We start from the raw sequence: 47,354 nt of genomic DNA on the forward strand, positions 1-47,354 counted from the left end.
GGTTTTATATGTTGGAGTATTTATTCTCCTAAAGGCATGACATTAATGAGTCTAGGAAAATCAAATATAAATTTTTATGTTAGTTTGTGCTCGTTCACATTAAATGTTATTTTAAATTACATTTTAATTAAAAATTTTGAAATGATTGGTGGAGCGATTGCAAATTCATTGGTTTATTTTATCACAATCTTTATTAATGCATTCCTATTTAAAAAAGTAATGAAAAGAAAATAAATTTGAAGAAGCTAAAGGAGTGTTTTAAATGTAGATTCAACCAAAATAAAGAAGAGTATTCCCAGAATGGAGTAGATTATGAAATTTTTAATATTACTACTTTTGTTATCAACTTTATATACATCGATTATTTTTTTATATTCAAGTAAAAAGTATACCTTATTAAATGGGGGCATTCTTTTTACAGTTTTTTTTACCTTTAGTTCAAATCTTGGAATTAATGTCGTGATTTTTAACAAACCTATCTACGTGTCCTTACTAACTTTTATTAATGTTACAATAATATGGGCGTTTTTTACTATTTCGGTTATTAAAAAGCAGAAAAATATTAAAATGAAATATGATTTTTCTTACAAAGGAAAAATCATAAAGTTTATAATATTATTGTTTTTTCTGATGATAATTTCTTTATTATTACAATTATTATACTCGGAAATTTATAATTACATTTTGTTTTTCAATAATTTAAACCTATTAATAGATTTATTATTGGTAGGTATAGTTATTTATATATTAAGTAAAAACGGTCTAAAGCTAAAACAAATAATAATAGCGATTGTTATATTATCAATAATTAACTCAGTAATAGGTTTCTTGCAGTATATTTTTAATGCTTCTTTTTTATTATTTTCTAACAAGTCGGATATTATTTACACAGAAGGGAGAAATTTAACAAAAAGGGCTATAGGTATAGTAGGTGCCAGTAATGGAGCTGGAAACCTTGCAGCTATTTTTATGCCTATACTTATATTATATTTTTATAAGTACAATAAAATAATAGGGTTTATTGCTATTATTTTTAATTTAATTTTCTGTATTTTAACTATAACAAGGATAGGATATTTAGCGATTCTAATTGAAGTGATTCTTTGTTTTATTATTATCAGGTCAAAGGATAAATTACATGTCGCTCTAAAAATCTTTTTTGCTACTTTTCTTCTAGGAATATTCAGTTTAATAATTTATTTCTTTTTTGATAATATTTATAAAGTTTTATTTATTGATAGAGGAGCTACGCACTTATCACGCTTTTATCAGTTTGAAAATGTTAAATTAATTCTTTCTGATCTACCTTTGCTCGGAATAGGGGCAGGGCAGTATACCTTTTCTTTGTTTGCGAATTTTCATATCCAGGATATAGTAATTCACTCTCAGTTATTAAATGTACTGGTTGAACAAGGAATATTTAATTTCATCTGTTTTATAACCTTATTAGTTTATATAGCATTCAGGGGTTTTAAAAAAATAAACCAGAAATGGTTTATACCAATATTATTGATTGGATTTTTAATTGTATCTAATTTTAATCCAAATCAATATTATTCTATCCCGAATTTCATCTTTTTTATTATGTTATATAGTGCGGTATTTTTAGAAGATTAAATAGGTTTTCAGGGTATAAGGATAAAAAAATCCTTGTTATAAAAAAGCCCCTTGTGTTTTTAATTCTAACTAGATAGAGAAATTAAAGTTTAAAAGATACCAATCGTCGTTTTTTTAGCAGTTTGATAAATTGAGTTTCGTAATAATAATGTCTCTTAGCTAAAAGTATTTGATCAACTTATCAAATTGTAGGTGATATTTTTAAAACCTATCCCTTTCTGCTTACGATATTTTAACAATATTACGTTAATCCATCTAAAATTAAAAATAACAAAATGATAGAAGGAATATAGATGAAAAAAAATTTATTAATAATATCTGATTATATTGAAGGGGAACCAGTTGTTGCTTCTGTTAGATATGCAGAATTAATGAAAGAAATAAAGGGGAATTTTAATCTGTATGTAGTAAATAATATTAACTTTGGAGCAATGGATAGTATTTATTCCATAAAAAATTATAAGTTTACTACATTTGAAACCAATTATTCATCTTCTTTAGAGGACCATTCAAACAAAAAAAGGAAATTAAGTTCTTTTTTACGGAAACCGTTTATATTAAAAATTTGGAGAAATTTAAAATTAAGCAAAACTCTTTTTTATAAAAAAAATAAGCTCTTTTTAAAAAGTTTGGAAAATGATATCTCTGTAAACAATATTAATTGTGTTTTCGTTACAGTGCCAGATGTATACGGATTATATATATTAAAGTATATAAAGAAAAAATACCCTACTATTCCAGTTGTGGTTGAAATTAGAGATATCTTAAATCATTCGATTGGGATTGGTAATCCTAGGCGAGTATATGCTAAGGCAGAAACAATTTTATTAGAAAACGCTGATAAATTAATTGCATTGTCTGAGGGGATAAAGAAATATTATAGTAATTTAATAAACAATAAAACAGTTGATTTGAAATTAATAAGGAATGGCTATGACTATAAAAAATTTATTGATTGTGAATTTAATCCAGAATTTGTAACGAAAAAACAAATAATCTTTTCTCATATTGGATCGATATATAAAGGGAGGAATATTACGGATCTAATAAAAGCATTAGACAAGTATTCTGAGTATGCTAATAAAGAAATAGTCTTAAATATAGTTGGAGTACTGGATAATGAAGCTGTAACAGATTTAAGTAATATAAATAGAAATAGAGTTAAAATAAATATATTAGGTACCAAGCCTCATGAGGAAGCAATCGAAATATTAAAAAAATCGGATATTGCTGTTATTCTTACTCATAAAAAGGGAAGTGACTATGCTATACCAGGTAAAACTTTTGAATATATTGGTTCATGTAAACCTATATTAGCTGTAACAGAAGATAAAGAATTAATTAAATTAATTGAGCCTAAGTATGGCGTGGCTGCGAAGCATAATGTGGGTTCAATTGTCCAAGCATTATCGGAAATTATGAAAAAAAGTTATGACTTTTCAGATAGGAAAAAATATTCTCGCGAACAACAAGCTATGGATATAACAAACGTTATTAATACTGCTATTAATGATTTTGAGAAGGATGTTAAAATATGAATGTTTTGCATTATTCATTAGGTTTACCTCCTTATAGAACTGGGGGGCTTACAAAATATTCTGTTGATTTAATGAATCACCAAGTAAAAAAAGGATACAAGGTTTTTTTGCTTTTTCCAGGTAATTACAATATTAGTAAAAAAACATCAATCGCTGCAGGAACGGGAACCCAAGGATTAAAAGTTTTTGAAATTGTAAATCCATTGCCCATTCCTCTTTTGGGTGGTATTGGTAATCCAGAAAAATTCATGAAAAATGTCTATCCTAAGAATATTTATAGTTCTTTCTTAAAGAAAGTAAATCCAGATATAATTCATATTCATACTCTAATGGGAATTCATAAGGAATTTTTTCTGGCTGCGAAGGACTTAAAGATAAAAATGGTGTTTTCTACCCATGACTACTATGGAATTTGCCCTAAGGTGAATTTGATAGATTCAAATGGGAATGTCTGTTTGGATAATGATGGAGGACGCAAGTGTGTTACATGTAACCAAAATGCTTATAGCTTACCATTAATATATTTTATGCAATCAAAAACGTATCGTACTTTTAAAGATAATAAATTGGTTAAGGAATTAAGAAGAAGAAAAAATGAAATTATAAATGAAAAAATATCTGAAGAATTATTGCAAAGTGAGAAGGTTGATTTAGTATTAGCCACAAAATTCACTAATTTAAGAAAATATTATTTTGAGATTTTTCATCTCATAGATTATTTCCATTTTAATAGTGAAGTCACGAAGCATGAATTCAGGAAATTTTTAGATATTGAAGGTACCGTCTTACCAATTTCACATAATAATATTTTTGATAATAGAAAAAAGAAAACTTACAATAATGATACACCTCTAAAGATTAGTTTTTTAGGTCCAACAGAAAAATATAAGGGTTTTCCTCTTCTTCGTGAGTCAGTTAGTAGATTGTTAAGGCGCGACCAAAAGAACTGGAAATTGAATGTGTATGGTAACAATAATAAGATAGCACTAGATCAAGCTGAACAAGATCATATAACCTTTCATGGTCGATATCATTATGATGAAATGGAAAATATATTCGATAATACAGATGTTTTAATTGTTCCTAGTATTTGTAAAGAAACTTTTGGATTTATTGGGTTAGAAGCTTTATCCTATGGAGTACCGATAATAGTATCAGATCATGTAGGATGTAAAGATATAATAAGGGATGGGGAAACGGGAGTGATCTTTAACCCTGAAACGAACGAGCTTGAGACAATTTTAGAAAAGTTAATAAATGATAGAAATATTCTTAAAAAAATGAACGATTATATTAATAATGATGATTTTCCATATGCTCTTGAAAAACATGCGAGAGATATAGAAACTTTATATAAAGAAGTTTTAGGAGTTTTGGTATGAAAAATATATTTGTCATAGGTTCTAAAGGTATTCCGGCTAAGTACGGTGGATTTGAAACATTTGTAGAGTATTTAACAGCACGTAAGGTAAATAATAATATCATGTATCATGTTTCATGTTTAGGTGAAGATAATAGTGAATTCTATCATAACAAAGCACGCTGTTTTAATGTGAAGGTACCCAAAGTTGGAAGCGCTAGAGCGGTACTATATGATATTTTAAGTTTACAAGAAAGTATTCGTTATATTAAGGAGAATCAGCTTAAGAACTGTATTGTATATATTTTAGCTTGCCGAATTGGTCCTTTCTTTTCATATTATAAAAAGCAGTTAGATAAACTTGGGGCACAAGTTTTTGTGAATCCTGATGGACACGAATGGAAACGAAGTAAATGGAATTACTGGGTAAAGCGCTATTGGAAGATATCTGAAAAATTAATGGTGAAAAATGCAGATTTATTAGTCTGTGACTCTATAGGGATAGAGAGTTATATACATACCGATTATGCAGCATTTAAACCTAAAACAACATTTATTGCTTACGGTGCTGATATTACCCCGTCTATTTTGAGTAATGAGGATAAACAACTTTTCGATTGGTATGAAAGGCATCAAATTCAGTCTAAAGAGTATTATTTAGTTGTTGGACGATTTGTTCCTGAAAACAATTATGAATTAATGATAAAAGAGTTTATGAATTCCTCGTCTACAAAAGATTTTATTCTAATTGCTAATGTTGAGGAAAATGCTTTTTATGAACAGCTGAAACAAACAACCAACTTTGAAAAAGATCATCGTATAAAGTTTGTGGGAACGGTTTATAATCAAGAGTTACTTAAAAAAATAAGAGAAAATGCTTATGGATATTTCCATGGTCATGAAGTGGGTGGGACAAATCCTTCACTTTTAGAAGCATTGGCTTCTACAAATTTAAATTTACTTTTGGATGTTGTATTCAATAAAGAAGTTGGAAAAGATGGAGCTGTTTATTTTTCTAAAGAAACAAATTCACTTACTAATTTAATTAAAGAAGTGGAGAATTATACTCCAATTCAGATTGAGAACCTAGGTAAAGCAGCTAAGGAAAGAATAAGAAAAGAATACTCATGGGATAAAATTGTTAATGAATATGAAACTTTATTTTCAAAAAATTAAACCTTGCTGTATAAAGCAAGGTTTCTTATGGAGTGAGAACTATGCTAAATAAAAAACTTAAGGTAATGACTGTATTTGGTACAAGACCAGAAGCTATAAAAATGGCTCCTCTAGTATTAGAATTAGAAAAATATAAGGAACAAATAGAATCAGTTGTAGTTGTTACAGCACAACATAGGGAAATGTTAGATCAGGTTTTAGATATATTTAAGATAAAGCCTCATTACGATTTAAATATTATGAAAGCTAACCAAACCCTAGTTGATATTACAACAAGGGGATTAGACGGATTGAATAAAGTCATACAAGAAGTCAAGCCAGATTTAGTATTGGTTCATGGAGACACTACGACAACATTTATTGCTAGTTTGGCTGCATTTTATAATCAAATAGCTATTGGGCACGTAGAAGCAGGTTTACGCACAGGGAATATGTTATCTCCCTATCCAGAAGAAGCTAATCGTCAATTGACAGGTGTTTTAGCTGATTTACATTTTGCGCCAACTAAAAAAGCTGCTTCGAATCTTATAAAAGAAAATAAGAAAGAGAAAAATGTCTATGTGACTGGTAATACGGCTATCGATGCTCTACAAACGACTATATTAGATGACTATAGTCATCCTATTTTGGATTCTATCGGTGACAAAAGATTAATCTTAGTTACAGCTCATCGCAGAGAAAATTTGGGTGAACCTATGAGAAATATTTTCAAAGCTATTAAGAGAATAGTTGATTGCCACGAAAATACAATAGTAGTATATCCTGTTCATATGAATCCTATTGTTCAAAAAATCGCAAATGAAATCCTTGGGGAACATCCCCGTATTCATTTAATAGATCCGCTCGATGTAATTGATTTTCATAATTTTGCATCCAAAGCATACTTAATTATGACTGATTCGGGTGGTGTTCAAGAAGAAGCTCCCTCATTAGGTGTACCTGTGCTGGTTCTTAGAGATACAACTGAAAGACCAGAAGGAATAGAGGCTGGAACATTAAAATTAGCTGGAACAGATGAAAATGTGATATTCAATTTAGCTAATAAGTTGTTAATAGACAAAGTCGCATATGACAAGATGGCTCAATCATCAAATCCATATGGAGATGGTGAGGCATCAAGTAGAATAGTAGAAGGGATTTTACATCACTTTGGTCTAAATGATAAAAAACCATTAGATTTTCATACAACTGAGGCGATAAAAATATGAAAGGAATTATATTAGCAGGTGGAAGTGGTACACGCCTTTATCCTATAACTAAGTCGATATCAAAACAATTAATTCCGGTTTACGATAAACCAATGATTTATTATCCGTTATCTGTATTAATGCTTGCAGGTATTCGGGATATATTAATCATATCAACACCAGAAGATACGCCTAGATTTGAGCAACTGTTGGGTGATGGTAAAGAATTGGGGATCGAATTAAGTTATGCTATCCAGCCTTCACCAGATGGGTTAGCACAGGCCTTTATCATAGGAGAAGATTTCATTGGTGATGAATCGGTTGCTCTAGTTCTAGGTGATAATATTTTCTATGGGCACGGTTTTACGAAAGTTTTGGAACGAGTAGCCAGTCAAAAAAAAGGAGCGACTGTATTTGGCTACAATGTTAAAGATCCAGAGCGCTTTGGAGTTGTTGAATTTGATGAAAATGGGAAGGCGGTTTCTATTGAAGAAAAACCGCAAACTCCAAAATCAACCTATGCCGTAACAGGACTATATTTTTATGATAACGATGTAGTTGAAATAGCTAAATCTATTAAACCTTCTGAACGGGGCGAATTGGAAATTACAGCTGTGAATGAGGAATATTTACGGAGAGGTAAGCTTCAAGTAGAGTTAATGGGCCGTGGTTTTGCATGGTTAGATACAGGGACTCATGAATCTTTATTAGAAGCTTCTACTTTTATAGAAACGATAGAAAAACGGCAAAGTTTAAAGGTTGCTTGTTTAGAAGAGATTGCATATCGAAAAGGATATATTTCAAGAGATCAACTCATAAAGTTGGCTGAACCCTTAAAGAAAAATGAATACGGGAAATATATGATGCGCTTAGCTGAGCAAGTATTAATCGATAAAAATTTAGTGGGTGCAAAATCATGAATATTACTAAAACCAAATTAAATGGTGTAATGGTGATTGAACCAAAAATTTTTGGTGATCACCGTGGGTGGTTTACTGAAACTTATAATGAAGAGAACTTTAAAAAGGCTGGTATAGACACGGTTTTTATACAAGATAATCATTCATTTTCTGCCACAAAAGGAACGCTACGAGGATTACATTATCAAAAGGATCCAAAAGCACAAACAAAGCTTGTCCGTTGTACTAAAGGTTCAATCTTTGATGTAGCAATTGATATTCGAAAAGAAAGCCCTACCTATGGTGAGTGGTATGGAGTAGAGCTTAGTGAAGAAAATAAAAAACAATTATTAGTTCCAAAAGGATTTGCTCATGGGTTTATGACTTTGACAGACAATGTAGAAGTTCAGTATAAGGTAGACGAACTTTATTCACCAGAGCATGATCGAGGGATTATTTGGAGTGACCCTGAAATCGGTATTGAATGGCCGATGGATATTAAACCTGTGTTATCTGCTAAAGATGAAAATGCTCCGTTATTAAAGGATGCTGAAAATAATTTTGTGAGTGGAGAATAAGCCATGAAAGTATTAGTAACTGGTTATAGTGGACAACTTGGTTTTGATGTGGTCAAGGAAGGTAATTATAGAGGGCTGGAGATGTATGGTACCAGCTCTTGTGATTTAGATATCACTGATAAAGAATGCGTATCTAAATATGTTACAGAATTAAAACCGGAAGCTATTATTCACTGTGCTGCATACACAGCCGTAGATAAAGCGGAAGATGATAAAGAAAGATGTTATGATGTTAACGTAAATGGCACAAGGTTCCTGGCAGAAGCCGCAAAAGAGATAGGAGCTAAATTTGTTTATATTAGCACGGATTATGTGTTGGATGGGCAGGGAAATGATCCATTTAAAGAAACTGATTCCCCGAATCCTATTGGTTATTATGGTTTAACCAAATTTGAAGGGGAGAAAATCGTACAATCTCTCTTGGAAAATTATTTTATTGTGCGGATTTCTTGGGTTTTTGGTGCTAATGGAAATAATTTTATTAAAACTATGCTTAAATTATCTGAGTCGCGGGATGAATTAAATGTAGTAGGTGATCAATTTGGTTCTCCTACCTATACTTATGATTTGTCTTGTCTGTTATTGGATATGATTCAAACAAATCGTTTTGGAATCTACCATGCTTCAAATGATGGTTTTTGTAGCTGGGCAGAATTTGCTCGAGAAATCTTTAAATACGCAAATAAAAGAGTAAAGGTAAACTCGATTACTACTGAAGAATATCCAACTAGGGCAGTACGGCCTAAAAATTCAAGAATGTCTAAGCAAAAGTTAATAGACAGTGGATTTGTTGCTTTACCTAAATGGGAAGATGCTTTAAACCGGTATATAGAAGAGCTAAATCAAGAGGTGAATTGATATGAAGAAACAAAAGATGCTAGTGACAGGCGGAGCAGGATTCATTGGCGGGAATTTTGTTCAATTTATGGTAAATAAGTATCCGAATTATGATATTTACAACTTAGATTCATTAACTTATGCAGGGGATTTAACGAAGCACCAGGAGATAGAAAATAAACCAAACTATCATTTTGTTAAAGCAGACATTGCGGATCGTAAGTCAATCATGTCTTTGTTCGAGCGAGTGAAGTTTGATTATGTCGTTCATTTTGCAGCTGAAAGCCATGTGGATCGATCTATAACGAATCCGGAGATCTTTGTTTTGACAAATGTACTAGGCACACAAGTATTATTAGATGCAGCAAAGGAAAATAAGATTACTAAATTTGTTCATGTATCGACAGATGAAGTATACGGAGAATTAGATTTTGACCCTAATACTTTCTTTACAGAAGATACACCGTTACAACCGAATAGCCCATACAGTGCAAGTAAGGCATCTTCTGATTTATTAGTCCGGTCATATTACGAAACCTTCCAATTGCCGGTTAATATTACTCGCTGCTCGAATAACTATGGTCCATATCATTTTCCTGAAAAATTAATACCATTGACTATTTCCCGGGTAGTAAATGACCAAAAGGTACCTGTTTACGGTGATGGAAAAAACATCCGTGACTGGTTGCATGTTTTTGATCATTGTACAGCAATTGACTTAGTTCTTCATAAAGGTATGAATGGTGAAGTATATAATGTTGGTGGTCATAACGAGCGGACCAATTTAGAAGTGGTTAAAACTATAATTAATACTCTCGGTAAATCGGAAGACTTAATAGAGTTTGTACAAGATCGTCTTGGTCATGATAAACGATATGCAATAGATCCTACTAAATTAGAAAAATTAGGTTGGAAACCAACTTATAATTTTGAGACAGGTATTAAACAAACAATTCAGTGGTTCCTTGATAATAAAGAATGGTGGGACACAATTATTAGTGGGGAATACCAAACGTATTTTGACAAACAGTATATGAGTTAATGATACTTATTAATAGCAATCTTTGTAAAAATTATGTCCCTTTAAAAAATGCAAAAAGCTGCGAACTTACTATTAAGTATAATACAGTAAGTAGAAAATTGAACTAAGTTCACAAGAAAAAATTGAAGGAGTAGATAATGGAAAACAGGTGTAATCTAGATTTGGATTTCATTCCTAAAGAATTGAAATTATTACTTGAAATTATGAAGACTGAAAATGAAGATAGATATGTGCCATTCTTAGTTGAAACGTATAAGAATATTGATTGGAAGTTATTCCTTCAATTAGCCATGCATCATCGTGTTTATCCAGTCATTTATTCAAAATTAAAGAATTTAAATGAAAATGTTATACCTAAAAGTGTTATTGAAACTCTGTACCAAGAATACAGGAAAAACATTTTTCAAATGCTTGGATTATGTAGAGAAATGGAACAAGTAAGTAAATTATTTACTGAAAATCGTATCGCTGTACTTTTTTTAAAGGGACCAGTAATTGCAGCAGATATTTATGATGATATTTCTTTAAGAACCTCTAAGGATTTAGATATATTAATCCCAATAAATTGTCTTGAAAAAGCAGAAAAACTTCTTCTGAATTGTGGATACGAAAAAAAGGTAAATCCATTTATATTGAATGAATGGAAATGGAAGAGTCACCACATGGTTTATTTCCATCCTCAAAGGAATATCCAACTGGAAATTCATTGGAGGTTACAACCTCGGCCTTGGAGCGAACCATCATTTTCCGAATTGTGGGAAAGAAGAAGAGTCAGTACTATAACAACCTATCCGGTTCATTTTTTAGGAAAAGAGGATTTATTTTTATATCTTGTTTCTCATGGTGCTCGTCATGCTTGGTTTCGTCTACGTTGGTTGCTTGATATCGACAAATTGTTAGGAAAAGGGATTGATTTTGACAAAACTAATTTACTCTTGAAGAAATACAATAATATCCATATAGTAGGACAAGCACTTATATTAGCTTCGCAGCTTTTAAAAACTCCAATTTATGATGAAATGAAAACATCAAAAGTAAGAAATCGTTCAAAGCAACTAGCCCAAATGGCAATATTTTTCATGAAGGATATGTTACCTTTAGAGACTATCATGTTAACTAATGAATATGAGCGATATCAATTTTCATTAAAGTCATCAAATTTACATAAAATTTATCCCATTTTATTGTTATTTTATCCCACTATTGCGGATGCAGAGACATTGAGATTGCCTAAATCCATTCATTTTTTATATTTTCCGTTTCGTCCTTTTTTGTGGGCCTGGAGAACGGCAACGAAGTATACAAAATCATATAGGAAGTAATAATAGTTTCTTAGACACATTTTAGTTAAGTCCTTACAAATGTATTTGAGGATCTGTCCGTCTCGGAACGTGAGAATAGAAGAAATATAATAATAAATTAAAGAAGTCTATTGTAGACTAAATAACTCATGTAATTCGGAAAAAAAATAAGCGGAGAATATATGGCATATCAGTAGTAACTATTAATTAAATAGGTTTTAAAGCAGGAAGTCGATATAATTTAAAAAGCTATGTCCATATTCGCGAAAAGGTAACCGTGAGAGATCTTACCGAAATTATTGAAGAACACAAGAATCAGTATCCAATATCCAATATCCAATATCCCAAATAGAAAAGCTATGTAAGGTATTTAAAATCTCAGGAAGAAGCCATTATCAGTCCCTTTTATAGTCGTATCAATTCGCGAGCAAAAAACAAAGAACAACGATGGAATATTAGCTCATTTACCTTGAAAGCAAGGGGCGTTATGGTGTCAAAAGGTACAAGAAATCTTTTTAACCAAAGGGAATTCCCTAATATCGTCCCTTTCCATCATAATTTAAGGTTATTCAATTAGATAATTAGCTTAAACGAGACTTCTCTAGTCTATAATAGAAGTACGGAAGTAGATATAATATATATCACGACGGATGGTGTTATTTAGCTTCATTATTAGTTTTCATTCTAAGAAAATTGTAGGATTTTCTTTTTTCGTTATATGCGACAGAACTGTTCTTAATAGATAATAACGCACACCCTTCATTAGAGCCCATCAGAGGGCTTAGTTCTCATATTGATCTTAGCTCACAATATACAAGTAGAGTTACTCAACATATATTTCACGTTAAGAATAGAATAGACTTAGTAGGTCTACTCCTTATATGCCCATTGTTCATGATGATTAATATATTATAACTGCAAACAAATTCAGCTTCTGTTTCAAGAATGGAGAGATAATCTTTAAGTGTATGCTAAATAATAGCAACCAATGATATCACTAAAAAAACTATTGGTCTCAATAAAAGAATCTTATCAATCTGTAACATATAATAACTTCAAAACAATGTTGGTTATTGATTGTTAATAAAATGGCTTTAGTTCAAGAAAAACAATAAAAGTGAATGCTCACGATTATCAGATAAGATGCACACTTTTGTAATAATAATCATCATCCGTATGCACGGCATCCATTGGGATATGGGGGAGTTCTAAGACAATAAAACTGCTTTCTCGCTTTCCGAACGAGTACTAGGATGCTCATAACATTTATCCGTTGTCTCACCGATCCGATCAACACTTTTTGTGAAAATTATTAAAGTACGACACTTTGACTAAATAAAATGGGAGTAGACTTAAAAAAAATTAACTTATTATGAGAGGGATATATAATGAAACGACGAAACTTACTGAAAAATAGTTTGCTTTTTCTATTTGCTTTTATATTTGGTTATTCAGTAAAAAAGGAAGGTGAAAACATGTTGTTACAACGAATTGATCTGACAAAGGTTAAAGATAAAGACGGAAAGTGGGCTTCTCTTACTGATGTTTTAGCAGAACAGTCTGCGGATACAGCGGCCTTGCAGAGAAAGCAAAAAAATATATTTGTCGACGTAGTGGAGGACTTTGGAGCTGATCCAACAGGAGTAAAAGATAGCACGACTGCATTTAATGCAGCGGTCACTTTTGTAGCTGGTAAAGGCGGAGGAGAAATTCATTTACCTTTTGGAATCTACAAAGGAGATATAACAGTTTCAACCTCTAATATCACAATAAGCGGAAATGGGAGTTTGAAGGGAACCCTAAAGCTACACGGATTAGATAGGTCTGAAATGAGTAGGTACTCAGGCACAGGTGGGATTACGGTTAAAGGACTGAATTTTTTAGGTGAAGAACTAAGGAATGCTATTACATTAAAGTGGGTATTCGGTGTAGATATTCAAAATTGTACTTTCAATAATTGTGTTAAAGCCATTAGTTTCGAACCCATACCAAGGGGGCAACATTGTTCGCGTATCAATATTTCTAGTAATAGATTTATTGATTGTAACTATAGTGTGTTTATAAACTATGTTAAAACTGTTAAAGGTGAAGTAGCATATCTTGTCGGAGATGTAACCTTTAATAATAATTTTTGCGAAGCTAGAAACATCAAAACGCCTTTTAGTAACATTTATAACCTTCATATGAAGGGAATCGATGGACTGATTTGTAAAGGGAATACCTTCTTCTTTAACCCATCTTCAAAAGTAAGAAAAAGCAATATTTATATAGAACTATTTAATTGGACAATTATTGAAGGGAATAATTTCTTCGAAGCAGTTGAGCATGGTGTATATTGCAAAGATGGCAGTAACCTTACGATAAAGAATAATAATGTTGCTTGGAGTAAAAAAGAATCGATTCGGTTAGATGATATTAGGACTTGTACCATTGGTGAGAATAACCTTACATTTAAAGATGACAGTGTTAATATTAAGAATCGTACAGGAATACTTGTTGAAAATTCACCTTCTTTTGTAGGAGCGATAGTTGGTAACACTATATATTTCCCAAACGAACATGCAATAAAAATCGTGGGAAGCTCTCACATGACAATTGCAAATAACGTGTCCCGTAATAAGTACTCTAAAATTGAACCAATAAAAATAGACTTTACTAACAGTGGGAGTATTAATGTAACAGGTAACACTATGACTGGATTTGCTATCAGCATGGCAAAGGTGGTAGCACAACGCCCTAGTTCTTCAACCGTAACATTTGCAAATAACAATGATGGTACTAATAACTATATGGTTCAAGGTGTTTTCTCACCTGCTTTTAGTTCTTTTAAAAACAACTCGAACACCATTGATATTTCTAATATAAATCTTGGTGTATTTGTAAATACCGAAGTAACAACTGTAAATTCTATTAAAATCGATGATTTGAACGATACAATAGTTAGGTTTGTAACTCTATACACGTATAACGGAAATACATCTATTTCACGATCTATTCCCAATGTCTTAATTAAAGGAACCACGGGTATTGTAAATATCCCAACTGGAGAAAGTATATTATTAATGATTTACGGTGGGTCTATAAGAGAGGTTTCAAGGAGCTTCCCGGTAACATAGTTAGCAGTTGGGTAATCCATAAAATTAAACAAAGTCGAGAATACTTTACAAATTTTAAACAAAGAAAGAAAATCAATTGTTATAAAGATAAATAGAGATATGAGAAATTTTTCAATAATATAAGGTATACCTACATAACTTTCCTTAGATATGACAATTGGAATCATTATCAATTGGGGAAATGAGGTAATAATATATAACAGTATAAATCGGTATTTTACGAATTACCCTAGCAGTAACAATAGAGTCACACTCTAATTGTAGCACCTCCTAGCTGTCAGCATCGGTTCTAGGTTGTAACTTTTGAGATTCTGTTGAGGGACTATAGGGGGAATTATGGTAAGTACAACTTCACCTCGTAAAAATGGATTTATAAATGCTCTATAATTATAATTCTTGAACTGTGTTACTGTAACAACAGGTGTACTTTCTTTTAATCTGACTGATTCTGCAACTGCTGTCCTTCCTGCTAATCTGTAGCATAAAATACTTGCCGATTCTGGGTACCTTAATTGATACTCTATTCTGTCACTCCTCGACTAACTTCATGTATATTGAGTAAATTCTTTTGCGATAATTCAGCTTGCTAGACTGATACGTTCGCAATTTTAGTGAAATCCTATATAGCAGTGTTATCGGCAAAAATACTATACGAGCTGATGTATATGATAATTTTCTTTGAAATTCATTTATGCTCCTTCTATGAACCCAGTACTCCAAGTATACAATAGCGAACGCTTAAGATCCGTCCAATGAGTAAGCTGTTGTATCGCTTCTGTACTGCACCTAACCAACCAATACTTCAGCAAACATATTATTTGCTCGTTCCGTGTTAGAATGTCAAATGGAGTTCCTACAAAATTTTTAACTGGCTGTTTTCCAAGTTATATAGCTGAATTTTAATTGTTATTCCTTTGTTTTCTTGTTAGCGAATAGATACAACTATTTAAAGGGATTGATAATGACTATTTCTCGAGAATTTTAATTCTTGGATTCCTCGATAAATTGGGTGAAATCTGTCTCGGTTACTTTCTCAAGAATATGGGAATAACCTTTTTTGGGATAAACCAATGTTTTCCTTCTATATGCAGCTAATTCCTTCTGAGTCATGGACTCTTCTTCTAAACCTATAAGTTACTTCTGACAAACCATATTTGTTTCTAAAGCCTCTTCAAAGATTACTCAAGTGATAAAAATTTACATTGGTCTTTTTGAATTCGTTATTATATTTTCTTACATGTATTATAACGTTTCAAGACGAACACATTCTTTCAAGTGTAAACACTTTATAAGGTTTTTATATACGGGTTAAATAGGTGTTGACATAGGCATAAATAGGTGGTAATTTTAGCTTATGTAATTCGTTATAAAGAACAACTTGTTCTTACGAAAGTCCGTATGAAAAAGTATTTATTCCTACGTTGAGGAAGAAACAATTAAAAAATTAGATCAAATAATATGGTTATTCTTTAGAAGAATTTAAAATTATTGTTTATTATCATTGAAGATAATGATATTTCAATTAAAGATAGAAATAAATTACTTAATATTAGCTAGTTGCTTGAGTCTATGAGGAAAGGATGAATATAATTGCCTCTATTACAAATGAAAGAAATATGGACACCTTTAAAGTTAGTTGGGGTGAAATTTTTTAAATCAGATGATAGAAGTATTTTCATCAAAGTTTTTAACCAACATCGAAAGAAGATATTGTAATTATTCACATATTAAAACAATCAGGGGGAAAACATGAGTGCTATAGCCGGTATTTATCATTTTAATGAAGAGCCTATGAATCTTCAACATTGCCATAATTTGATGACGGCTTTACAAAAGTACCCTGCTGATTCTATCCAAATGTGGCATACAGAAAAGATTTTTCTCGGTTGTCATGCTCAATGGATCACGCCTGAATCTGTTGGAGAGCAGCTCCCGCTTTATGATTTTGAAAGGCGATGTACGATTACTGCTGATGCCATTATTGATAATCGTGATGAGTTATTCCAGAGGTTACAAATTAAGCCATCCAACCAAAAGGACATGACGGATAGTGAACTGATTCTACTTTCCTACTATAAGTGGGGTGAAGATGCTCCAAAATTCTTAGTAGGGGATTTTGCTTTTGCCATTTGGGACGAAAAGAAACAGAAGTTGTTTGGGGCAAGGGATTTTTCTGGTAGCAGAACCCTTTATTATCATCAAAACTATCAGAAATTTGCCTTTTGCACGACTATAGATCCACTTTTATCATTACCTTTTATTGAAAAAAAGTTAAATGAGCAGTGGCTTGCTGAGTATTTGGCAGTATCGGGAATGATTGATGCAGTAGATTCTTCATTAACGCCGTATACAACCATAAATCAGATACCACCATCTCATAGCTTAATAATAGAAAATAATAGGGTAACTTTAAAACGATATTCCTATTTAACTCAAGGGGATAAGTTAAAACTTAAATCTAATGAAGATTACATAGAAGCATTTCAAAGTGTCTTCCAGGAAGCTGTTACATCTAGATTAAGGACACATCGAAAAGTTGGTGCCCAGTTAAGTGGTGGGTTGGATTCTGGGGCTGTTGTTGGCTTTGCTGTGAATAAATTGCAGCGGGAAAGTACTGCACTACATACATATAGTTATATTCCTCCCGAAGATTTTAAAGATTTTACTCCTAAATACTTATTGGCTGATGAGCGGCCTTTCATCAAATCGACGGTAGGACATGTTGGTGGCATTATTGATCATTATTGTGACTTTAAGTGGAAAGACTCCTATTCTGAAATGGAAGACTTTCTCGACATCATGGAGATGCCCTATAAGTTTTTTGAAAATTCTTTCTGGTTGAAAGGGATGTTTGAAAAAGCGAATGAGGATGACATAGGTGTTTTACTTAATGGAGATAGAGGGAACTTTTCAATTTCCTGGGGATTCCCCTTAGAGTATTACTCCCTTCTATTAAAAAGGCTAAAGTGGGTTCGACTCTATCAAGAGTTGGAACAATATAGGAATAATGTTGGCGGATCTAGATTGCGAAAGGTGAAAACCATTGCAAGAATCGGATTCCCAATCATTGATCGGATCTTTCCGGAAGGTGTGCCATATAAAATTCCTTCATTAATCAATCCAAGATTTGCAGAAGGAACAGGGGTATATGACAGATTTAAAGAATTTGGCATGGATGAAACAGGCTGGTATTCGAATTCTGATATTTTTAATGAAAGAAAAAAGCATTTTGAAGATATCTTTCAATGGAATGCAGGAAATACGCTTTCCACAAAGCTCTCCTTACGATACAAGTTGTGGAAGCGAGATCCGACGAATGATATCCGTGTTATTCGCTTTTGTTTATCACTACCGGAAAGTCAATATGTACAGAATGGGATGGATCGTGCCCTGATTCGAAATGCTACAGTGAATGTCTTACCCGATAAAGTAAGGCTAAATCAACGGTACAGGGGGGTGCAAGGAGCAGATTGGATTCACCGTATGCTTCCTAAATGGGGTGTGTTCATAGAGGAGATAGAGCAGCTTAGCACGGATGATAAAGCTCTGGAATTCCTGGATGGTCAAGCGATAAAGAATGCATTAGTAACGATTAAAAAAGGAACTGGACCTGAACTTGCTACGAATCCTGACCATAAATTCCTAATGCGGAGTTTAATTGTGTACCGATTTTTAAAACGATTCAATTAAAAGGAGGTGAATACTATGAAAAAGGAATGGAAAAAACCTGAATTAGAAATTCTTGATGTTAATCAAACAATGCTTGGAACTGAAGGGGAATTTACAGATGCTGCTTTCCCATCACACACACCTAAAGGTGACTTAACTTTCAGTTAAACTTTTTACTTTACGCAACAAAGTCTGTTAGGATTCCCCTAAGCCCCTATTTATCCAGTTAATAGGGGTATGACTTCAATAATAACAAAGTATTAAACATTATACCTGTCTAATTAAGAGTCGTTATTTATGTTCGGGGGTATTTATATGATCGGTATCAAAACAAAGACTGTATATGAAGCGTATGGTTTAACGGTTTCAAGTGATATGGCTTTGCCTGAATTGCTTCCTATTAATATAGTGGATGATAAAACGGATATTGCTATCGAAAAAGCTGATCTCCATGCATTATGGTCTGAGCATTCAGTTCCTGAAGATGATTTTGTCATTAAGAAAGACTGGATTATGTTCCAAGTTTCCAAGACGGCCATTTTCTTGATCCAAAGCGGTAATAGAATAGAGTTTTGTCCAATTGATGCGGCACAAGAAGATGAGATTCGACTTTATATCCTTGGAACATGCATGGGTGCCATTTTGATGCAAAGAAAAATCCTTCCTATACATGGAAGTGCGGTAGCCATAGATGGAAAGGCATATGCGATCGTTGGTGATTCTGGTGCTGGGAAATCCACTCTTGCTTCAGCTTTTTTAAAAAGAGGCTATAAGCTCATGAGTGATGATGTCATACCAGTAACACTAAATGATGAAAATATCCCAATTGTAACACCTTCATATCCACAACAAAAATTATGGCTGGAGAGCTTAAATCATTTTGAAATGGATTCAAATAACTATCAGCCACTCATTGTGAGAGAAGATAAATTCGCTGTTCCTGTTCAAGATCAGTTTATTACCGAACAACTCCCGCTTGCTGGTGTATTTGAGTTAATCAAGGGCGAAAATGCCGAGATAGAAATTAAGCCAATACCATCTCTTCAAAGATTTTATAAATTGTATCATCATACATACCGCAATTTTTTTATCCAAAGATCTGGATTGATGGACTGGCATTTTAATACTTCTGCCAAAATGATTAAGAAAATTGAGTTTTTCCAACTACGTAGACCAACGAATCGTTTCACGGCTCCGGACTTATCCGAAATAATTTTGCATGCATTAAAAAGGGAGGAAAGTGTACATGGATATTAATCAACTTGATACAAAAAATCTATATAGCCAAAGTCCAGGAAACATAGTAAGTGACATGGATGGGGAAAAGGTTATGTTAAGCGTTTCTAACGGAAAATATTATAATTTAGGTGAACTGGGCGGGGAAATTTGGGAGTTAATGAAGGAACCCATTACGATTCAAGAGTTAGTTACAACATTACAGTCACAATACAATGTCGATCAAACCGATTGTAAAGAGCATGTCACGGACTTTTTAAGTCAATTGTTAGCACAAGGCTTAGTCAGCATCCATTCCTAGTATCATGAATCTTTAGTCTAGGAGGCTAAAACAATGAATATCGTTAAGAAAGCTCAGACTTTTCTTCAATTAAACTTCAAGACAAAGCTGCTGTATATCGAAGCCTTTTTACATTTAGGCAGGGCCCGCTATCTTAAAAGCATTTCCTTTTCAAAAGTTGCTCCAACACTTGGTGAACAGATGAAAGAGTCATCATATGAATTGAATGCAGCGGATAAAGAGATTTTAGCAAATGTATCGCGGGCTATAAATATTATGAGCCGCTACACGATATGGGAAAGCCAGTGTCTTGTAAAGGCAATGGCGGCTATGAAGATGCTGGATAAACGAAAGATTGATAGCACTCTTTATTTAGGTACAGCCAAAGATGAGAATGGAGGGCTCATTGCACATGCTTGGCTGCGCAGTGGACCTTTTTATATAACCGGAGCTGAAGTGATGGATAGGTTCACTGTTGTTTCTAAGTTCTCTAAAGAGAACGTGATTAAGGGTCTGAAAGAACAAGAGTCTAGTTAATCTGAAAACATTCTATTTGAACTAAATAAACCCTCCAAGGTTTATTCTAGGTGTCCACGCATCACCACCCCACCCTACTATCTTCATTGTGAAAAATAATCTTAGAAAAACAGATACCCGATACCTTTCCTTCCATTTTCGCGCTTTTACCACATAACAATATGGTACCACCGGTAACATGGAGGAAAACGATTAAATATGGGCTGCGAATGGAGGATATGGTTATGAAGCATTTGTTACTTTTTACAAAACGAATACATGACTATTCAGGAAAAATATTGTATATCAATCTTGTTTGTATGATTTTGATAGGCTTTTTAGAAAGTGTAGGAATTTTCTTATTGATCCCATTGATTGGATTGACCGGTGTAATGGATATTAAAACGGATGAAGTGCCTTTCTTAAGCTGGGTTAATGAATTATTCATCGGAATTCCGGAAACGCTCAGTCTTTTAATAATACTTGGCACTTATGTGATATTAATGGTGGGGCAAAGTATATTTAAGCGGAATCAAACAATCTTGGGAGTGAAAATCCAACAAGGTTTTGTTAGAAAGTTAAGGGATGAGGCGTATGGCAGTCTGCTGCAAGTCAATTGGGGATTTTACTTAAAAAAGAGGAAATCCGATATTATCAACATCATGACAAATGAAACCTTTAATGTAAGTGCAGGGATCAATTTATTTTTACAGTTTATATCCTCCCTTATTTTTACTTTCATTCAAATCGGTATAGCATTTTATTTATCTGTTCCTATGACGAGTTTTATAATAGCCTTTGGGTTCATTCTCATTTTTTCGTCCCGGAAATTTGTGAAAAAGTCTCAGTCTATTGGAAAGGAAACCTATCAGCTAACACAAACCTATTTAGCGGGTATGACTGATCACCTTAATGGAATGAAAGATATCAAAAGTAATTCTCTAGAGGAATCTCATTTGAATTGGTTTCTGTCTTTAAGTGAGAGAATGGAAAAAAACAGAATCAAGTTAACGACTTTAAATACTACCTCCCAAATGATCTTCAAAATTGTATCTTCAGTCTTAATTGCCATTTTTGTGTTTTTTTCGATAAAGATGTTCATGGCCCAGCCAGCACAATTAATGCTGATAACGGTTATTTTTTCAAGGTTATGGCCAAGGTTTACTAGCATTCAATCTAATTTAGAGCAAATAGGATCTACGCTTCCTTCTTTTAAAGCATTGTCGGATTTACAAAACGAATGTAAAGATGCAAGAGAGTTATATGAATCTGATTATAAAAATATCATGCCTATTGATATTAAACGAGGGTTGGATTGTCATAATGTTTATTTTAGTTATGATCAAAATGAGAGCACTTATGCCCTGAAAAATATAAACATACACATTCCTTCTAACCGAATGACGGCTATTGTTGGCCGATCAGGGGCCGGAAAAAGCACCTTAATAGATATATTAATGGGGTTGAATCATCCTAATAGGGGCGAAGTTAGAATAGATGAGATTCCCCTTACTAATGATAGATTATTATCACTGCGGAGGTCCATTAGTTATATCCCGCAAGATCCATTTCTCTTTAATGCAACAATACGGGAAAATTTGCTGATCATTGACCCTGATGCAAGTGAGAAATCCATATGGGAATCTTTGGAGTTCGCTGCAGCCGCTGATTTTGTCAGTAAGCTTCCACAAGGTCTGGATACACTCATCGGCGATCGGGGTGTCCGACTATCGGGGGGAGAGAGGCAGCGTCTAGTGTTAGCCAGAGCGATTTTACGCAAACCGGCCATCCTGGTATTGGATGAAGCGACAAGTGCATTGGATACGGAGAACGAAGCGAAGATTCAATCCGCCATTGAAAGATTAAAAGGAAAAATGACCATCATCGTCATAGCGCATCGATTATCAACGATTCGCAATGCCGATCAAGTGCTGGTCATGGATCAGGGAGAAATCATTCAGGTCGGTGAATATTACCAATTAGCAAATGAAAAAAGAGGGATGTTTAGTAACTTATTAGGTATCCAAATGGAATCAAGTGTGTGATTCTCTAATTAAAGCTGATATGCTGACCTTTCTTTTAACATTGAGTAGATACTATATGAAAATGAGGTTAATTAACATTACAATGAATAAATTGTATATCCAGCATTTTTAATTGTAATAAAGAACGAAAGGTTCGTTGAATGTTATGAAGTAACAAGCTTATTTCTTATGAATAGGTCTAACATTAGGGTTATATGACATTACAATGCATAAGTTAGAAAAGAATAGAAATAAAAAATGAATTTCAAATATGTGGATTAATCAATCAAATATTGGGTATTATTAAATATAATTAAAGAAAGAGAAACTATTAAAAGCTATGACTCATATCTAGAGAGCGGTTGCTCTATTGACTGGGTTAATTAAGAAAGGATGAATTTTTTTTTAATGCCTTTATACCAAATGAGAGAAATATGGACACCCTTAAAATATGTTGGAGTTAAGTTTTTTAAATCCGATGATAATAGTATTTTCATCAAGGTTTTTAACCAACATCGAAGAAGGTTAAAGTAATAAGTTGAAACAACAAGTGCCCGAAAGACTCAAAGGAACCTTGACCATTATTGTAATTGCTCATCGGTTATAGACGATTCGTAATGCGGATCAGTATTGGTTTTGGAGTAGGGTGAAGAAGCCTAGTAACACGAATCTCTTAAATCCCGGTTCAGCATAAACTTAAACACCTTAAAAAAGTTGTATAGATAAGTGGAGCCATCCATTTGTAGAGAGAAAGAAAGAGAGAGGTAAATAATTGTAAGTGGTAAGAGAAAACAGTGACAAATTCCAAGGTTTAATAGTAGGAAAATGGCAGGCATCACACAAAGACGGTTGTTTTTGTGCGGTGCCTGCCATTTTTATCCTACTTAAGCTGTATCTCTTCAAATATTAGTTGGGTATGCACCACTAAAACAGGCTATACAGCGGCTGCTAGTTTCTCCAAGATCCACATCTACTGCCTCTAATAACCCATCGGTGCTTAAAAAGGCTAATGAATCTGCCCCGATAACCTTTCCCATAGCTCGTTCGTGTTCGTGTTTGTTGGCAAATAGTTCTTCCTTAGTTGGCATATCCACTCCATAAAAACAAGGGTTTCTAACCATAGGTGAACTAATTCTTACATGGACTTCCTGGGCACCTGCTTGCCTAATCAATTGGACAATGCGCTTGCTTGTCGTTCCCCTAACAATAGAATCATCGACTAAAACCACCCTTTTTCCTTCCAAAATTTCTTGCACAGCGCTTAATTTCAGTCGAACAGCTAAGTCGCGCAATTCTTGCGTGGGCTCAATAAACGAACGACCAGCATAAGGATTTTTAATAATCCCCATTTCATATGGAATTCCTGATTGTTGGGAAAAACCAATGGCGGCAGGGACGCTTGATTCGGGAACTGCAACGACAACATCAGCTTGTGTCGGATGTTCTTTTGACAGAATTTTACCTAATTCCTTCCGGATTGTTAAGACACTTCTTCCTTGAATAACGCTATCCGGACGGGCAAAATAGACAAATTCAAAGGAACAAAGGGAAACCTTACCTTTTTCCGCAAATCTTCCAGTTTGAATTCCATTTTCATCTATAAGAAGCCATTCACCCGGTTCAACTTCCCGCCAGAACTTAGCATCAACCGCATTTAAAGCGCATGTTTCTGAGGAGGCGATGATTGATTCACCAATTTTTCCAAGGCTAAGCGGACGTAACCCATGACGATCCAGGGCAATTAGCATTTGTTTTTCAGTCATTATAATCAAGGCAAATGAACCGTCGATACGTTTAAGCATATCAGGTGCGCTTTCTGCGAAATGCTTTTTACTTGAACGAGCTATTAAGTGAGCAATAATTTCAGTATCGGTTGTTGTTTGAAATATGCTTCCCTGCTGTTGTAACACATCCCGTTCTATCCTTGCATTTACGAGGTTGCCATTATGAGCAACAGCCAGGTCCCCCTCGCTATATTTAAAAACGAGGGGTTGTGCGTTTTGCAGTAAACTTTCACCAGAAGTTGAATATCGTACATGACCGATGGCCATATTTCCGCTTAGTCCATCAAGGATGTCCCGTGAAAATACATGGGTAACTAATCCCATTCCCCTGTGATTCCTGAATGATTTACCATCACTAGCCACAATTCCTGCACTCTCCTGACCACGGTGTTGAAGTGCCTGAAGTCCGTAATAAGTTAATTCGGCAGCTTTGGGGTGATTAAATACTCCAAATACCCCGCATTTCTCCTGCATTTCTGAATCCATTTTTCTCTTCCTCCCGTTGAATTCCTTTTTGTTATTTTTGGCAAATGGTGAATTTCTATCCTATTTATTTACTAATCGGTAAATCGATATGGATTAAACTAATTGCAGCCATAAAACAGTTCTTTGGAACAGGTAGGGATAATTGCTTAGCATTATTATCTTGGTATGAAAGACTTTTGGGTATGATGGAATATTTTGAATAAATGTATTTTGTATGATTTATAGTAAACTATATAGTAAAGAACAGATATTAATTTATAAAATCTAGCTCAGTATAAAAATAGTGAATAATACAGTTAATATTTTTTCTGATTTGACGATACTTTAATATGAAGATCAAGCAAAGGGACTTCGCAGAAGGCGATGTAAGCGCCATCAAAATACAAGGAGAATTTGATGACAAAAAACAAATTTATTACGTTCGAGGAAGCTTATGAAAAGAAAGAAAGAAGTAAGAAAATTTTTATTGGGTCTTATATTACTATTATTTTAATTTTGATTTCTTTATTGACTTTTACTCTTGGTAAATCATAACAGGTGTTAAATAGGGCTGAGAAATCAGTCCTTTTTTTGTGTTAAGAAGGTGAATGAAGAGTATGCAGGGAGCTCTCCTTTTTTCGAGATGGGTAGTCAAAGGAGCTAAGAGTCCTAAGACTCCTAAGACTATAAAAGAGACGATCTTTATTTTCAGAAGTTCTTGTTGTGGGACTATTGCGGGGAACGCTTTTAAACTTTCCATTGTAGTTGTTATTTCTCGGTTATGATCAATAATGAATTTTTTAAGATAAGAATTAAAGACTCGAAATAAAAAGATACAATCATCGGTGATCGAGATGTCCGACTATCGGGAGGAGAGAGGCAGCGGTTAGTGTTAGCCAGAGCGATTTTACGAAAACCGGCCATCCTGGTATTGGATGAAGCGACAAGTGCATTAGATACAGAGAACGAAGCGAAGATTCAATCCGCTATTGAAAGATTAAAAGGAAAAATGACCATTATCGTAATAGCTCATCGGTTATCGACGATTCGCAATGCCGATCAAGTGCTGGTTATGGATCAGGGAGAAATCATTCAGGTCGGTGAATATAACCAGTTAGCGAATGAAAAAAGAGGGATGTTTAGCAATTTATTAGGTATCCAAATGGAATCAAGTGTGTAAATATTTATAGAGTCACGAACAGTCAGGTTACAGCCATATTATGGTTTGTAATGCTGGCTTTTTTCTTAGGGGAAATTAATTAAAACTGAATTAATAGTTCTAAATATTATTTTTGTGGAATAGCAAATATGAGGATTTAATTGCGATTACATCTCTATTTTCAATAAAAGTGTTTTATATAAAACGCATTATACCAATGTTTTTCCATTGTAATGTCACTTTTTGATGAATGATGTTGAAAAATGACGTAAAAAATCGAATAGTATTATGAGCTATTATCACGTTTTTAAGTATAATTAACATTAATATAGTTTTAATTAAGGAGAAATTTTTTAGGTCATGATGGTTTATTTAGCACCATGGAAACAGCGATTCTAGAGATTTATTAATCTTTAAGAAAATTAATGTGAAATATTCTTGAGAAAGGCAAACCTATTGAAAAGTAGGGACGCAAAATTACAGGTCTAAGGCTAAATGCTAAGACGGCTGTGTTACCACAAGTTGGGTGGGATTTGACATGGAAGCTAAAAATGAACGGGAAGAATGGGTTTATCTAATGTTAGAGGCTAAAAGTTTAGGATTATCTATTGAAGAAGTGCGGGAGTTCATAAAAGAAAAATGAAAAATTATCTTAGTGAAGGCTGTTATACAGTCTTCTTTTTTTTGTTTTTTTTACAGGAAATTACCGTAAAGGTATCTAGAATAAAGAACATGGGGACAATAATAAAAATGCAACCTAATTGAGAGGGATTTTTATTATGGATGTACTTAATGCCTTTGTGAAGGGATTAATATGGGGAACTTTATTCAGTGTACCGTTATGGCTGTCATTTTTCGGTTGGGTAAAAATAATCATAAATTTTATAAAGTAAGCGCTTAATTAAAATGATGCCTAGGCAGGATTTAACATGATCATCATAGAATTTAGTTAATGTACATAATGCGTTAGTCGTAACCTACTACATATATATAGAAATATAGCCTATAAAAAAATAGTTAATAATACTTAAATATTTTTGGTATTGTGCCGATACTACATATAGAACTTAAGCAAAGGTACTTCGCAGAAAGCGATGTCAGATAGCTGCCATCAAAATATAAGGAGATTATTTGATGACAAAAAACAAATACATTACGTTCGAGGAAGTTTATGAAAAGAAACAAAGAAGTAAGAAAATTTTTATTGGGACTTATATTACTATTACTTTAGTATTGATTTCATTAATGACTTATTTTATGGGACAAGCATAATATGGGGTATCGAAAGGGCTGAGGAATCGGTCCTTTTTTGTTTTTTATCCACACATATTGATATTGAATAGTAGTATTACTTCCCACTTTGAATATTAAGGGAATGTTAAATTTCAGTTATTTCTCTGCTATTACAGTAGTTGCGCTTGCCAATCCCTACTATAATAAAAGAGCTATATCCCTTATTTTTGAAAAAAGATTTGGGACAACTTATGAAATGGTGGAGTGGGAATTTTAAATGGATTTTTTTGATATTTTAAAAGACACTTTTGCAAAAGGTGAGTCTGGACAAGATGTTACAGTAAATGAACTTGTAGAGGAGATTAAGGAGAAATTAAGCGGGATCATTGAACAACCTGATAGTATTTGATCCGTAAGATACTCCATCCTTATTCTGCTCGTTTCATAGGCGATGGTCATCTTCTTTTTTCCTCGCAGGCATATGAGGAGCAAAGCATAACATAACTCCTTTTTTATGCGAGTGCTGACGAACTGCATCAAAAACTAACCGGTGGCCGAACTCCCTTGTGGCAGGATGTCATGCTTGACACGTTTGGTGGTTTGCTAGGAATCTTCTTTTCTTTTTTCTTTTATCGATGGAGAAGGCGTCAATGAATCTAAGAAATCATTTCAGATACATATACTTAAGGAGCATGTCTAACAACATGCTTCTTTTTTATGGTTTTCCATTATATATATAAATGAATGATAACCTGTGAGGGTGATGAGGGTGAGGAGACAAAGTAAGATTCCGATAGGAGTATTGACGGCTATTCTCATGGTTTTAGTTGCAGGAGCTTGTATCATTTTTCTTTTTCCGAGCGGATCAGAAAGCGTGGTTGAAGATTTCTATGAGTATGAAAGTGAAGCGGAGTTCGGGAAGTCCTGGGATTTGTTAAGTTCTGAAATGAAGCAGCGGTTTCCGGATCGGGCAGATTATGTGCAAAATCGGTCACATGTATTTTTACAGCATATGGATGTGAAGTCCTTTCAGTATGATGTAGGGCGTTCTAAGAAAGTGAAGAACTGGAAGTTGGATAAGAGTGGAAGGCTGCATAAAACGGCCTATGAAATTCCAGTTACACAGGTCTTCAATTCTCGCTATGGAATGTTTACTTTGAAACAAAATTGCTATGTCGTCAAAGAAAAAGGCGAATGGCGTATATTATGGGATTATCGGTTTGAATAGATTCCTCTCCTTTTTCAGGCTCAAGTTCGTTTTATTGAAAAGGGAGAGGCGATGCTCTCATGTAACGAATAGATTTACTTCTCATGAAACATATTTCATTCTTGAACGGTCACTGATGGCTTTCAAAATAAACATTTTGTCCTGTGTGCTTAGCATAGCCCAGCTGCCTGCTTTGATTTTCATTTAAATACACTCCTTTTGTTTCAGTTTATTTATTATAGTTGATGATTGTTGGTTGTGGAATTCCGGGTCCAAAGAATAATTGTGTCTAGTGATGAAAGGGGCAAGGGGGAATGGAATATTCAGCTCATATTAGATTATACCGTCTTTTAATGCCTAATAAACAACAAATATTCCAACAAATCTCTACAATTGGTGTTCGTTTTTTGTCAGAATATTGGACGTGGAAAATGAAAAAGCTGTCAGGATGCGGGTCCGGACAGCTCTTACATTTTTTCTTATTTAATGGATAATTGTTCTTTTAATTCGGATTGAACCTTTTCTTTTTCTTCATCCGACACAATATTATAGTAGACTCCGTCGATTTTCGTTCCATTTCCTGGAATGGTTGCTTGGGTTATGCTTTTGCTTGCATCCCTGTAGTTCTTTTGGATGTCCATCATGTCATCAAACGTCAAATTAGTCTGGATATTTTTACTTAATGCATCGAATACATCATCGTATTTCGTCAGGGATGAAAGGCTAGCACCTTCCTTGATGACAGCCTCGATGATGGAACGTTGTCTAGATTGACGGCCATAATCACCATTCGGATCATCATATCTCATTCGAGAATATTTAAGCGCATCTTCTCCATTTAAGTTAATGCTTCCCTTTGCGAAATGGACGCCTTCATAAGTGAAGTCCAAATCGTTTTGAACGGTCACGCCGCCGACTGCGTCAACGATATCCTTGAAGCCTTCCATATTGATCTTCATATAATAGTCGATTGGGATATCAAGGAAGTTTTCAACGGTATCCATGGACATTTTCGCGCCGCCGAAGGCAAATGCATGGTTGATTTTATCCTGTGTACCATGACCGACGATCTCGGTCCGTGTATCACGCGGAATGCTTAGCATTTTGACAGATTTCTTTTGTGGATTGACTGTCAAGACGATCATTGTATCTGAACGGCCTTTGTCGCCATCACGTTCATCGACACCAAGCATGAGCATCGAGAATGGCTCCTGATCTGATAGCGCAAGGTCTTTCGTTCGTTTATCCGTGGTACGGTCTATTGGTGTATGCATCGTGTCAACGGTTTTTGTCAGTGAATTCCATACGGAGTAGGCAAAAGCTCCCCCGGCTAATATGAAAAGTAGGACAATTATCCCGACTACCTTTAGCCATGTCCGTTTCTTTTTATTCTTTTTTTCATGTCTCATATTTTACTTCCTTCCTCTTTTTGTAACCACTTCATCTATTATATTTAATTTCATAATAAAAGAATAGTATATTTTACTATTTTATAATACCTTTGACATATTTTGGTGTGCTGTTTACTAGTAACTAGAACAAATCTGAGGGGCTAGGAAGTTAGAATCATTAAAAGTTTAATATAGTGAATGATTGGGAAATCTAGACTTTTTTCATTGTTGGTTGTGTAATTTGACCTAGTGTTTATTTTTTTGTTTACATCCAGATATTTAGAGATTGCAAGTCTTTTTATAATCATGATCTTACAGCCATTTATTATGTTCTCTTTGATTTTTAAATGTTTGAATTATGAAGGGGAGATGCAATTGTGGATGTACAATCCTTAGTCTGCAGCGATGTTGCTTGGAAGTAAAATATTGTAACAGCGGCAAGTTTTGTCATTACCATGTTTATGATGTTTTATGGGGAGTGTTTCATGAACTTGAAAGGATTCAACGACTGTTTGTGTCTTCTGTTTATAGGGATAGTTTTGTTGGAAAATTGGGTTGTCGATACAATGGTATATCAGAAACTGGAAGATATTTGGGCTGCACTCGGCTTTTAGTGGTTCATCGTTGTTTAGCTTGTCTTAAGCCAAGTCGAATGAAGTTTTACACTAAAATGGGTGGTAAGCAAAGTCCCTATTAGAAAGAAGGCGCATATATATGCAGTACGGATATCCCTAAAGAATAAATAAATATTGGAGGCTAAAGAATAAATGGAATATTCAACTGAAAGTTCATCGTACGAAAGCAGTTCAACGGAAAGCTCATCAGATGAAAGTAGCTCAACGGAGAGCTCATCGTCCGAAAGCAGTTCAACCGAAAGCTCATCAGATGAAAGTAGCTCAACGGAAAGTTCGGAAAATGAAGGCGATTCAAATGAAGGCGATTCAAATGAAATCCTTTCCGACGCCGCAGAAGAAATTGAAAATTCAGCTGAGGGAGAAGAGAATGGCAGTCCTCGTCGTGTGAATGTATTTAAGAAAATGTGGCTGGAAAATATGATTAAAGCTTCGAAGGGTATCTATAACGAAGATTGAACACACAGGTACAGCAACTAAAAAGTTGTTGTGCCTTCATATGAAAAGGGACATGCCGCTAGCAGTGGTAATTGACAAATCCTCTTACTGGATACAGGAGCCTAATTTTTCTGCGGCTAAAAGTACGTACATGCAATAATCTGAATTTAAATGCTGTAAAAGTAATCGGGCTAGAATCATATTTGGAAATGTTGTTTCTGCCCTTGATGAAACCTTAACAGATTGGGGACTAATTTCCGGGAAAGATTGGCCAAGCAAGGCGATTCAAAGGGAATTTAGCCTAAGCGTTCCGGTTTCTAACCAAGAAAGACCTAGCCGGAGCGTTTGGCTGACAGTCGTATATACTGATTGTGGATGATTTGGACACAATGGCTTACTGTTTGGATATAGGTTGTTTTTTACGGTCACCAAATGATATCTAAATTTATTGGTCAATATAATTAGAACTATATGGAAATATTCATCTAGTTGGGATTTTAATAGAAGGAAGTTTGTAAATTTAGTTCGGAAAGGAGATATCTTTAATGTGCCGAGATGGAATGTAGCTGTACACTTTTCGGCGAAAGTTGGCATCATTGAGAAGGTGAATGCTCAAGGGGAGACGGTTTTTGTTAACAGGGGGCATGTTAAAAGTTTTCATTTTCCATAAAAAAACTCCGGATCTGAAGTGATCCGGAGTTATTTTTTTTTCTCGATATTTTCATAGACCGAGGCAAGGGCTTGTTCAAATTTCCCGCTCTTTTTCGGTTTGTAATATTTTTTGCTGCGCAGTTTGTCCGGTAAGTATTGTTGCTTCACCCAGCCATTCTCGTAGTCATGCGGATAAAGGTAGCCGATGCCTCGTCCGAGATCTGCGGCCCCTTTGTAATGGGCATCCTTAAGATGATCAGGTACATCTCCACTATGGCCGCTGCGAATGTCGGTAAGCGCTGCATCAATTGCGGCAATGGCCGTGTTTGATTTTGGTGATAGGCATAACTCGATCACTGAGTTGGCAAGTGGAATCCGGGCTTCAGGAAAACCGAGTCGTTCAGCGGCTTCGACTGCAGCGAGGGCCCTGGGACCAGCCTGCGGATTGGCAAGAGCTATGTCTTCGTAAGCGATGACTACCAAGCGGCGGGCAATGCTGACAAGATCACCGGCTTCGACCAAGCGCCCCAAATAATGAAGGGCTGCATTCACATCACTGCCACGAATTGATTTTTGGAAAGCCGACAGTACATCATAATGGGCATCCCCATCCTTGTCATGTGAGAAGCTTTTTTTCTGCATGCATTCCTCGGCAATTTGCAGATCTATATGAATGGTTCCGGATTCATCGGGTTCGGTGGAAATGACGGCGAGCTCAAGAGCGTTAAGGGCACTGCGGACATCTCCGTTCGAAGCAGTCGCGAAATGGGTAAGGGCATCAAGGCCGACATCGGTTTTATACGCACCAAGCCCCCGCTCTTCATCATGAAGTGCCCGTTCCAGGGCTTTGGTTATATCATTGGTTTCCAATGATTTGAGCTCGAAAATCTGGCACCGGCTTCTGATGGCCGGGTTGATGGCGTGATAGGGATTGCTGGTCGTTGCACCGATCAAGGTGATCATCCCGTTTTCAAGATAAGGCAATAGGAAGTCCTGCTTCGCCTTATCGAGTCGATGAACCTCATCAAGCAGCAGGATCACTTTCCCGGACATCTTAGCCTCCGCTGCCACGATTTCCATATCCTTTTTATTATTGGTCACCGCGTTCAGCGTCCGGAAAGCAAACTTCGTGCTTCCGGCAATCGCACTTGCAATCGATGTCTTGCCAATTCCCGGCGGACCATACAGGATCATGGAAGAAAGCTGTTTTGCTTTCACCATCCTTGCGATAATTTTTCCTTCACCGACCAGATGCTCCTGCCCGATGATCTCATCAATCGACCGAGGCCGCATCCGGAAAGCAAGCGGTTTTATATTCATTGCGCACCTCTCCTTTTTATATAAGGTATCACAACTGATGGGGGAAATGCGCTGATTATGCTGTAAAAGAAGGCGAATTCGATTATGGCAGTTCCTTTGGGGATTTAATTTGTGCTGTAAGGTTGATAAATCGACCTACCGGCGGAATAATCCTACCTATCCTTCATGAGAGAATATAATAGATAAAACTCTGCCTTTAGTCTGGTCAAAATGGGCTGGTTTGTAATGATAGTTTAAGAAGGTATAGTAAGTCATGAAGTGACGAAATGTGAACATCAAGGGAATTATCCAAGCAGGTACGGCAAATCCGCTTTCTTGATTGCCGCTCCTTGGAAAATGCTTGTGGCAGAATACTCCGGTTTGGAGGGCGGTAATCGGAATTCTATCATTCTCTAGCGGTTTGGGCAGATAAGGAATATGACCAACGGGCAATAAATTCGATAATCGTTTCATTGCTTTAGTAGAAAGGACCGCTTCGTTATATTTGTTATTCTCTCAATTTTAAGAAGGCATTCCATTCTTTCTTTCATTTATCCTACCTCTCCAATTAGGATAATTTGACAAATGGAGGGCGGGTGAATGCATTTCCGGCGGGAATATGCTATAATTTCAAAAGAATTTAGAAACGGATAAATAATTTGAGGTGTATATGTATGAAGATATCTACTAAAGGCCGTTATGGTTTGACGATCATGATCGAGCTTGCTAAACATTATGGAGAAGGCCCGAAGAGTTTGAAATCAATTGCCCAGACGCATAATCTGTCGGAGCATTATTTGGAGCAGTTGATTGCGCCGCTTCGTAATGCGGGGTTGGTGAAGAGTGTCCGCGGTGCGTATGGCGGGTATGTCCTGTCTAAAGATCCTCAGGAGATTACTTCGGGAGATGTCATCCGTGTATTGGAAGGCCCGATTACCCCTGTTGAAGGAATTGAGGATGAAGAGCCGGTGAAGCGCCAGCTTTGGATCCGGATTCGCGATGCCGTGAAGGATGTATTGGATAATACGACGCTTATGGATTTGGCGAGCTACAAGGATACGGGTGAAATCGATTCTTATATGTACTATATTTAAGTGATTAGCAATGCGCCTATTATGTAGGCGCTTGCGTTTTTTAATGGAGGCGACAAAAAAGTGGACAGAATATATTTAGATCATGCTGCGACTTCCCCGATGCATCCGAAGGTGATCGATAGGATGATGACAGTCATGAGCCATGACTTCGGAAATCCGTCGAGCATTCATGCTTTCGGGCGGGAGGCACGCCATGTTTTGGATGAGGCGCGTTCGAGTATTGCGACGAGCATCGGTGCGGGGCGGAATGAGATCATTTTCACGAGCGGTGGAACCGAGGCTGATAATACGGCGATCATTGGTGTTGCGAATGCTTATAAAGAAAAAGGAAAGCACATCATTACGACGGAGATTGAGCATCATGCGGTTTTGCATACATGCCAATACCTTGAGAAGTCTGGCTTTGAGGTCACATATTTACCTGTGAATGAAGCGGGGCTTATTTCAATTGCCGATTTAAAGGCGGCATTGCGGAACGACACGATTTTGGTTTCGGTCATGTTTGGCAATAATGAGGTTGGAACGATCCAGCCGATTGCTGAAATTGGACAGCTGCTCAAGGGGCATCAGGCCATTTTCCATACGGATGCGGTTCAGGCATATGGTTTGATCTCTATCGACGTTCGTGAGTTGGGTGTGGATTTGCTGAGTGTATCCGCGCATAAAATCAACGGTCCCAAAGGAATTGGCTTTCTTTATATGCGTGAAGGCTTGAAGCTGAATCCGCAATTATATGGCGGGGAACAAGAACGCAAGCGCCGTGCTGGTACGGAGAGTGTGCCGGCCATTGCCGGTTTTTCAGAGGCTGTTTCAATTGCTAAAAGCACGATGGAAAAGAAAAAGGAGCAATACAAGCGATTTAAAGACGTATTGCTTGCCGTCTTTGATGAGGCGGATGTACAATATGAAATTAACGGATCTATGGAACAGTCGCTGCCGCATTTGCTGAATGTCAGTTTTCCGGGTACGAATGTGGAATCGATGCTCGTCAATATGGACTTGGCAGGTGTTGCTGTATCGAGCGGGTCCGCTTGTACTGCTGGGTCAATCGATCCGTCGCATGTGCTTGTGGCGATGTTCGGGAAAGATTCGGAGCGGACGAAGAATTCGATTCGTTTCAGCTTCGGTCTGAACAATACGGAAGAGGAAGTAAGGCAGGCAGCTGAAACCACCGTGAAAATCGTTAATAGATTAGTGGGAAGATAATTCTCACTTTAAATAAATGAGGTGACAGAATGAGAAAAGCACCACAGGACACCCGCGTCGTCGTGGGTATGTCAGGAGGCGTGGATTCTTCTGTGTCAGCCCTGCTATTGAAGAATCAAGGCTATGATGTGGTCGGGATTTTCATGAAGAACTGGGATGATACAGATGAAAACGGAGTTTGTACGGCAACGGAAGATTACAATGATGTAATTGCCGTTTGTAATCAAATCGGCATCCCTTATTATGCAGTCAATTTCGAAAAGCAGTATTGGGATAAAGTTTTCACTTATTTCTTGGATGAGTATAAAGCGGGCCGTACCCCGAATCCGGATGTAATGTGCAATAAGGAAATCAAGTTCAAGGCCTTTCTTGAACATGCCGTAAGCCTTGGCGCCGATTATGTGGCTACAGGTCATTACGCACAGGTTGAGTACCGTGATGGCGAATACAAAATGCTTCGCGGTGTCGATAATAATAAAGATCAAACGTACTTCTTGAACCAGCTTACTCAAGAACAGTTGGAAAAAGTCATGTTTCCGCTTGGACACATTGATAAGAAGGAAGTCCGTGAAATTGCGAAAGAAGCTGGCCTTGCCACGGCAACGAAAAAAGATTCTACAGGGATCTGTTTTATCGGTGAACGCAATTTCAAAGAGTTTTTAAGCAATTACCTCCCAGCTCAGCCCGGAGATATGGTCACGATGGATGGCAAGGTAATGGGCAAGCATGACGGATTGATGTATTACACCATCGGTCAGCGTCACGGTCTAGGGATTGGCGGCAGCGGCGAACCTTGGTTTGTTGCGGGAAAAGACTTGAAGCGCAATGTTTTATATGTGTGTCAAGGCTTTGATAATGATGTGCTGTATTCCAATTCCCTTCGTGCAGTGAATGTCAGCTGGGTAGCGGAGCATATACCGGCTGGTGAATTTACATGTACGGCAAAGTTCAGATATCGTCAAGAGGATAGCGGTGTTAGGGTGAAGGTATTGGAAAATGGTGATGTCGAAGTCATCTTTGACGAGCCAGTCCGCGCGATCACGCCTGGACAAGCAGTCGTATTCTATGATGGTGAAGTGTGCCTTGGCGGCGGTACGATTGATGAAGTATTTAAAAAAGGTGAAAAACTGACTTACGTAGGGTAAAATAAGCATGTCCCCAGCTGTGTTTGCGGTTGGGGACTTCTTTTGGATTGCGGGTGTACCGCCTGAATTCGACCACTGGCTTATGCTATACTTTTTAATATAAAAATGGAGTGTGAATGGATATGGATAAGAATCAACAAGGAATTGAATTTATGCAGCAAGGGAAATACGAGGAAGCGGCGAAAGTTTTTAATGAGGCGATCGAGGAAAATCCGAATGAGCCTGTTGCCTACATAAACTTTGGGAATGTATTGACTGCCGTGGGTGAAACGGATAAAGCGGTCAAGTTTTACAAAAAGGCGATTGAGCTGGATGAAAATGCAGCAGCGGCTTACTATTCATTAGGAAACTTATATTATGAATCCGATTCTAAATTAGTCGAAGCGAAGGATATGTTTGAAAAGGCAATCCGTTTGGGGCTGGATAACAGCGATGCTTACTTCATGCTTGGATTGACTTTGATGGCGTTAGATCAGCCGAAATTGGCGATGCCTTATTTACAGAGAACGGTGGAGCTGAGCCCTGAGGACGTTGATGCGAGATTCCAATATGCGCTATGTCTTGCCAATGCTGAATTGTATGATGAATTGATCAATCAACTGAATTTAGTTGTGGAACAGGATCCGGGCCATGCGGATGCTTATTATAATTTAGGCGTTGCGTTTGCAGGGTACCGTGAAGATGCGAAAGCAGCGATGGTTTATTTTGATAAGGCATTGGAAGCACAGCCAGACCATATGCTCGCTGCGCACGGAAAGAAACTGTTGGAAGAAATGAATGCTGAGTAAATAAACGGCATATGCATGGAAAGGTGGGGAGAAGCGTTGAGCCAGCAAGACTCATTGGATTTGTTTTCAGAAGAGAAAATGTTCATGAAAGGAAGTCATTTAGTGACGATCTTTCATAATGAAGAAAACATGTACTCGGTTGTAAGAATTCGCGTGCATGAAACGAATCTGAATTATGAAGAGAAGGAAGCGGTCGTAACAGGTTATTTTCCAAGGATGCATGAGGATGAGATCTATATTTTTTATGGGGCCATGAAGGAACATCCGCGTTTTGGCCTTCAATACCATGTAGAGCATTTTCGCAAGGATCTCCCTCAATCCAAGGAAGGAATCGTCAGTTATTTATCCGGTGACCTTTTCAAGGGCATTGGGAAAAAAACAGCTGAAAGCATTGTTGAGACACTGGGTGAAAAGGCAATTTCAAAAATTCTGGCTCAGCCTTCGCTACTTGATGATATTCCGAAGCTATCCGGGGAAAAGGCAAAGGGACTCTATGATACATTGGTCGAGCATCAAGGTCTGGAGCAGGTGATGATTGCCCTGAATCAATATGGCTTCGGTCCGCAGCTGTCGATGAAGATCTATCAAATGTATAAGCAGGATACGATCACGATGGTTCAGGGAAATCCGTATAAGCTCGTTGAGGATATTGAAGGGATTGGTTTTGGACGGGCGGATGAGCTTGGGCATCAGCTGGGCATTTCTGGCAGCCATCCCGATCGAATCAAGGCTGCGTGCTTGTATACGCTTGAATCACAATGCCTCCAGGACGGAAATATCTACATAGAAGCCGAGCAGCTATTGGAGGCTGTCAAACGTCTGCTGGAGGAAAATAAACGGGATCGCATTGAGTTCACGAACATTTCCTCGGAAATAATCGAATTGACGCAAGAGGGGAAAATAGTTGTCGAGGATCAACGAATTTATCCGCCTTCGCTATTCTATTCGGAAAAGGGAATCGTGATGAACATCAAGAGGCTGCTTGCTCAAACCGAGTATGAGGACCAGTTCCCGGAATCGGAGTTCTTGCTGGCACTTGGGGAGCTGGAAGAGCGGCTGGATGTATCCTATGCCCCGGCCCAAAAGGAAGCGATCCAAACAGCCCTGCAATCACCCATGTTAATCTTGACGGGCGGACCTGGTACCGGTAAGACGACAGTCATCAAAGGCATCGTTGAGCTATATGCAGAGCTGCATGGTGTATCCATGGATATTAACGATTATAAAAAAGAAGGAAGCGATCCATTTCCATTCGTACTTGCGGCTCCTACTGGCCGTGCAGCGAAACGCATGGCCGAATCCACGGGGCTCCCAGCTGTTACGATCCATCGTTTGCTTGGGTGGAACGGGAGTGAAGGCTTTTCCCATGATGAGGATAATCAGCTGGATGGCCGTATCGTAATCATCGATGAGGTTTCCATGGTGGATACGTGGCTGGCCCATCAATTGTTTAAAGCTCTGCCGGAAAATGTCCAAGTGATATTGGTTGGTGATGAAGATCAGCTGCCATCTGTTGGCCCTGGGCAGGTTTTAAAGGATTTGCTTGCATCGAATTGTGTACCGACTGTCAGTCTGGAACATATTTATCGTCAAGCTGATGGCTCATCGATCATTGAATTGGCCCATGAAATCAAAAAAGGAAGGCTTCCGGATGATGTCACGAAACAGCAAGAAGATCGATCGTTCATTCGCTGCCAAACAGGTCAAATCCCCCAAGTAATCGAGAAAGTGGTTGCCAATGCGAGGACGAAAGGCTTCACGGCCAAGGATATACAGGTGCTGGCTCCCATGTATAGAGGGCCTGCCGGGATTGATGCCCTGAATAAAATGCTTCAGGAAGTGTTCAATAGCAATGTGAATGAAAAGCGGCGGGAAATAAAATTCGGAGATGTGATATACAGAACGGGAGATAAGGTGCTTCAACTGGTGAACCAGCCAGAGGAGGGTGTCTTTAATGGCGATATGGGTGAAATCGTGTCCATATTGTTCGCTAAAGAAAATACCGATCATGTCGATAAAGTAATCATATCGTTCGAAGGCATCGAAGTGACTTACACGAAACAGGATTTGAACCAGATTACACATGCCTATTGCTGCTCCATCCATAAGTCGCAGGGAAGTGAATTCCCGATTGTCATTTTGCCTGTAGTGAAAAGTTATTATCGGATGCTCCGCCGTAATTTATTGTATACGGCGATTACCCGCAGTAAAAATTTCTTGATCCTTTGTGGTGAAGAAGATGCATTCCGTTTAGGGATCGAGCGTAATGATGAGATGCGCCGGAAAACGACTTTGCGTGAAAAGCTGCAAGAAGTTTTGAGTGAAGAAGAAATGCCGGTGGTAAAGGAAGAGGTACAACAACAATCAAGTTATCTTGATATTCTCATGCATGCTGATCCGATGATCGGGATGGAGAATGTCACGCCATATGATTTTATGTAGCTCTATTTGATGAATTTTGTTTAAAATTCATAGTTTTGGTGGAACTATAGAATATAACTTATATGTGAAAGAGTAGGGGGAATTAGATGAAAAAAGGTTGGATAATAGGGATAGTCGTTGTCGTTTTACTGGTCATTTTTGGTGCATCTTCGTACAACGGCCTTGTAAGTGCCAGTGAAGACGTCGACAATAAATGGTCACAGGTGGATAACCAATTAAAACGGAGAGCGGATTTGATTCCGAATCTTGTCGAAACGGTTAAGGGTTATGCTTCGCATGAAACGGAAGCCATTAAAGCGGTGAGCGATGCACGCTCGAAGCTGGCTGGTGCCAATTCGACTGAAGATGCGATTGCAGCCGATCAACAATTGAGCGGGGCCTTGAGCCGGCTTTTGGTGGTTGTCGAGAACTATCCGGATTTAAAGGCCAATGAGAACTTTAAGGGTCTCATGGATAGTTTGGAAGGAACGGAAAATCGGCTGACGGTAGCCCGAAAAGACTATAATGATGAAGTTACCAACTATAATAAAATGATTAAACGCTTTCCGAAGAATGTGATGGCAGGAGCGTTCGGGTTCGATGCCAAACCATATTTTGAAGTGACCGATCAAGAAAAAGAAACGCCGAAGGTTGATTTCGGGAGCGATAAATAATGAAAAAACTCGCTGTGTTTGCGCTATTCTTCATTCTCACGTTCAGTTTAGCAAACGTGGCCGCAGCACAACCTAACATTCCTGAACCAGTTGGGGATATATATGTTCAGGACTTTGCCGGAGTCCTGAGTGAACAGGAAAAATCCGAACTCATCGAACTTGGGAAACGATTGGATGATGCCACAAAGGCACAAATTTCCGTTTTGACGGTTGATTCGATGGAAGGATCCGAAATCGAGGAGTACTCGGTCGAGGCATTGAGATCATTCAAGCTTGGGGATGCCGAGCTGAACAATGGAGTCCTCATTGTGCTGGCCATGGAAGAACAGAAAATCCGTATTGAAGTGGGGTACGGTTTGGAAGGGGCCATTACCGATATAAAATCTGGACAGATTTTGGATGATGTGGCTATCCCTGCGCTGAAAGAGGGTAAATATGATGTTGCCCTGACGGAAACCTATAAGGCCGTATATAACGATGTCACGAAAGAATACAACCTAGGTGACGAGTTTTATCAGGATCTCTCCGTTCAGCCCGAGTCAGAATCCTTTCAGCTATCAGGTTTACAGATTTTCCTGATCATCATCATTGTCATCATCGTATTCATCCTCGATGCCAAGTTCTTTAAAGGATTTTTCCTTCAAACGCTAATCAATATCCTTTTGATATTCATCAGTCGCGGAGGAGGCGGCGGCCGTGGAGGCGGCAGCGGCGGTCCACGGGGCGGCGGAGGAGGAAGTTCCGGTGGCGGAGGTGCCAGCAGAGGATGGTAAAGCAGTGGGTCTGACCGGGAAACCGGTCTTTTTTTTATGCATGGTCCCTGTATTTTAAGGAAGTTGCACCAACAATGGAAAACCTTTCAGCACATCTATTTTCAGCAGTAAAGAGATAATAAAAATGTTCGGAAAGGCGGGATGACCTTGCGGACGTTTTCTTTATTGAAAGGTATGCCGGTTTTTACAATCAAAGGAGAAAGAATCGGCACGGTTCACGATTTATCAATTTCTGAAATGGGACAGGTAACAGGGTTGGTCATTCATCAACAAGCATTGTTCAAAAGAGCTTTTCATTTGAGACTTGACGATATTTCTTCATTCGGTCCAGATGGGATCGTCATCAGGCAGCAAGATTCAACCTTAAGTAAAGTGCCTGCGGATTCCATTTGCCTGTCGAAGGACGAGTTATTGGGACGCATGCTTTTTTCAGAAATGGGCGAAGAACTTGGTTTACTGCAGGATGTATATTTCAAGGAGAAAATGGGCACGATTATAGCGTATGAAACAACGGATGGATTTTTCTCTGAGTCGACAGTGATAGAATCAAAACAGCCGCCTGCAGTAGGGAAGGATACCATCATTGTTTCAGTTTATGAACAGTGAGGTGTCCATTTTGGAAATAAAATGTCCGAATTGCCGCAGTAAAGATGTCGGGAAGATTGGCGTAAATCAATATTATTGTTGGAATTGCTTTATTGAAATGACTCTATCCGAAGGGCTCATTAATACGCATCAGGTCGAGGAAGATGGAAGTTTAAGCTCATTGGACGATTTGTTTGAGGAAAATGACCGCCGCTTCAGTATGTAATTAACGGAAGAGGTGTTTGCAATGGCTAGACGTTCACGCAATACTCTAATGAATATGGGTTCGGATTTGATGAACTCGAAGATGGTCAAACGGAACATGAAGAAAATACGCAAAAGATTAAAGTCTTTATTATAGCAGGAATGGGTGTCCTGAATTAATGAGGGCACTCTTTTTTATGTATGAAAACCTTCCGCCTTTCGAAGAATAAATGAGCGGGAGGTGTTTATTGTGAGTATTCGTTTAAAATGGTTTTATCGCCTGGGTTTTTTATTGCTCTTATTTTTCGTTATCTATATTTTTATGAAACTTAAGCCCATGTGGGGACCTGCCGTCACTGTATGCGTGACGGTACTGCTGCCTTTTTTGATTGGTGCGTTCATCAGTTACTTGCTGCACCCTGTAGTGGAATATTTAAATGAGAAAGGGATGCGTCGCTGGCTTTCGATTACGATCATCTATTTGTTGTTTTTCGGAGGGATCGGCTTTGCTGTGTATAAAGGTATTCCAGTGATGGTCAGCCAGGTACGCGAGCTGTCGGAAAGCGTACCGGAACTGGTTGAACAGTACCGGGGCAGAATTGATAAACTCAACCATCAGACGGCGGCCTGGCCGTTCGGAATTCATGAAAGATTCGAAGAGGGTGTCACCCTTTTTGAAGGTTGGCTGAAGCGTATACCTGAAAAGGCGATGGAGTATGCAATGAAGATGATTGATTTCATACTCCTTATTGCGTTGATTCCATTCATTGCTTTTTATATCCTGAAAGATTTCACAGCTTTAAAAAAAATGGCATGGTATATGACTCCGAAGAAGTGGCGCAAGCAGGGACGGGCATTCGTTCGTGATGTGGATGCGTCGCTTGGCGGATATATCCGCGGACAAATCATCGTCTGTGCCGTGATCGGATTGATTTCCTCGCTGCTGTTCTGGGTAGTCGGAATGCAATATCCGCTTCTATTGGGGGCGATAATCGGAATAACGAATGTCATTCCGTATTTCGGACCGATTATTGGGGCCATTCCCGCAGTGATCATCGCCGCGACCATGTCAGTTAAAATGGTGTTGATCATCGCGGTCATCGTGCTCGTACTTCAATTTCTTGAGGGAAATATCCTATCGCCGTTAATAGTCGGTAAAAGCCTCCATATGCATCCGCTGTTCATCATGCTTGCATTATTGGCCGGAGGCGAAATAGGCGGTATCGTGGGCATGGTCGTTTCGATTCCCATTTTGGCTGTGTTGAAAGTTTTTGTACTTCATGCCCGCGTTCACTTTAGAAAGAAGCCGCCCCTTATTGACAAATAAAAGTCTTGTGAATATAATCCATTACATAAGATAATTCGTTGAAGGATGAAGTATGCTGAAGTCCATCTAAAAGAGAGGGGTCCCCTAGGCTGAAAGGGACTGCCAGGTGAAGAGCAGCAGAAAGCTAGTCCTGAGAGCAGCTAATACCTGCCGTCATGCCGCGTTAAGGCTTTTATGAAGGTGATGGGCCTGGGTGAATTCCCGCGTCCATAATCAGGGTGGTACCGCGAGTCAACTCTCGTCCCTGTTTTTGGGATGGGGGTTTTTTGTGTGCTCAAAATTACATAATTTTAAAAGGAGGATATATATGAAGTATTTAACTGGTGCTCAAATCCGCCAAATGTATTTAGATTTTTTTAGTGAAAAAGGCCATAACATCGAACCGAGTGCGTCATTGGTTCCTCATGAAGATCCATCATTGCTTTGGATCAATTCCGGGGTGGCGACGTTAAAGAAATATTTTGATGGACGGGTGATTCCTGAAAATCCAAGGATTACAAATGCTCAAAAGGCCATCCGTACGAACGATATTGAAAACGTGGGGAAAACGGCACGTCATCATACGTTTTTCGAAATGCTCGGAAACTTCTCCATTGGTGAATACTTCAAAGAAGAAGCCATTACATGGGCTTGGGAGTTTTTGACGGATGAAAAATGGATTGGGTTCGACAAAGAGAAATTGGCTGTGACGATCCATCCTGAAGATGATGAAGCATTCGAACTCTGGAATAAGAAAATTGGTGTTCCTGCTGAAAGGATCATTCGCCTGGAAGAAAACTTCTGGGATATCGGTGAAGGTCCAAGCGGCCCGAATACGGAGATTTTCTATGACCGCGGACCGGCATATGGCGATGATCCGAATGATCCGGAACTATATCCAGGCGGGGAAAATGAACGACATCTTGAAGTCTGGAACCTTGTGTTTTCTCAATTCAACCATAATCCAGATGGTTCTTACACACCGCTTCCAAAGAAGAATATCGATACAGGCATGGGCCTTGAACGTATGGCTTCCGTCGTTCAAGATGTGGCGACGAACTATGATACAGATTTATTCATGCCAATCATCCGGGCAGTCGAAGAGATTTCCGATGTGAAGTATGGTGTTGATACAGAAAAAGATGTTGCATTCAAGGTCATCGCCGACCATATTCGTACGGTAGCCTTTGCAGTAGGTGACGGGGCTCTTCCATCCAACGAAGGCCGCGGTTATGTATTGCGCCGTTTACTTCGCAGAGCGGTTCGATATGCTAAGCAAATCAACATCAATCGACCATTCATGTTCGAGCTTGTGACGGTCGTAGGCGAAATCATGAAAGACTTCTACCCTGAAGTCCTCAAGAATAAAGAGTTCATTGCAAAAGTAATCAAAAATGAAGAGGAACGCTTCCATGAAACATTAAATGATGGACTGTCCATCCTTTCTGAAGTCATTAAAAAGGAAAAGCAAAAAGGCGGTACGACCATTCCGGGCAGTGATGCATTCCGTTTATATGACACATATGGTTTCCCGATTGAGTTAACGGAAGAATATGCAGAAGAAGAAGGCATGACGGTCGATCAAGCCGGATTTGAAAAAGAGATGGATGCACAGCGTGAACGTGCTCGTTCAGCGCGTCAAGATGTGGATTCGATGCAAATTCAAGGCGGGGTATTGGGCGATATCAAAGTTGAAAGTGAATTTGTCGGCTATGATCAAGTAGCTGTCGAAGCGAAAGTTGCCGCCATCATCAAAAATGGCGAGCTTGTTATGGAGGCAGAAGAAGGAGAAGAAGTTCAAGTGATACTGGACAAGACTCCTTTCTACGCGGAAAGCGGCGGACAAATAGCCGATATAGGAATGATGGCCAGTGAATCCGTGAAGGTTGATGTCCATGATGTCCAAAAAGCTCCTAATGGCCAAAATCTGCACCGTGTAACAGTTACTGCCGGCACTTTAACAGCAGATTCCAATATCGTTGCTACGCTAAATCAAGAAAATCGCATCCATATCACGAAAAACCATACAGCGACGCATCTTCTGCATCAGGCGTTGAAAGATGTGCTTGGTACACATGTCAACCAAGCTGGTTCACTCGTACAGGCTGAGCGCCTTCGCTTCGACTTCTCTCATTTTGGTCAGATAACGGCGGAAGAGATTGAACAAATCGAAACGATTGTAAATGAAAAGATTTGGCAAAGCTTACAAGTGAATACGGACTATAAAAACATCGAAGAAGCCAAGGCTATGGGCGCAATGGCCTTGTTCGGCGAAAAATACGGCAAGATTGTTCGTGTCGTTCAAATCGGTGATTACAGTCTAGAACTTTGCGGTGGTGTCCATGTCCCTAATACAGCAGTAATCGGCTTGTTCAAAATCGTTTCCGAAAGCGGCATCGGTGCAGGGACTCGTCGTATAGAAGCGGTAACGGGTGCTGGGGCATACAAATTGATGACTGAGCAAATCGGTGTCTTGAAAGACGCGGCTGCTAAATTGAAAACAAACTTGAAAGACGTACCTTCAAGAATTGAAACGGTACTTTCTGAAGTGAAGGATCTTCATCGTGAGAATGAAAGCCTTACTGCAAAATTAAGTAATATCGAAGCAAGCAGTCTTGTTTCTAACGTAAAAGACATAAATGGGGTTCAAGTATTGGTGGCAAAGGTTCAAGCTACCGACATGAATAATCTGCGTGCCATGGCAGATGATTTGAAACAAAAGCTTGATTCTGTCATTATCGTATTAGGTTCGGCCCAAGGCGATAAAGTCAATTTGATTGCCGGGGTGACCAAGGATTACATCGATCGCGGATTCCATGCTGGTAAATTGGTCAAAGAAGTTGCTTCCCGTTGCGGCGGTGGCGGCGGCGGACGTCCAGATATGGCCCAAGCCGGCGGAAAAGACCCTGGAAAATTGGATGCAGCACTTAATTTTGTTGAAGAATGGGTCTTATCGATTTCATAATCAATGGAAAGTGTTGTACAATGAAGGTAATAGTGGATTCTGGACGCTGAGGAGAGGTGCATGTTAATGAGTTCCTTTGATAAAACGATGAAATTTAATTTTCCCGAAGAACCATTCGAAAGAGATGTACAAGAAGTATTGTCTCAAGTATATGTTGCACTTCAGGAAAAAGGTTATAACCCGATAAACCAGATTGTCGGTTATCTATTATCTGGTGACCCGGCCTACATCCCGCGCCATATGGATGCTCGAAACATTATTCGTAAGCTTGAACGCGATGAAATCATCGAAGAATTGGTTAAGTCGTATCTTAAGAACCATCGAGAGGAATACTAATGCGCACAATGGGACTTGATTTGGGTTCAAAAACCATCGGCGTTGCCCTGAGTGACGCGATGGGTTGGACTGCACAAGGATTGGAAACGATCAAAATTAACGAAGCTGGAAATGACTTCGGCTTTAAACGCCTCAATGAAATTATAAAAGAGCATGATGTTTCTAAAATTGTTCTCGGTTTACCTAAAAACATGAATGGGACTGTTGGACCGCGAGGCGAGATCAGCCAAGATTTCGCTAAACGATTAGAAAACAAATTCAAGCTGCCGGTGTTTCTCTGGGATGAACGGTTGACAACTATGGCGGCTGAACGTGTCCTTCTTGAGGCGGACGTGAGCCGAAGCAAACGCAAGAAAGTCATTGATAAAATGGCAGCTGTCATGATTCTGCAAGGATTCTTGGACAGACAAACAAATTCAATATGAGGTGAATACTAATGGAACACGGCGAAAACAACATTACAGTAGTAGATGAAAACGGAAACGAGCAGCTTTGCGAAATCCTTTTCACATTCGATTCAGATAAATTCAACAAATCTTATGTACTTTACTATCCGATGTCTGCAGAAGATGACGAGGAAGAAATTGAAATCCACGCTTCATCATTCGTACCAAGCGAAGATAATAAAGATGGTGAACTTACACCGATCGAAACAGAAGAAGAATGGGATCTTGTCGAAGAAATGTTAAATACATTCCTTGACCAAGAAGAAGCAGAAGAAGAATAAGAAAAAAACCGGCCCCTAAAGGTCGGTTCTTTTTTTGACAAAAGGGACGATTGGAACGGGTGTGCGAGACTCCTGCGGGAAAGCGAGTGCCTGGAGAGAAAATCAACGTTCGTAATGTATTTTCAGTCTGAACCCATAAAGGTCGGGTTTTTTCATTTATGTACTAGTAACGGCCTTATCTTTTCTCTGCGAATAAAAGTATAAATGTAGCGAGTGGACCTAAAAATAATGATAACAAGAACCAATTCAACGCCGTTCTATTTTTACCTTGAGCAAGTCCGGCGTTTATGAGTGCCAATGTCCCCCAACCTACAAAATAAGAATTATCCAACTCCTTCACACCTTTCTATATCATTAATTAATAATACCATTCCTGCATGAATATTCCTGTAATTTCCTTAAATACCTAATACATGCAGGGACGAATTTTAAAGCTGAGTAAATAATTAAAACAAAGTTGATTGGAGAGTAAGGTGCGAGACTCCTGCGGGAAAA

The 47,354-nt window shown here is 37.6% G+C and carries 41 protein-coding genes, 3 pseudogenes and 1 riboswitch; of the genes and pseudogenes, 40 read left to right on the top strand and 4 right to left on the bottom strand.

Annotated features, from left to right (window positions below):
* The 12 genes and pseudogenes from FNK51_RS00270 to FNK51_RS00325 form a co-directional block, all read left to right on the top strand.
* Positions 1-234 (top strand): annotated as a pseudogene (locus FNK51_RS00270) (polysaccharide biosynthesis C-terminal domain-containing protein); the annotation flags it as partial.
* A 78-nt stretch (positions 235-312) separates the two neighbouring features.
* The gene (locus FNK51_RS00275) at positions 313-1,617 is read left to right on the top strand and encodes an O-antigen ligase family protein (protein ID WP_141992099.1); all 1,305 of its coding nucleotides are present in this window, start codon (positions 313-315) and stop codon (positions 1,615-1,617) included.
* A 293-nt stretch (positions 1,618-1,910) separates the two neighbouring features.
* Positions 1,911-3,155 carry a glycosyltransferase gene (locus tag FNK51_RS00280; RefSeq protein WP_141992100.1) on the top strand — a complete coding sequence of 415 codons (1,245 nt, stop codon included), beginning with the start codon at positions 1,911-1,913 and terminating at the stop codon, positions 3,153-3,155.
* On the top strand, positions 3,152-4,537 hold the full coding sequence (locus FNK51_RS00285) for a glycosyltransferase (RefSeq protein WP_141992101.1): 1,386 nt from the start codon (positions 3,152-3,154) through the stop codon (positions 4,535-4,537). The genes FNK51_RS00280 and FNK51_RS00285 overlap by 4 nt, the downstream gene beginning before the upstream one ends.
* Entirely contained in the window at positions 4,534-5,691 is a 1,158-nt protein-coding gene (gene cps2T / locus FNK51_RS00290; protein WP_141992102.1) for a beta 1-4 rhamnosyltransferase Cps2T, read from the top strand. The genes FNK51_RS00285 and cps2T overlap by 4 nt, the downstream gene beginning before the upstream one ends.
* Positions 5,692-5,732: 41 nt before the next feature.
* The gene (gene wecB / locus FNK51_RS00295) at positions 5,733-6,899 is read left to right on the top strand and encodes a non-hydrolyzing UDP-N-acetylglucosamine 2-epimerase (protein WP_141992103.1); all 1,167 of its coding nucleotides are present in this window, start codon (positions 5,733-5,735) and stop codon (positions 6,897-6,899) included.
* Complete coding sequence (rfbA, locus tag FNK51_RS00300) at positions 6,896-7,798, top strand: glucose-1-phosphate thymidylyltransferase RfbA (protein WP_141992104.1); 903 nt, start codon at positions 6,896-6,898, stop codon at positions 7,796-7,798. The genes wecB and rfbA overlap by 4 nt, the downstream gene beginning before the upstream one ends.
* Positions 7,795-8,355: a dTDP-4-dehydrorhamnose 3,5-epimerase gene (gene rfbC / locus FNK51_RS00305; RefSeq protein ID WP_141992105.1), complete on the top strand. Its 561-nt coding sequence runs from the start codon at positions 7,795-7,797 to the stop codon at positions 8,353-8,355. Before rfbA ends, rfbC begins: the two co-directional genes overlap by 4 nt.
* Before the next feature lie 3 nt (positions 8,356-8,358).
* Positions 8,359-9,213 carry a dTDP-4-dehydrorhamnose reductase gene (rfbD, locus tag FNK51_RS00310; RefSeq protein WP_141992106.1) on the top strand — a complete coding sequence of 285 codons (855 nt, stop codon included), beginning with the start codon at positions 8,359-8,361 and terminating at the stop codon, positions 9,211-9,213.
* A gap of 1 nt (position 9,214) precedes the next feature.
* Entirely contained in the window at positions 9,215-10,234 is a 1,020-nt protein-coding gene (gene rfbB, locus FNK51_RS00315; RefSeq protein WP_141992107.1) for a dTDP-glucose 4,6-dehydratase, read from the top strand.
* 137 nt (positions 10,235-10,371) lie between these two features.
* A complete protein-coding gene (locus tag FNK51_RS00320; protein WP_141992108.1) occupies positions 10,372-11,556 on the top strand; it encodes a nucleotidyltransferase domain-containing protein in 1,185 nt (394 codons plus the stop codon).
* A gap of 1,367 nt (positions 11,557-12,923) precedes the next feature.
* Complete coding sequence (locus FNK51_RS00325; protein WP_141992109.1) at positions 12,924-14,651, top strand: right-handed parallel beta-helix repeat-containing protein; 1,728 nt, start codon at positions 12,924-12,926, stop codon at positions 14,649-14,651.
* 981 nt (positions 14,652-15,632) lie between these two features.
* Here the strand turns inward: FNK51_RS00325 and FNK51_RS27025 are convergent.
* Positions 15,633-15,761 (bottom strand): hypothetical protein, encoded by a 129-nt coding sequence (locus FNK51_RS27025; protein WP_286178535.1) that lies wholly within the window; start codon positions 15,759-15,761, stop codon positions 15,633-15,635.
* Between the two features lie 639 nt (positions 15,762-16,400).
* On the opposite strand from FNK51_RS27025, the gene FNK51_RS00330 reads away from it, so the two are divergent.
* From FNK51_RS00330 to FNK51_RS00355, 6 genes are all read left to right on the top strand, one after another.
* Positions 16,401-18,341: a lasso peptide isopeptide bond-forming cyclase gene (locus tag FNK51_RS00330; protein WP_141992110.1), complete on the top strand. Its 1,941-nt coding sequence runs from the start codon at positions 16,401-16,403 to the stop codon at positions 18,339-18,341.
* Between the two features lie 15 nt (positions 18,342-18,356).
* Positions 18,357-18,488 carry a paeninodin family lasso peptide gene (locus tag FNK51_RS00335; RefSeq protein ID WP_141992111.1) on the top strand — a complete coding sequence of 44 codons (132 nt, stop codon included), beginning with the start codon at positions 18,357-18,359 and terminating at the stop codon, positions 18,486-18,488.
* Positions 18,489-18,635: 147 nt separating this feature from the next.
* Complete coding sequence (locus FNK51_RS00340) at positions 18,636-19,577, top strand: HPr kinase/phosphorylase (protein ID WP_141992112.1); 942 nt, start codon at positions 18,636-18,638, stop codon at positions 19,575-19,577.
* Positions 19,567-19,857, top strand: coding sequence for a lasso peptide biosynthesis PqqD family chaperone (locus FNK51_RS00345; RefSeq protein ID WP_141992113.1), 291 nt, complete (start codon positions 19,567-19,569; stop codon positions 19,855-19,857). The genes FNK51_RS00340 and FNK51_RS00345 overlap by 11 nt, the downstream gene beginning before the upstream one ends.
* 33 nt (positions 19,858-19,890) lie before the next feature.
* Complete coding sequence (locus tag FNK51_RS00350; RefSeq protein WP_141992114.1) at positions 19,891-20,373, top strand: lasso peptide biosynthesis B2 protein; 483 nt, start codon at positions 19,891-19,893, stop codon at positions 20,371-20,373.
* Between the two features lie 224 nt (positions 20,374-20,597).
* Complete coding sequence (locus FNK51_RS00355; RefSeq protein WP_141992115.1) at positions 20,598-22,397, top strand: ABC transporter ATP-binding protein; 1,800 nt, start codon at positions 20,598-20,600, stop codon at positions 22,395-22,397.
* An 878-nt stretch (positions 22,398-23,275) separates the two neighbouring features.
* Here FNK51_RS00355 and purF read toward each other — a convergent pair.
* Positions 23,276-24,646 (bottom strand): amidophosphoribosyltransferase, encoded by a 1,371-nt coding sequence (gene purF, locus FNK51_RS00360; RefSeq protein WP_141992116.1) that lies wholly within the window; start codon positions 24,644-24,646, stop codon positions 23,276-23,278.
* Between the two features lie 811 nt (positions 24,647-25,457).
* On the opposite strand from purF, the pseudogene FNK51_RS00365 reads away from it, so the two are divergent.
* From FNK51_RS00365 to FNK51_RS00380, 6 genes and pseudogenes are all read left to right on the top strand, one after another.
* A pseudogene (locus tag FNK51_RS00365) lies at positions 25,458-25,805 on the top strand (ATP-binding cassette domain-containing protein); the annotation flags it as partial.
* A 415-nt stretch (positions 25,806-26,220) separates the two neighbouring features.
* Positions 26,221-26,304, top strand: a riboswitch (cyclic di-GMP riboswitch).
* Positions 26,305-26,322: 18 nt separating this feature from the next.
* Positions 26,323-26,427 carry a DNA-binding anti-repressor SinI gene (sinI, locus tag FNK51_RS00370; RefSeq protein ID WP_141992117.1) on the top strand — a complete coding sequence of 35 codons (105 nt, stop codon included), beginning with the start codon at positions 26,323-26,325 and terminating at the stop codon, positions 26,425-26,427.
* A gap of 491 nt (positions 26,428-26,918) precedes the next feature.
* Positions 26,919-27,056 carry a hypothetical protein gene (locus tag FNK51_RS26315; RefSeq protein WP_181762151.1) on the top strand — a complete coding sequence of 46 codons (138 nt, stop codon included), beginning with the start codon at positions 26,919-26,921 and terminating at the stop codon, positions 27,054-27,056.
* Positions 27,057-27,294: 238 nt separating this feature from the next.
* Positions 27,295-27,426 (top strand): YwzD family small protein, encoded by a 132-nt coding sequence (locus FNK51_RS27030; RefSeq protein WP_255294649.1) that lies wholly within the window; start codon positions 27,295-27,297, stop codon positions 27,424-27,426.
* 110 nt (positions 27,427-27,536) lie between these two features.
* A pseudogene (locus FNK51_RS00375) lies at positions 27,537-27,671 on the top strand (VanZ family protein); the annotation flags it as partial.
* Between the two features lie 115 nt (positions 27,672-27,786).
* Entirely contained in the window at positions 27,787-28,245 is a 459-nt protein-coding gene (locus FNK51_RS00380; protein ID WP_141992118.1) for a hypothetical protein, read from the top strand.
* 458 nt (positions 28,246-28,703) lie between these two features.
* On the opposite strand, the gene tagU is transcribed toward FNK51_RS00380, so the two are convergent.
* Positions 28,704-29,633, bottom strand: a complete 930-nt coding sequence (gene tagU / locus FNK51_RS00385; RefSeq protein ID WP_141992119.1) for a polyisoprenyl-teichoic acid--peptidoglycan teichoic acid transferase TagU — start codon at positions 29,631-29,633, stop codon at positions 28,704-28,706.
* A 749-nt stretch (positions 29,634-30,382) separates the two neighbouring features.
* Here tagU and FNK51_RS00390 point away from each other — a divergent pair.
* On the top strand, positions 30,383-30,706 hold the full coding sequence (locus tag FNK51_RS00390; RefSeq protein WP_141992120.1) for a hypothetical protein: 324 nt from the start codon (positions 30,383-30,385) through the stop codon (positions 30,704-30,706).
* A gap of 678 nt (positions 30,707-31,384) precedes the next feature.
* Here the strand turns inward: FNK51_RS00390 and FNK51_RS00395 are convergent.
* The gene (locus FNK51_RS00395; protein WP_179890989.1) at positions 31,385-32,650 is read right to left on the bottom strand and encodes a replication-associated recombination protein A; all 1,266 of its coding nucleotides are present in this window, start codon (positions 32,648-32,650) and stop codon (positions 31,385-31,387) included.
* A gap of 264 nt (positions 32,651-32,914) precedes the next feature.
* On the opposite strand from FNK51_RS00395, the gene FNK51_RS26320 reads away from it, so the two are divergent.
* From FNK51_RS26320 to FNK51_RS00465, 15 genes are all read left to right on the top strand, one after another.
* The gene (locus tag FNK51_RS26320; RefSeq protein ID WP_181762152.1) at positions 32,915-33,052 is read left to right on the top strand and encodes a hypothetical protein; all 138 of its coding nucleotides are present in this window, start codon (positions 32,915-32,917) and stop codon (positions 33,050-33,052) included.
* Positions 33,053-33,309: 257 nt separating this feature from the next.
* The gene (gene cymR, locus FNK51_RS00400) at positions 33,310-33,729 is read left to right on the top strand and encodes a cysteine metabolism transcriptional regulator CymR (protein WP_034308657.1); all 420 of its coding nucleotides are present in this window, start codon (positions 33,310-33,312) and stop codon (positions 33,727-33,729) included.
* 60 nt (positions 33,730-33,789) lie between these two features.
* Positions 33,790-34,935, top strand: a complete 1,146-nt coding sequence (locus FNK51_RS00405; RefSeq protein WP_141992121.1) for a cysteine desulfurase family protein — start codon at positions 33,790-33,792, stop codon at positions 34,933-34,935.
* Positions 34,936-34,964: 29 nt separating this feature from the next.
* Positions 34,965-36,080, top strand: a complete 1,116-nt coding sequence (gene mnmA / locus FNK51_RS00410; RefSeq protein WP_141992122.1) for a tRNA 2-thiouridine(34) synthase MnmA — start codon at positions 34,965-34,967, stop codon at positions 36,078-36,080.
* Positions 36,081-36,202: 122 nt separating this feature from the next.
* Positions 36,203-36,868 (top strand): tetratricopeptide repeat protein, encoded by a 666-nt coding sequence (locus FNK51_RS00415; protein WP_048681430.1) that lies wholly within the window; start codon positions 36,203-36,205, stop codon positions 36,866-36,868.
* 36 nt (positions 36,869-36,904) lie between these two features.
* The gene (gene recD2, locus FNK51_RS00420) at positions 36,905-39,310 is read left to right on the top strand and encodes an SF1B family DNA helicase RecD2 (RefSeq protein WP_141992123.1); all 2,406 of its coding nucleotides are present in this window, start codon (positions 36,905-36,907) and stop codon (positions 39,308-39,310) included.
* A gap of 86 nt (positions 39,311-39,396) precedes the next feature.
* Positions 39,397-39,963, top strand: coding sequence for a LemA family protein (locus FNK51_RS00425; protein ID WP_141992124.1), 567 nt, complete (start codon positions 39,397-39,399; stop codon positions 39,961-39,963).
* Positions 39,963-40,736, top strand: coding sequence for a TPM domain-containing protein (locus FNK51_RS00430; RefSeq protein WP_141992125.1), 774 nt, complete (start codon positions 39,963-39,965; stop codon positions 40,734-40,736). Before FNK51_RS00425 ends, FNK51_RS00430 begins: the two co-directional genes overlap by 1 nt.
* Positions 40,737-40,883: 147 nt before the next feature.
* Positions 40,884-41,342 (top strand): PRC-barrel domain-containing protein, encoded by a 459-nt coding sequence (locus FNK51_RS00435; protein WP_141992126.1) that lies wholly within the window; start codon positions 40,884-40,886, stop codon positions 41,340-41,342.
* A complete protein-coding gene (locus tag FNK51_RS00440) occupies positions 41,332-41,547 on the top strand; it encodes a hypothetical protein (RefSeq protein WP_063233024.1) in 216 nt (71 codons plus the stop codon). Before FNK51_RS00435 ends, FNK51_RS00440 begins: the two co-directional genes overlap by 11 nt.
* Before the next feature lie 228 nt (positions 41,548-41,775).
* Entirely contained in the window at positions 41,776-42,852 is a 1,077-nt protein-coding gene (locus FNK51_RS00445) for an AI-2E family transporter (protein ID WP_141992127.1), read from the top strand.
* 307 nt (positions 42,853-43,159) lie between these two features.
* Positions 43,160-45,796 carry an alanine--tRNA ligase gene (gene alaS / locus FNK51_RS00450; protein ID WP_141992128.1) on the top strand — a complete coding sequence of 879 codons (2,637 nt, stop codon included), beginning with the start codon at positions 43,160-43,162 and terminating at the stop codon, positions 45,794-45,796.
* Between the two features lie 66 nt (positions 45,797-45,862).
* Complete coding sequence (locus FNK51_RS00455; protein ID WP_034311358.1) at positions 45,863-46,132, top strand: IreB family regulatory phosphoprotein; 270 nt, start codon at positions 45,863-45,865, stop codon at positions 46,130-46,132.
* Positions 46,132-46,557, top strand: coding sequence for a Holliday junction resolvase RuvX (ruvX, locus tag FNK51_RS00460; RefSeq protein WP_034308633.1), 426 nt, complete (start codon positions 46,132-46,134; stop codon positions 46,555-46,557). Before FNK51_RS00455 ends, ruvX begins: the two co-directional genes overlap by 1 nt.
* A gap of 11 nt (positions 46,558-46,568) precedes the next feature.
* Positions 46,569-46,859, top strand: a complete 291-nt coding sequence (locus FNK51_RS00465) for a DUF1292 domain-containing protein (RefSeq protein ID WP_063232962.1) — start codon at positions 46,569-46,571, stop codon at positions 46,857-46,859.
* Positions 46,860-47,354 lie beyond the last annotated feature (495 nt).

The sequence above is a fragment of the Bacillus sp. B4EP4a genome, from assembly GCF_006680105.1.
GTDB classification, from domain to species: domain Bacteria; phylum Bacillota; class Bacilli; order Bacillales; family DSM-1321; genus Peribacillus; species Peribacillus simplex_E.

What these genes read in the sequence shown, in the direction of transcription:
- FNK51_RS00465 (WP_063232962.1), top strand. Translation starts at nt 46,569, where the DNA reads ATGGAACACGGCGAAAACAACATTACAGTAGTAGATGAAAACGGAAAC.
- rfbA (WP_141992104.1), top strand. Translation starts at nt 6,896, where the DNA reads ATGAAAGGAATTATATTAGCAGGTGGAAGTGGTACACGCCTTTATCCT.
- FNK51_RS00285 (WP_141992101.1), top strand. Translation starts at nt 3,152, where the DNA reads ATGAATGTTTTGCATTATTCATTAGGTTTACCTCCTTATAGAACTGGG.
- FNK51_RS00455 (WP_034311358.1), top strand. Translation starts at nt 45,863, where the DNA reads ATGAGTTCCTTTGATAAAACGATGAAATTTAATTTTCCCGAAGAACCA.
- tagU (WP_141992119.1), bottom strand. Translation starts at nt 29,633, where the DNA reads ATGAGACATGAAAAAAAGAATAAAAAGAAACGGACATGGCTAAAGGTA.
- FNK51_RS00320 (WP_141992108.1), top strand. Translation starts at nt 10,372, where the DNA reads ATGGAAAACAGGTGTAATCTAGATTTGGATTTCATTCCTAAAGAATTG.
- FNK51_RS26315 (WP_181762151.1), top strand. Translation starts at nt 26,919, where the DNA reads ATGACAAAAAACAAATACATTACGTTCGAGGAAGTTTATGAAAAGAAA.
- rfbD (WP_141992106.1), top strand. Translation starts at nt 8,359, where the DNA reads ATGAAAGTATTAGTAACTGGTTATAGTGGACAACTTGGTTTTGATGTG.
- FNK51_RS27030 (WP_255294649.1), top strand. Translation starts at nt 27,295, where the DNA reads ATGGATTTTTTTGATATTTTAAAAGACACTTTTGCAAAAGGTGAGTCT.
- FNK51_RS00440 (WP_063233024.1), top strand. Translation starts at nt 41,332, where the DNA reads ATGAACAGTGAGGTGTCCATTTTGGAAATAAAATGTCCGAATTGCCGC.
- cymR (WP_034308657.1), top strand. Translation starts at nt 33,310, where the DNA reads ATGAAGATATCTACTAAAGGCCGTTATGGTTTGACGATCATGATCGAG.
- FNK51_RS27025 (WP_286178535.1), bottom strand. Translation starts at nt 15,761, where the DNA reads ATGACTCAGAAGGAATTAGCTGCATATAGAAGGAAAACATTGGTTTAT.
- FNK51_RS00340 (WP_141992112.1), top strand. Translation starts at nt 18,636, where the DNA reads ATGATCGGTATCAAAACAAAGACTGTATATGAAGCGTATGGTTTAACG.
- FNK51_RS00425 (WP_141992124.1), top strand. Translation starts at nt 39,397, where the DNA reads ATGAAAAAAGGTTGGATAATAGGGATAGTCGTTGTCGTTTTACTGGTC.
- purF (WP_141992116.1), bottom strand. Translation starts at nt 24,646, where the DNA reads ATGGATTCAGAAATGCAGGAGAAATGCGGGGTATTTGGAGTATTTAAT.
- FNK51_RS00390 (WP_141992120.1), top strand. Translation starts at nt 30,383, where the DNA reads ATGGAATATTCAACTGAAAGTTCATCGTACGAAAGCAGTTCAACGGAA.
- FNK51_RS00325 (WP_141992109.1), top strand. Translation starts at nt 12,924, where the DNA reads ATGAAACGACGAAACTTACTGAAAAATAGTTTGCTTTTTCTATTTGCT.
- FNK51_RS00330 (WP_141992110.1), top strand. Translation starts at nt 16,401, where the DNA reads ATGAGTGCTATAGCCGGTATTTATCATTTTAATGAAGAGCCTATGAAT.
- FNK51_RS00415 (WP_048681430.1), top strand. Translation starts at nt 36,203, where the DNA reads ATGGATAAGAATCAACAAGGAATTGAATTTATGCAGCAAGGGAAATAC.
- cps2T (WP_141992102.1), top strand. Translation starts at nt 4,534, where the DNA reads ATGAAAAATATATTTGTCATAGGTTCTAAAGGTATTCCGGCTAAGTAC.
- rfbB (WP_141992107.1), top strand. Translation starts at nt 9,215, where the DNA reads ATGAAGAAACAAAAGATGCTAGTGACAGGCGGAGCAGGATTCATTGGC.
- alaS (WP_141992128.1), top strand. Translation starts at nt 43,160, where the DNA reads ATGAAGTATTTAACTGGTGCTCAAATCCGCCAAATGTATTTAGATTTT.
- FNK51_RS00275 (WP_141992099.1), top strand. Translation starts at nt 313, where the DNA reads ATGAAATTTTTAATATTACTACTTTTGTTATCAACTTTATATACATCG.
- FNK51_RS00355 (WP_141992115.1), top strand. Translation starts at nt 20,598, where the DNA reads ATGAAGCATTTGTTACTTTTTACAAAACGAATACATGACTATTCAGGA.
- mnmA (WP_141992122.1), top strand. Translation starts at nt 34,965, where the DNA reads ATGAGAAAAGCACCACAGGACACCCGCGTCGTCGTGGGTATGTCAGGA.
- FNK51_RS00350 (WP_141992114.1), top strand. Translation starts at nt 19,891, where the DNA reads ATGAATATCGTTAAGAAAGCTCAGACTTTTCTTCAATTAAACTTCAAG.
- FNK51_RS00430 (WP_141992125.1), top strand. Translation starts at nt 39,963, where the DNA reads ATGAAAAAACTCGCTGTGTTTGCGCTATTCTTCATTCTCACGTTCAGT.
- sinI (WP_141992117.1), top strand. Translation starts at nt 26,323, where the DNA reads ATGGAAGCTAAAAATGAACGGGAAGAATGGGTTTATCTAATGTTAGAG.
- wecB (WP_141992103.1), top strand. Translation starts at nt 5,733, where the DNA reads ATGCTAAATAAAAAACTTAAGGTAATGACTGTATTTGGTACAAGACCA.
- FNK51_RS00280 (WP_141992100.1), top strand. Translation starts at nt 1,911, where the DNA reads ATGAAAAAAAATTTATTAATAATATCTGATTATATTGAAGGGGAACCA.
- FNK51_RS00335 (WP_141992111.1), top strand. Translation starts at nt 18,357, where the DNA reads ATGAAAAAGGAATGGAAAAAACCTGAATTAGAAATTCTTGATGTTAAT.
- ruvX (WP_034308633.1), top strand. Translation starts at nt 46,132, where the DNA reads ATGCGCACAATGGGACTTGATTTGGGTTCAAAAACCATCGGCGTTGCC.
- FNK51_RS00345 (WP_141992113.1), top strand. Translation starts at nt 19,567, where the DNA reads ATGGATATTAATCAACTTGATACAAAAAATCTATATAGCCAAAGTCCA.
- rfbC (WP_141992105.1), top strand. Translation starts at nt 7,795, where the DNA reads ATGAATATTACTAAAACCAAATTAAATGGTGTAATGGTGATTGAACCA.